Consider the following 57,548-nt stretch of genomic DNA (forward strand, 5'->3'; position numbering starts at 1 on the left):
GACGGGGGTGCCGATCGTCCTCGGCGCGTGCGCCGCGGGCGACCCCCTCGATCGCGCGTTCGGACCCGACGGGCGCACGATCCGCCGGGCCCTCGAGGAGTTCCCCCCGGAGCGCCGGGCCGACTTCGAGCTCGTCCGCGACCGCTGCGGGCGGTGCCACTCGCTCGATCCCGTCTTCGCCGCCCGGGTGCCCGAAGGAGGCTGGGCCGCGCAGGTGCGCACGATGGCCCGCAAGGCGGGCGCGGGAATCGCCCCCGCGGAAGCCGCCCGGATCGCCTCCTTCCTCGAGTACTTCGACGCCGAGCGCCGCGCGGCGGCCGCCCCGCACGCCCCTTGACCGGCCCCGGGGAACGGCCCCGGCTTTATTTCTGGGGGGATTCGGCGGGACACGAAATCGTGGCCGTTTACCCGTGCACGTCCTCTGAGGCCGCCGGGCCGGGGCCGGCGTGAGAATCCGCCGGAATCCGACCCCTCCCCCGGCGACGCTCACGGCAGGGGGCCGATCTCGATCCGGCGGAATTCGACCTCCGTGCCTTCGGCCTGAAGCGCGATTTTCCCCCGGTCCGTCGTGGCGTTGAACCCTTCGTTGACGAGGTCGCCGTTCACCCAGACCTTCACCGTCCGGTCCCGGGCCTCGATGACCATCGTGTTCCACTCGCCGATGGGCTTCTCGGAGTTGTCCGTCAGGTTCAGAATCCGCCGGGCGTCGTTGGGCCCGCCGCCGTACTTCTGGCCCTCCTTGCGGGGGCGGCGCTTCTCCATGTCCGGAACTTCGATATTCTCCTGGATGCACCAGAAGTCCCCCGCGTTCCCGCTCATCATCTGCACCTCGATCGACTGGGGGAACATCTTCCCGAGCGCCCGCGGCGTCGAGGAGTGGATGAGCACGCCGCAGTTGCCCGCCTTCTTCGGGAACCGGTACTCGATCTCCAACCGGTAGTTCCGGAAGGCCGAGGTCGTCATGAGGTGTCCCCGCGGCTCGCCGAGACTCACGAGCATCCCGTCCCGCACGACGAAGGGATCCGGGGCCGAAGGATTCTGGTCCTTGGCCGGAACGTCCATCGTCCACCCCGAAAGGTCCCTGCCGTTGAAGAGCGACGCTTTCCGCGACGGCACCACGATCCCGTCCGGACCGGCCACGCAAAGGCCCCCTTGCGCTCCCGCCGCGCACGCCCCGAGCAGCCCGACCGCAACGATCAGTCCCATCCGCTTCATGGCCGTTCCCCTCCTAGCGTTCCAGCCACCGAACCGCGTCCACGATCACATAGCCGTCCGTCCCGGCGTTGGCGATTTCCACCGCCGCGCGGCCCCCCGCGAACTCGAACGTCCCCACCGGCGCGAAAAGCCCCTCCACCGGCGGAACCGCCCGCTGGTCGAGCGCCGCCTCCGCCCGGCCGCCCGCGTGCTCGATCGTCACCGCCACCCGCGAGGCCCGGTTGGGATGGGCCGTGTAGGCCACCTGCACCTCATAGCGGCCCGGGCGCGGAAGCTCCGCCTCGAACCGCGCGCGCTTGGCGCCCTTTCCCGCGTTGCCGTCGTGCCGGTACCCCTCCCCCACGTACGGCTCCTGCGCGCGGCTCGGCGTCCAGTCCCCCACGAGCGTCGCCCGCGCGTCGTCCACGACGATCCCCCGGGGCTTCGGCGGGCCGTATTCGAGCACCTGCCCGTCCGCCCGGAGACGCTCCCGCAGCCGCGCATACGGCAGATCCTGCACGGCGATCCCCCCCTCGATCGCCAGCGCCGCCGCCGTCGCCGCCGACTGGCCGAGAATCATGAACACCGGCTCCATCCGGATCGAGCCGTACGCGATGTGCGAACTCGACACGCAGACCGGGACCAGGAGATTTTCGCATTCCGCTTTCTTCGGCGTGAGCGCCCCGTACGCGATCTCGTACGGCCGCGGGCAAGGCACCCCGATGTCCCCCTCGTTCTGGACGTGCCCTTCGGGCGTCACGTACCGGCGCACGTTGTGGGAATCGATCGTGTAGGAGCCCATCCCCACGGAGTCCGGCGTCTCCTTGCGGTCCAGACAATCGTGCTCGGTCATGACGTACGCGCCGATCATCCGCCGCGCCTCCCGCACGTAGATCTGGTGCGGCCAGCCCCCGTTGTCCGTGAACTCGTCCTTCGCCAGGCCCCAGCGGGATACCGCCTTCCGGACGTCCTCCGGCACCCGCGGGTCGTTGGCCATGAAGTACATGAGCCCCTTCTGGTAGGTCTCGTGCTCCTTGAGAATCTCCCGGCGCCGCTCGTAGGACGCCTCGGGATAGTCGTAGTTCATCCCGATGTTGTCGGTGCTGAAGGGGCCATGGTTGTTGGTGTCGGTCTTTCGGTTCGGGATCGGATCGTACTTGTTGAAGAGTTCCCGCCATCCCGATTCGAACACCCGAAGCAGAAGCTCGTACTGCCGGGGATCGTACCCCTCGGGCTTGGGGAACGGAATCCGGTTTTCCGGGAGGTCCGTCAGGCACATCCGATAGCAGTACGCCTGCACCCGCCGGTCCCCTTCCCCCCGCACGCCCGGCGGATCGGGACTGATCCGCGGGAGAAGCCCGCTTTCCGGCTTTCCGGGAACGACGTACGGCGAAATCGGCTTCTTGAAGAAATGCGCGTGGTGGAGAACCCCCACCTGGTTGCCGTTCCAGGTCTCCCCGTAGACGGAATTGGCCTCGCGGCCCACGTGGTAGCTCACCCCCGCGGCGGCCATGAGGTCGCCTTCGTAGGTGGCGTCGATGAACATCCGGCCGCTCCAGAAGGCCCCGTCGAGCGTGCGGAACCCGACGATCCGCGCGCCCTCCTTCCGGACGCCTCCCGGCCCGCGGTCCAGCCACCGGTCACGGAAGACGGGAATCCCGTATTCCTTAACGTAGCCCTCGAAGATCGCTTCCGCGACGTGAGGCTCGAAGATCCACATGGTGCGGCGTTCGCCGTCGATGGCCGGTGTTCCCTGCCCCTTGTTGCCGTACTCCGAGGGCTTCTGCCACCTCCAGGCTTCCGGCTTCTGGTAATGCAGCCACACGCGATGGTAGAAGTCGCGCGCGAGACCTCCGATGACCGCCTTGTTGCCCGTGTCCGTGAAGCCCAGGCCGCCGCTCGAAAGCCCGCCCAGGTGCCTGTCCGGACAGACGATCGCGACCGATCGGCCCATCCGGCGCGCCTGGACGGCGGCGATCACGCCGGCCGAGGTTCCGCCGTAGACGACGATGTCGTACGATCCCCCCTCCACGCCGCCGTTCGGCGCGGGAGCGCCCGCGCAGCCCGCCGAAAGAATCGCCGTCCAGAAGAAGGCGCCGCGCCGCATGGATCTAGTCTCCCTGGAAGTCGCCCGCCGCTCCCGCTCCGTTCCCCGCCCGGTCCTGGGTCCCGGGCGCTGGATTGGTCGCCGCGCCGCCGGTCGCGTCGCGGCCGTCGAAAAAGACATCGCCCCCATTTCCGCCGGCGACGCCGCCGCGGGCGACGATCGACCCGAGGTTCTGGACGATCCCGCCGGTGGGGCTGTCGGTCGAAGTCGTCAGATCGTCATCCGCGTCGAAGACGACGGCCGCCGAGGAGGAATCGACGCTGGAGGCGCTACCGTCGTTGCGGGCGCTCCCGCCCGTGGCGCCGTCGCCGCCTGAAACGTCGATCGACGCGCCCGACGCCAGCGTGATCGCGCCGCCGGCGCCGTCGCCGTCCGAGTCCGAATGGACCACGACCCGGCCGCCCTGGCCGCCGGCGCCGGTCGCGCTCGAGCCGCCCTTCGCGGAAATCGTGCCGGAGAGCGTAACGTCGTGAGAAACGGTCGAGATCGAAAGCACCGCGCCCCCGCCGCCGGTGCCGCTCCCGTTGGCGGGCCCCCCGTCGCAGGTCCAAACGCCGGAGACGGAGATCCGCCCGTTCGCCGAGACCGTGAGATTCCCGGCCACCCCGCCGGCGCTCGAACCCTCCCCGGTCCCTCCGCGGGTGTCGAGATCGGCGCTCCACGTGAGGTCCCCGAAGGGCCCGGAGTTCGTCACCGAGACGGCGCCTCCTCCGCCGCCGGCGGCGCTTCCGTTCACCGATGAGCCTCCCCGAGTGTCGAATTTCCCCTGCACGGAGGCGTCGGCCCCCCCGTTCGTATCGAACGCGATGGCTCCGCCGACGCCGGTCCCGGTTTCCCCGTTTCCGCCGCAGGTCGAGTACGTCCCCCGGCCGGTTTCGAGCGTCAGGACACGATTCCCGCTCGTCCCGAGACTTACATTGCCGGCCGTGCCGCCGACGGCCCCCGTCGTGCCCACCGTCGCCGCGCCGCCGGAGGTGTCGATGAGACCGTACACCCGCGCGGGAAGGGATCCCCCCGTCAGCGTGAAGGTTCCCCCATCTCCGCCGGTCGCGTCGCTGCCGGTCGCTGTGGCGTTACCGCCCCGCATCGTGATCGTCGTCGAAACGTCCACGCCGCCGGGACCGGTCAGCGTCACCGATCCCGCGTCTCCGCCCGCCACAGTCGTCGAGCCGGAGGCCGCGCCGCCCGAGGTCGTCACCGTCCCGAATACATAAAGCTTGCTGACGGCGGTCATCGCGACGTTTCCGCCCGCGCCGCCCGAGGTCGTTCCCGAGCCGCCCGGCGTCTTGACGGATCCCGCGGTGAAGTAAATGTGATCCCCGCCCGGCAGGATCGTCCAGGTGACTGAGCCGCCCGCGCCGCCGGCTCCGGCCGTGTGCGCTTCGCCGGACGCGTCGATCTCGCCGGTGACGACGATCCGGCGCGCTTCGATGAGGAGCGGCCCGGCGGCATCGCCGTCCGACGTGCCGTCCGTGTTCGCGGTGCGGACCGTCCCGGAGACAAACACCGTCCCGTTCGGAGCGCGCAGGGTGATGCCATCGGGAGGCCCCGACCCCGGATCGCGCGCCGTCAGGACTCCGGACACCACGAGATCTCCATTGGTCGATTCGATGGTGACGGCCCCGGAGGCGGTGATGTTAACGGTTCCGGTAATAAGGAGATTTCCAGGTTGGCTGACACTGGAGCTGACTGAGGTGATCGTGGTTCCCGTCGTGGGGGCGCTGGGAACGGGCGGCACGCTCAGAGTCGAAAGCGACGCGCCGATATTGAGCGTTTCCGAGGCGTAGCCACTGATCTGGCCGCCCGCGCCGCCCGTGCCGTCGATGCCCCCCGTGGACGAGGCGTTTCCGCCGCAGGCCGAAAGGGTCAGCCCCGCGGGGGTCCCCGGGAGAATGACGAAGACGATCTCCGGATCGTCGTGGCAGGCGGCGAGCGAACAGACGAGCGCGGCCAGGGCCGGATATCGCAGGCTCATGAGCGGCCTCCTCCCGATGGGCGCCCCTTCCGGGGAGCCGGCACGAACCCTGAATATACCCGAATCGCCCGGGAAGCAAAGACTTTGCATCCGCCGCCGCGGGACCTACACTGGGCGCCATGAGCCTGCCGCTTCTGGCGATCCTGGTCCTGGCGGCGCTCGGGGCCGGGTACGCGCTCTACGGACGCCTGGTGGCCGCCCAGTACCGCCTGGACGACGCGCGCCGCACGCCCGCCGAGGAGGTCAACGACGGCGTGGACTTCGTGCCGACGCGCCCGTTCTACCTTCTCGGCCAGCACTTCAGCGCCATCGCCGCCGCGGGGCCCATCGTGGGGCCCATCCTCGCCTGCGTCCAGTTCGGATGGCTGCCCTGCATCCTCTGGGTCACGCTCGGCGTCGTCTTCATCGGAGCCGTCCACGATTTTTCCGCCCTCGTCGCCAGCGTCCGCCACAAGGCGCGCTCGATCGCCGAGATCGTGCGGGAAAACCTCGGGCCGCGGGCCTGGGCGGCGATCATGGCGTTCATCTGGATCTGCCTGGTGTACGTCATCGTGGCGTTCACGGACGTGACGGCCCAGAGCTTCGTGGGCCGGATCGAGGAGCTCGAAGGGGTCAAGGTTTCCTTCGAGCGGGGCGGGGCGGTCGCCTTCTCGAGCACGGCCTATCTGCTTCTGGCGGTCGCGATGGGCGCCCTTCAGAAGAAATTCGCGCCGCCGCTCTGGCTCGTGACGCTCCTTTTCGTCCCGGCCACGCTCGGCGTCGTCTGGCTGGGCACGAAGTGCTCGACGTGGCTGGTCCTGTCCGGTCCTTCCGCCCCGCGGATCTGGGGGGCGATCATTCTGGGGTACTGTTTCCTGGCGTCCCTGCTTCCGGTGTGGCTTCTCCTACAGCCGCGGGGATATCTGGGAGGCTTCGTTCTTTACATCGTGCTGGCGGTCGGCGTTTTCGGCATCTTCTTCGGCGGATTCGAGGTCCGCCAGGACGCCTTCAAGGGCTGGGTGCAGCGGGACGCTTCGGGGCAGCCGACCCCCACGGGGCTTCTTTTTCCCTTTCTTTTCGTCACGATCGCCTGCGGCGCGTGCTCGGGATTCCACGGCCTGGTCTGTTCGGGGACGACCTCCAAGCAGATCGCGCGGGAGTCCCACTGCCGGCCGGTGGGATACGGAGGGATGCTGCTGGAGGCCTTCGTGGCGCTCATCGCCCTCGGGACCGTCATGATCGCGGCGCGGCCGGAGGGGCCGTCGGTCACCTACGCCAAGGGCATCGCCTCGTTCCTTTCCGTGATTCTGGGCCGCGAGCAGTTCCTTTTCGCCTTCATCTTCGGCTCGCTCGCCTTCGCGACGTTCGTTTTCGACACGCTCGACGTGGCCACGCGGCTGGGGCGGTACATTCTCCAGGAGCTCACGGGGCGGCGTTCGCGCGCGGCGGCGGCCGCGGCCACGGCGGCGACGGTCGGGGTGCCGCTCTTTTTCATCCTCTCGGCCGATCCCCCCCGGCCCGGCCGTCCCCCCGCCTACATGGAATTCTGGACGCTCTTCGGCACGTCCAATCAGCTCCTGGCGGCGCTGACGCTGCTCGGGATCACGGTGTGGCTCCGGCGCCGGGGGCGGCGCTGCTGGTTCACCTTCGCGCCGATGCTTTTCGTGATGGCGGTCACCGTCGCGGCGCTCGGAATCCAGGCGGTGCAGGCCTTCCGGCGGCCGATCGGGCTGAACCCTTCGACGATCAACGGAGTCGTGTGCATTCTCCTGATGGGACTGACGACGCTTTTGGCGGTCGAAGCCGCGCGCGCGGTGCGGCGACCCGCGCCCGCGTCGGAGGGCGCCTGACGTGGACCGGACGCTGGCGCTTTTCCTCGGGATCGTGGCGCTTCTGACGGCGGTCCCGGCGTGGCTGGCGGGATCGATCCTCGCGCGGCGGGCGAAGGCCGACGGAGAGCCCGTCCGCGACTGGATTCCGTTCGGGCTTCTCCCCTACGCGCTCACGCGCTTCCGCCACCCGCACCGCGGGGCGATCGTCGCGGCCTACGTGGCGGCGAATCTCGTTTCCTGGGGGGCGCTCGCCGCGCTCCTGGGGCTCTCCCTGGCCGGACGCTAAGCGGGGCTCGGCGGCGCCTGAAGGCGCAGGCGCGTCGTCCCGCCGGAGGTCCCCCCCGCTCCGGCGATCCGGGCGGCCAGCTCCACGGCCGCCCCGAGGTCCGAGCGCAGCCGGAGGGTCCGGAAACGGGTTTTCAGGCCCGCGCGGCGCAGGAGCCGGCGGGGTTGCCGCTGCACGCCGGCGAGGATGGGCGTCACCCCCCGGCGTTCGAGCCGCTCCAGGGCGCTTTCCAGAGCCACCAGGCCGGTCGCGTCCATGTACGGCACCTGGTCCATCCGGAGCACGATCGCCCGCACCCGGTCGGTGACGATCCCCAGCGCCGCGATCGCCCGTTCGGCCGCGCCGAAGAACAGGGGGCCCGCGATGTCGTAGACCACGACCCCGGGGGGAACGGGCACCGGTCCTGCGGCTTCGGCGTCTCCGACGATGCGGGCGCGCGTCATGGAAGCCATGCGCTGCATGAAAAGAAGGGCCGCAAGCACGATCCCCACCGTCACGGACACCACCATGTCGATCGCCACGGTGAGCCCGAAGCAGACCAGAAGCACCGCCACGTCCCCGCGCGGCGCCACCCGCAGCGTGTGGAGGAAGTGTTTGGCCTCGGACATGTTCCAGGCCACCAGAAGCAGGAGCGCCGCCAGGGAAGCCATCGGAAGGTAGCCCAGAAGGGGCGCCAGCCCCAGGACCGCCGCCAGGATCGTGAGGGCGTGGACCATGGAGGCCACGGGGGAACGCGCCCCGGACCGGATGTTCGTCGCCGTCCGCGCGATCGCGCCGGTCGCCGGAATGCCTCCGAAGAAAGGAGCCACGAGGTTCCCGAGGCCCTGAGCCACCAGCTCCGCATCCGGGTCGTGCCGCGTGCCCGACATGCCGTCGGCCACGACGGCCGAAAGGAGCGACTCCACGGCGCCGAGAAGAGCGATCGCGAACGCCTTGGGAAGGAGGGCCTGGATCGTATCGAAATCCAGCCGGAACGGCGCCCCTCCCGGCCCCCCCAGCGTCCAGGGCAGCACCGGCATCGGAGGGATCTGCGGAATGCCGGCGATCTCGCGGCCGCCGACGACCGTATGGAAGCGCCCGGCGATGGTATCGACCGAAGCCTCTGGGAAAAAGTGGCGCAACGCCGCCGCCGCCGCGGCCGCCGCCGGAAGGGCGATCAGCGGAGCCGGCACCGTTCGAACCCAGCGCCGGCAGGCGATCAGAAGCGCCAGCGTGAAGGCCCCCAGGGCCAGGTCCCAGGGGTCCAGCGTGCCGCGCGCCGACCAGAGCTCCGCCACCCGCTCGAAGTAATGGTCGGAAAGATGGGCGGGACGCAGACCCAAGAAGTCCTTCACCTGAAAGGTCGCGATCACGACGGCGATGCCCGCCGTGAATCCGGTCGTCACCGGGTGGGGCACGAACTGAATGAGGCGTCCCAGCCGCAGCAGGCCGAGCGCGGCGAGCATCACGCCGGCCATGGCCCCCGCGGTCAGGAGCCCTCCCATCCCGTACTGGGCGCAGATCGGGGCCAGGATGACGACGAACGCCGCGGTCGGGCCGGATACCTGGGTCCGGGAGCCCCCGAGCAGGGCGATGAGGAATCCCGCGACGATCGCCGTGTAGAGCCCGTGCTGCGGAGGAGCCCCCACGTTGATGGCCAGGGCCATCGCCAGGGGCAGGGCCACGACGCCCACGACCAGGCCCGCCAGAACGTCGCTCCGAAGGGCGTCCCGCCCGTAGCCCTCCTTGAGCGCGGCGCGCAAGGCCGCCGCCGGCAACGCGCTCCAGGGAAGGCCGGCGTCCGGCTCGAAATATCGCGTCCTCGGCATGCGGCGGCTCCTTCCGGACAAAAGGGGCTGTAACGTACCGCACCGCCGGGTCGATTTCCAGGAGAAGGCGCGTCCGCTATTTCACTGAAATTTCAGTGGAAACGGCGGGCCGCTTCGGTGTACAGATTATTAGCGAGGAGGTGATCGCCGTGCTCAGGTTCCTGGGGCGCGCTCCGGCCGTCCTTCTTCTCTCGTTCGCCGCCGCGGCGGCGGCCCCCGCCGCCCAGGAGGACGCCGCCCGCGAGGGCATGGAATTCTTCGAGAAGAAAATCCGCCCCGTGCTGGCCGAGCGCTGCTACTCCTGCCACAGCGCCCAGGCGGGCAAGGTCAAAGGCGGACTCCACATCGACACCCGCGAGGGCCTCCTCCGCGGCGGCCACCTCGGACCGGCCGTCGTCCCCGGACATCCGGAGAAAAGCGTCCTCCTCCTGGCCATCAAGCACGCGGACCCCGACCTCAAGATGCCCCCCAAGACCAAGCTTCCCCCCGAGGTCGTCCGCGACTTCGAAACCTGGATCGCCCGCGGCGCCCCCGACCCGCGCCACGCGGACGCCGGCGCCGGCGCGCGCAAGGGCGCCATCGACTGGGACGAGGGCCGCCGCTTCTGGGCCTTCCGTCCTTTGGCCGATCCGTCCCCTCCGGCCGTCCGCGACCCCTCGTGGCCGGAAAGCCCCATCGACCGCTTCATCCTCGCCAAGCTCGAGGAAAAAGGGCTCCGCACCGGCCCCGACGCCGACAAGCGCACGCTCCTTCGGCGCGTGACGTTCGACCTGACGGGCCTTCCGCCCACGCCCGAGGAAATCGAGGCGTTCCTGGCGGACGATTCGCCGGACGCCTTTGCGAAAGTGGTCGAGCGGCTTCTGGCCAGTCCCCGCTACGGCGAACGCTGGGGCCGCCACTGGCTGGACGTCGTGCGCTACGCCGACACCGCCGGAGACAACTCCGACTTCCCGATCCCCCAGATGTACCGGTACCGCGACTGGGTGATCCGGGCGTTCAACCAGGACAAGCCCTGGCGGGATTTCCTCCGCGAGCAGATCGCCGGGGACCTTCTTCCCTGGACGAACGCGGAGGATCGTTGCGCGAAGATCGTGGCCACCGGGTACCTCGCGCTGGCGCGCCGCTTCGGCTCCCGCGTGGACGACTACCCCTGGCACCTCACGATCGAGGACACGATCGACAACCTGGGCCGCGCGTTCCTCGGCCTGACCATCAACTGCGCCCGTTGCCACGATCACAAGTTCGACCCCATCAGCCAGGAGGACTACTACGGCCTCTACGGCATCTTCGCCGGCACCCGCTACCCCTGGCCGGGCATCGAGCTTCAGCAGTACCAGCGCGATCTCGTCCCCCTGGCCCCGCCGGAGGTCGTGGAGCCCGCCCTGCGCGAGCGCGAGGAGCGCCGCAAGGCGCTGGAGGAGGCGGTCAAGCTTCTCGAAGCCGAGAAGAAAGCCGTCGACCGCGCGGCGGCCGATTCCGCCCTTCCCTCCGACGGCGAAACCGTGCGCGCCCGCGAGCGGGCCGAGGAGCTGGGCCGCGCCCTGGCCGCCGCGCGCCGCGAGCGCGACCTTCTTCCCAAGACGCCGCTCCCGTTCGAGACCGCCTACGCGGTCTCCGAAGGTCCCCCGGCCGGAAACGCCCGCGTGCATATCAAGGGCGACCCCGCCCGCCTCGGGGCCGAGGTGCCCCGCCGGTTCCTGACGATCTTCGGAGGAAAGCGGGTCCCCGAGACCGAAAAGGGCAGCGGCCGTCTCCATCTGGCCGAGTGGCTGGCGGATCCCTCCAACCCGCTGCCGGCGCGCGTCATCGTCAACCGGATCTGGACGTGGCACTTCGGACGCGGCCTCGTTCCGACGCCGAGCGACTTCGGCAAGCAGGGCAAGCCCCCGACGCACCCGGAGCTTCTGGACTGGCTGGCCCGCCGGTTCCTCGAGGACGGCGGCTCCTTCAAGGCGATGCACCGGAGAATCCTCCTCTCGCGGACGTACCGGATGTCCGGAGACGACGTTCCGGCCAACGTCGCGGTCGATCCCGCCAACGAACTCCTCTGGCGCTGGCCGCGGCGGCGCCTGGAGGCGGAGGCGATCCGCGACGCGATCCTGGCGGTTTCGGGCGGTCTCGACCGCACGCCGGGGGGCCCGCATCCCTTTCCGCCCTCGACGGAGTGGGGCTTCACCCAGCACAAGCCGTTCATCGCAGTCTACGAATCCTCGCGGCGCAGCGTCTACCTCATGACCCAGCGGATCCGGCGGCACCCCTTCTTCGGTCTGTTCGACGGCGCCGATCCGAGCGCCTCGACCGCCCTGCGGGGAACGAGCACCACGCCCCTGCAGGCGCTCTGGTTCTTCAACGACCCCTTTGTCCACGAGCAGGCCGGGCGCCTGGCGGAGCGGCTGCGGCGCGAGGCGGCCGGAACCGAGGCGCGTCTGGAGCGGGCGTATCTTCTCTGCTTCGGCCGCCCGCCCGATTCCGAGGAGCGCGAGGCGGCCCGCGGCTATCTCGAGGAGGCCGCGCGGATCCTCGGCGGAGAGCCACAGGCCTGGGAAAGCTTCGCGCGGGTTCTCCTGCGCGCGGGCGAGTTCATCTACCTCCGGTGAGGCCATGACGACCCCTTCGGACGGCGGCGTGACGCGGCGGCAGGCGATCCGGTCCCTCGTGGGCGGCTCGATCCTCCTTCCCGGAATCCTCGGCGAGCTTCTGGCCGAAGAGGCCCGTTCGGCCGATCCGCTGGCGCCCCGGAAGCCCCACTACCCGGCCCGGGCCAAGCATGTCATTTTCCTTTTCTCGACGGGCGGTGTGTCGCACCTGGACACCTTCGACTACAAGCCCAAGCTCTTCGCCGACGACGGAAAGACCGTGCTCGTTCCCGGGGGTGGGTTGTCGCGGGACAAGAGAAAGCTCCTGCGGCCCGCGTGGCCGTTCCGGCGCGGCGGGCGGTGCGGCACCTGGGTCAGCGACATCTTCCCGCACCTGCGCGAGCGGATGGACGACATCTGCCTCATCAACTCCATGAAGTCGGACGACAACGAACACTATCAGGCGACGCTGGCGATCCACACGGGAAGCTTCTTCTTCTCCCGGCCGAGCCTGGGCTCCTGGGTGAGCTACGGGCTGGGGACGTACAACCGGAACCTCCCGTCCTTCGTCGTGATCGCGCCGCATCTCCCCTACGCGGGCACGCAGGTCTACGCGAACGACTTCCTGCCCGCCTACCATCAGGGAACGCGGGTGGTCCCCGGCTCGGACCCCATCCCGAATCTGGCGCGCCGCACCCGGGAGCCGGGGCTTCAGGAGCGGGAGCTCGCGCTGGCGCAGGCGCTGGACGGGCGGTATCTGCGCCGTCACGGGGCCGATTCCGAACTCGAGGCGCGCGTGCGTTCCTTCGAGACCGCCTTCCACATGCAGACCGAGGCGCCCGAGGCGCTGGATCTGTCGAAGGAGTCCGAGGAGACGCTGCAGCTCTACGGCCTGAAGGAGCGGGAGACGCAGAACTTCGGGTGGATGTGCCTGGTGGCGCGGCGTCTCGTCGAGCGCGGCGTCCGCTTCATCGAGCTCATCGACACGGGCGCCTCCGACAACTGGGACCAGCACGACAACATCCCCCGCCACGCGGAGCTCGCCCGGCGGATCGACCGTCCGATCGCGGGGCTCCTGGCCGACCTCAAGCGGCGCGGGATGCTCGAGGAGACGCTGGTCGTCTGGACCACCGAGTTCGGGCGCACGCCGGGCGAGGACGGCCCCAAGGGGCGGGGCCACCACGGCGGGGTCTTCTCCTCCTGGATGGCCGGCGGCGGCGTCAAGGGCGGCATCGTCCACGGCGCTTCCGACGACATCGGCGCGACGGTCGCCGAACACGAGGTCCACGTCCACGACTTCCACGCCACGATCCTGCACCTTCTGGGGATGGACCACACGCGGCTGACGTACCGCCACGCGGGGCGCGATTTCCGCCTGACCGACGTCCACGGCAACATCGTGCAGGAAATCCTCGCCTAGCGGGACGCCCGGGCCGGCCCCCGAAGCGGGGCGGGCTCGATCCGCCCGACCCGGAGACCGAACCGGCCGGCGGAGTCAAAGCCTCTTGAGCTTGTACCCGCCGCCCTTGGCGTCCTCGACCGCCCAGCCGAGCGTCCGGAGACGCTCCCGCGCGGCGTCCGCCGCCGCGAAATCCTTCCGCCGGCGGGCCTCCTGGCGCTCCTCGGCCAGGCGCCGCACCTCCTCGGGAACGCCGTCTCCGGACGCTCCCGACGGCGCCCCGAGAACCCCGAAGACGCGGTCGAACCGCTCCAGCGCCTCCAGCGTCTTGCGCGCGGGAGCTCCGGCCATCCCCCGGTCGAGGGCGCGGTTTCCCTCGCGCGCGAAAACGTGCAGCACGCCGAGCGCCCCCGCGACGTCGAGGTCGTCGTCCATCCGCTCCTCGAACTCCCGGGCCGTGCGCGCCAGATCGGGCGCCTCGCCCGAGTCCGGCCGAGCCGCCGCCTCCGAAAGACGCTCCTTGAACTCCCGAAGCCGGCCGAGCGCCGTCCGCGCGTCCCTGAAAAGATCCCACGAGAAATTCACCTGCTGCCGGTACCGCGTCGAGACGAGGGCGTAGCGGATCTCCATAGGGGAGAACCCCCGCTCCAGAAGATCCCGCACGAGCACCACGTTCCCCAGCGACTTCGAAATCTTCCGTCCCTCCCAGAGGAGATGCCGCGCGTGCAGCCAGGTGCGCACGAACTTCTTCCCCGTGGCCGCCTCGCTCTGCGCGATCTCGCACTCGTGGTGCGGAAAGATGTTGTCCTCGCCCCCCGTGTGGATGTCGAGCGTCTCGCCCAGGTACTTCATGGCCATCGCGGAGCACTCGACGTGCCAGCCGGGAAAACCCCGCCCCCACGGGCTGTCCCACTGCATGAGGTGCCGGGGATCCGTCTTCCAGAGCGCGAAGTCCGCCGGATGGCGCTTCTCGGGATTGATCTCGACCCGCGCCCCGGCCTTGAGGCTCTCCAGAGTGTTTCCGGACAGCTTTCCGTAGTCGGGGAACTTCGTCACGTCGAAGTAGACGTTCCCGCCCACGCGGTAGGCGCAGCCCCGCGCCAGAAGCGTTTCGATGAGCGCGATCATCTCGGGGATGTGCTCGGTCGCGCGCGGGAAGCGGGCGGGCTCGAGGAACCCCAGAAGCCGCCGGTCCTCGAAGAACCGGTTCATGAAGTGCTCCGCCACCTGCCAGGCGGTCCAGCCCATCTGCCGGGCCATGACGTCGATCTTGTCCTCCCCGGCCTCGAGGTCGTCCTGGGTGAGGTGGCCGACGTCGGTGATGTTCATGATCTGGGTGACGCGGAACCCCCGGTACTCGAGGTACCGCCGCAGCACGTCCGCGAAGGCGAACGTGCGGTAGTTGCCCACGTGCTGGTCCCCGTAGACGGTGGGGCCGCAGTTGTACATGCGGACGTGCCCGGGCTCCAGAGGCTCGAACGTTTCGAGCCGCCGCGTGTAGCTGTTGTAGAGCTTCATGGCGTCAGGGCGATCCCCGCGGCGCCAGTTCCACCACCGCCAGGCATTCGATCGCCTCCCCGGCCCCCACGGGGCCCAGCCCTTCGTTCGTCTTGGCCTTGATCGACACGCGGTCGGTCCCGAGGGCCCGCCCGATCCGCGCCGCCATCGCCGCCGCGTGCGGCGCCAGACGGGGGGCTTCCGCCACGATCGTCACGTCCGCGTTCACCACGATCCAGCGCGGCCGGATGTCCTCCATGACCCGCGCCAGAAGCGCCTCGCTCGAGACGTCCTTGTAGGCGGGATCCGTGTCCGGAAACTTCCGCCCGATGTCCCCCAGCCCCGCCGCTCCGAGAAGCGCGTCGATCACGGCGTGAAGGACCACGTCCCCGTCGGAATGCCCGAGAAGCCCCCGCGGATGCGGAATCTCGACGCCGCCGAGGACGAGCCGGCGTCCCGGAACCAGGCGGTGAAGGTCGCGCCCCAAGCCGATGGCCATGTCGGGGCGCCAGTATACCAGAGGGGGGCCGCCCCGTACACGAAGCCTCAGGCGAAGAGCGCCAGGAGGAAGAACCCGAAGGCCACCAGGAGGCAGATCCCTCCCGCGAAGAACAGCGGCAGCCAGACGAAGAGCCACTGGAGCAGCCGGAGCGCGCCCGTTCCGGCCGGCGTCCGCCCCGTCTCCCGCCGGACCCGTCGCGCCTCCTCGAGGAAGTACCAGTTGAGAATCGCGCCCGGCAGCCAGAAGAGAAAGTAGCCCATCCCCGCCAGGACGGCGGGCAGAACGAAAGAAGGCGCTTCTGCGGCCCGGCCGCAAGGCGGATCGGCCGGAGGGGCCGGAGGCCGCCCCGACGAAACGATCGCCGCGGCCGCATATCGGGAAGCCGGGTCGTAGAGGAGAATCTCCAGCTCGCGCCCGCACCGGCGGCAGGGGAAGCGCTCGCCCTGCGGCGCCTGGGATTCCCGGCACTCCGGACACTCGGTGCGCCACGCGGGAGCATCCGGCTCCTCGCGCCGGCGCCGGAATTCGGCAAGCGCCTCCGCGGCGTCGGCGAACCGCGCCGCCGCGCGCTCCTCCAGACACCGGTAGAGAAAGCCGTCCCACCGCGTCCCCAGCTCCGGCCACCGCAGTCCCAGGGGTTTGGCCGCGAAGGGCTGCTCGCCCGAAACGATGCGATAGAAAAGCTTCCCGAAGGAGAAGACGTCCGCCGCCGGGCCGCAGCCGCCCGCGGCCGCGTCGAAGCGCTCCGGCGCCGAGTAGAGGGGCGAGGCCACTCCCCCCTCCGCGGGAGCCTCCGCGGAAAGCGCGATCTCCCCGTCCCCCTCCGGCCGGCCGCCGTAGCCCACGTCGATCAGCCGCACGTCCCCGTCCGGCGTCACGAGCACGTTCCGCGCGGAAAGGTCGCCGTGGACGAAGCCGTTCCGGTGCATCGCCGCCAGGGCTTCGAGCACCTTGCCCGCCAGCGCGAAGCGTTCCGAAAGCGGAAGATCGGGGCGCGCGGCCAGAACGTCCTCGAGCGGCTCTCCCGGAAGGAACTCCATCCGCAGATAGGGAGGATCCGCGTCGAGATCGACGTGTTCGACCCGCGGGAACCAGCGGCCGTCCGCCCCGGGCAGGCGCCCGAGGGCGTACTGCGCGGCCGCCTCCCGGCGGAGTTCGGCGACCGGCCGGCCGCGGCGGAAGATCTTGAGGGCGACGGGCTGTCCCAGATAGTCCGCCCGCCAGACTTCCCCGAAACGGCCCGCCCCGAGAAGTTCCCGGAGCGCGTGCCCGTGGACCACCCTGCCGCCCGCGACGTCCCGCATGGCCACTCCGCCCCGAGTATACCACACCGCCCGACCGAGGCACAACGCCGAACGGGACGCCCGGATCCGCCTTGACCGCGCCCCCGACTTAGTGTAGGTTTAACACTAACTGGGGACCCGGCATGGACGCCCCCTTCGTCCCGGAGCGGGAAGTCGGACTGGCCGTCGATCTCCACACGCGGACGACGGCGGCGGCCCGGCGCGCGCGGCACGCCTCCCGGGGATTCCCGCCTCCGGCACCCTGGCCCATTCGCCTATCCTCGGCCACGACGACGGTGAGGAGGCGTTCCGTGCCTTCGCGGGAGTCTTCCCGGGACGGGCGGTTCTTCTTCCGGGTGTGCAAAATCGTTGCATCCGGCGACTTGAACGAGTATAAAATCGACGCGCTTCTGGCCGGCGGAGCGCCCATCGACGCGTTCGGGGTGGGCACCGAACGGGTCACCTCGAGCGATGCGCCGGCCCTCGGCGGGGTATATAAGCTCGTCGAGCGGGAGACCCCCGAAGGGCATAGGATCGGCGGCGCCAAGGGGAGCGCCGAAAAGGCAACCTATCCCTTTGGGAAGCAAGTCTTTCGGACGTCCGTAGAAGGTCAGTACCGCGCGGATACTATCGGCGCGGCCGAGGAGCGGTTGGCCGGGAGGTCGTTGCGGGTTCCGGCGATGCGCCGCGGGCGCGCGCTCGGAAAGCCGCCCTCCCTGGAGGAAATCCGGCGCCGGGCGCAGGAGGAACTGGCCCGGCTTCCGGCGGGCGTCCTGCGGCTGCGGGACCCGGAGCGCTGCCCGGGGCGCTTCAGCGAGGCGCTGGAGCGGGCCCGGGAGGAGGCGATCCGCCGCGGGACGCGGGGGAGAGAGGAGGGAAAGAAGCCCGAGGCTCTTTCCTTGAGAAAGGACGCGGAAGAATGAAGATCGCCGCGGCTCAGATCAACCCCACCGTCGGGGACATCGCCGGCAACGTCGACAAGATCCTCACCCACATCGGACGCGCCAAGGAGCTGGGGGCGCAGCTCGTCGTCTTCCCGGAGCTCTCGCTGACGGGGTACCCGCCCCGGGATCTCCTCGAACGCCCCTCCTTCGTGGAAGCCAACATCAACGCGCTCGGAGAGCTCGCCTCCAAGGTCCGCGACATCGCGGCCCTGGTCGGCTTCGTCGAGAAAAACCTCTCCGCCGAAGGCAAGCCCCTCTACAACGCGGCCGCGCTTCTCGATCAGGGCGAAATCGCCTACGTCACCTTCAAGTCGCTCCTGCCGACCTACGACGTTTTCGACGAGGCCCGCTACTTCGAGCCCGCGGCGGGCGCGGCGCCGCTGAAGATCGGCGGCCAGAAGGTCGCGCTGACCCTCTGCGAGGACATCTGGAACGAGGAGCTCGCCGGCCCCCGCCGCTACGCCCGCGACCCCCTGGCCGAGATGGCCAAGAAGAAGTTCCAGCTCATCCTCAACATGTCCGCCTCCCCCTGGTCCGTGGGCAAGGACCGGGTGCGCCTCGAACTCCTCAAGAGCCACGCCAAGACCTACAACGTCCCCGTCATCTGCGTCAACCAGGTGGGCGGCAACGACGAGCTCGTCTTCGACGGCAACTCGGTGGCCGTCGACCCCCAGGGCAACATCATCGCCCACGCCAAGCCCTTCGAGGAGGACATCATCCTCATCGACCTCGACTACGGCGCGGGCGACCAGCGGGGCCAGAACCTCTCCGATCCCGAGGCCGTCTACCGCGCGCTCGTCCTGGGCACCCGCGACTACGCCCACAAGTGCGGATTCAAGAAGGCCGTCGTGGGCCTTTCCGGAGGCGTGGACTCGGCCGTCACCGCCGTGATCGCCGCCGAAGCCCTGGGCCCCGAGAACGTCCTCGGGGTCATGATGCCCAGCATCTACACGAGCGAGGCTTCCAAGGCGGACGCCGAGGCGCTCGCCCGCGCGGTCGGACTGGAGTACAAGGTCATCTCCATCCAGCCCATGTTCGACGCCTTCATGGACGAATTCCAGAAGCTCTTCAAGGGCCTCCCTGCGGACACGACCGAGCAGAACATCCAGGCCCGCATCCGCGGCGCCCTTCTCATGGCCATCTCCAACAAGCTCGGCCATCTCGTCCTGTCCACCGGCAACAAGAGCGAGCTGGCGACCGGCTACGTCACGCTCTACGGAGACATGGCCGGAGGGCTGGCCGTCCTGAGCGACGTCCCCAAGACCCTCGTCTACCGGATCGCCCGCGAGGTGATCAACCGCGACCGGGAGGCGATTCCCGCCGGAACCCTCACGCGGCCCCCGAGCGCCGAACTCCGCCATAACCAGAAGGATTCCGACGACCTTCCCGACTACGAGGCGCTCGACGCCGTTCTCAAGGCCTATATCGAAGAAGGTCGGTCGCCCGAGGACATCGTCGCCTCCGGCCTTCCCCGCGAGGTGGTCGAGAAGGTCGTGCGGCTCGTGGAGCGCAGCGAGTTCAAGAGGCGCCAGGCTCCGGTGGGAATCCGGGTGACCTCCAAGGCCTTCGGCACCGGCCGGCGCTTCCCCATCGCGCGCAAGTATTGACGTGGCCCCGGGCCGGGAGGCCCCGACGACCGTGAGCGCGACGCCGACCGCCGTCACGGTGGACCTGGTCGTCTTCACCGTGCGCGAGGGGCGCCTCAACGTCCTGCTCGTGCGGCGCCGCGAGGCGCCCTTCGCGGGACGCTGGTCCCTTCCGGGCGGCCCCGTGGGGCCCCGCTTAACCCTCGAAGAGGCGGCCCGCCGGCATCTGCTCGAAAAAACGGGCCTGCGCGACGTCTACCTCGAGCAGCTCTACACCTTCGGCGACCCGGGCCGCGATCCCCGCGCGCGAACCGTCACCGTGGCCTACTACGCCCTCATCCGCCCCCGGCCGCTGGCCCCGTCCGGAGACGCGGCCTGGTTCCCCGCGCTTCGCCCTCCCGCGCTCGCCTTCGACCACGCCGAAATCCTCCGCACCGGCATCCGGCGCCTCCGCGCCAAGCTCGGCTACACGACGGTGGCGTTCGAGCTCCTGCCCTCCACGTTCACTCTGAGCGAGCTCCAGACGCTCTACGAGACGATCCTCGGCCGCCGCCTCGACAAGCGCAACTTCCGGCGCAAGATCCTGTCGCTCGACCTCCTGCGCCCCCGCCCAGAGCGGCGCGCGGCCGGCCCGCACCGGCCGGCCCGGCTGTACTCCTTCAAACGGGGAAAGATGACGGTTCTCGAGAGCCAGATTGTATGATGACTCGGCCATGAGGGTCCTCGTCGTCTTCAAGAAGTCCTTCCTCGAGGTCCACGGCGCCCGCCGCGCCGCCTCCGTGCGCGATCCGGAATTCCGCCGGCGCCTCGTCCGGGCCGACCTCGAAAACCGCCGCGCCCTGGAGGAGGTCCTCGCCCACCTCGAGCGGCGGGGCGTCCGCTACGACGCCGTCGTCCGGGGAAGCCTCGCCGCGCGGCGCCACTACGACCTCGTCGTCTCGCTCGGCGGCGACGGGACCTTCTTCGCCGCCGCCCGGCACGTCAACGACATCCCGATCCTCGGCATCAACTCCGATCCCGGAAGCTCCCTGGGCCTGTGGACCTGCGCCGACCGCTTCGGCTTCCGCGAGCCCCTCGACCGGGCGCTCGAGGGACGCCTTCCCGGCGTCACCGTCCGCCGCATGGAAGTCTCCATCAACGGCAAACCCATCCGCGAGCGGCCCTTCAACGACGTCCTGTTCGCCCACCGCAACCCCGCCGCCATGACCCGCTACCGCCTCCGCGTGGGGGCGCGGACCGAGGATCAGAAAAGCTCCGGACTCTGGATTTCCACCGCCGCGGGCTCCACCGCCGCCATCCGCTCCGCCGGCGGACGCCGCATGCCCCTCTCCTCCCGCCGCCTCCAGTACCTCGTGCGGGAGCCCTACACGTGGCCCGTGCGGCGCTACCGGCTCCTGCGCGGCTTTCCCGAGCGGCTCGCGATCGTCACCTTCCTCGTGGAATCGGCCGTCTGGATCGACGGCTCGCGGATCCGCTACGATCTGGCGATCGGGGACACCGTGGAGCTGCGCTCGGGGGCCCCGATCCGCGTCCTGGGGTACGACGAGCGCCGGCGGCGGAAGCTTTTTCCCTAACCCCGCCGCATCCTGGGAAAGACCTCGCAGACGGCGTTCCCCGCCAGAATGATCGCCCCTCCGGCCCAGTGGCGCGCCTCGAGCCGCTCCCCCGTGAGCGCCGCCGCGAACGCGGCCGCGAAGACCGGCTCCAGCGAGTAGATCACCGCGGCCCGCGTGGGGGTCACCTCCCGCTGCCACCGGTTCATGATGACGAGCGCGAGGATCGAGCAGACCGTGGCCGTGTAGAAAAGCGTCCAGGCGACGTGCGGCCCCCGGACCGCCGCCGCCAGCGCCCGCGGCCCCACGCCCATCGCCGCCAGAAGCGCCCCCGAGAAGGCCGCCGCCAGAACGAACATGACGAACGTGACCCCCTCGGGCGGGTGGCGCCGCGTGATCCCCGGCGTCATCTGGATCTGCACGGCGAACGCCAGCGCGCAGAGGGCCGTCAGCTGCTCCCCCGGACCGAAGCCGCCGCCCCGGGGATCGGTCAGCACCCACACGCCCGCAAACGCCACCGCCGCTCCCGCCACGTGGGCCGGCACGAGCGTCTCCCGGAAGAAAAGCCGCCCGAGGAGCGGCGTCAGCACCACCGTCAGGTTCGTCAGAAAGGCCGACACCGTGGCCGAGGTGGCTCCCAGCCCGCCCGTCTGAAGGAGAAACCCCGCGGAAAAGGGCACCGCCAGCGCCGCCCCTCCGGCGAGCGTCCCCCGCCCCAGCTCCCGCAGGACCTTCGGGTAGCACAGCGGGAAGAGCGCCGCCGCCAGCGCGAACCGCAGGAACACGAAGGCCGCCGGAGCCGCCCGGGGATCCAGGCCCGCCGCGGCCATCCCCTCCACGCCCAGCTTCACCGAAAAGAACGTGGAGCCCCAGACGGCGCACATCGAAACAAGCCACCACGTCGCGCGCCGCTCGGGAGACACGCGGGAAGTCTACGGCCCGCCCGGAACCGTTGCAAGCTCCCCGCCGTCCGGGTACAACGGAATCATGATCGAGCCGCTCGCCCGCATCCTCCGGCAGAAACGCGCGGTTCTCTCGCTTCTTCCCGACCTGACCGCCGAGATCGTCCGGATCGTCCCGGCCGACTGGCTCCGCTACGATCTCGAGGATCAGGGCAAGCTCTGGTCCCGCGCCGTGCGGCCCGGCCGGGAGCCCGAGCGCCCGGGCCTCGGCGCCGTGCCGCGGATGGGCTCCCGCGAAACCGAATATGCCAGGCCGATCGAGGGAGGATTCGAAGCGTGCGTCCTGCTGGGTCTCGGAGAACCCAGCGGGAGGCTCATCCTCCGGCGCGCCTCCGGGCCCTTCGGAGAAGAGGAGATGGCCCGCCTCCGCGCCGTGGCCGACGTCCTCTCCCTGGGCCTGCGCGCGCGACCCTTCGAGCCGCCCCCCAAACCGCGCGGCCCGTTCGAGGAGGGTCCCCTGGTCTGACGCCGCCGGAATTCCCGCGACGCGGCCCCGCCTCCGTCCGTATCATCTCTGTCCTGTCAGGAGACTTCCCCGTGATTTCCCTCCTCCTCCTTCTGGCCGGCCCGCAGGATTCCGACGCCGCCGCGCGCCTCCGCGCCGAGCTCGAGCGGATCCGCGGGGAGGTCCGCACGCTCATGGACCTCCGCGACCGGCTCCGCCGCAACGACGCCGCCTTCCGGAGCGGCTCCGAAGACGAAGAGGCCCTGAAGAAGCTCGCCGTCGAACGCGAGGCTCTCGCGCGCGAATTCCAGGAGCGCCGCGACGCCGCGATCCGCGCCATGGACGCGCTTCTGGCCTCGGCGACCGAGGAACTGGGAAAGGCGCCGGCCGATCCCGGACTCCTCGAGGTCCGCGGAGAGGCGCGCCTCCTCTACGACCGCCGCGCGGAGGCGCTCGAGGATTTCGAGAAGCTCGGGACGCTCCGGCCGGACGACGTGGGGCTCGCGCTCAAGACCGCGCGGCTCCAGCACGGCCTCAACCGCTACGAGGCCGCCGCCCGGAGCGCCGAGCGCGTCCTCGCCCGGGACGCCGCCCACGTGGAGGCCCGCACGCTCCTGGGCCTCTGCCGCTATTCCACCCACCGCTTCGACGACGCCGCGAAACTCTTCGACGGCCTGCTTCAGGGCGCGCTCGAACCCGAGGCGGCGGAATCCATCCGGCGCTTCCACGGCATGGCCGTCGCCTGCCGCGAAGCCTGGCCGCGGGAGGAGGCCCTGCGCGCCCGCGAGGCCCGGGCGGACGACCTGCCCCGCGTGAAGCTCACGACCAGCCGCGGCGAGATCGAACTGGAGCTGTTCGAGAACGAAGCCCCCAACACGGTGGCCAACTTCGTGGAGCTCGTCGACCGGAAGTTCTACGACGGCCTCACGTTCCACCGGGTGATTCCGAACTTCATGGCCCAGGGCGGGTGCCCCCGGGGCGACGGCTCGGGCGACCCCGGCTACCGCTTCAAGGACGAGCTGGGTCCGGGCCACCGCCTCCACTTCCGCGGCTCGATCTCCATGGCCAACTCGGGACCCGACACGAACGGCTCCCAGTTCTTCATCACCCACTTCCCCACCGAGTGGCTCAACGGGAAGCACACGGTCTTCGGACGGGTGCTGAAGGGGCAGGACGTCGTCGACGCCCTGGCGGCCGGAGACAAGATCGTAAAGGCGGAAGTCACCCGGCGGCGCGACCACCCCTACAGGGTCGTCCGCCTCGAGGAATCCGCCAAGTAGCCTAGTTCAGTTCCCGGATCCGGAGGTTGCGGAACTGAACGAGCGACGGAGGGCTCGTCCAGCGCCCGTCCCTCCAGGACCCGTGGTGCTGAAGCCCGATCGGCCCGCGCGCAGGGATCCCCGGCAGCGGCGCGTTCTCGATCACCGTTTCGCCGTTCAGAACGACCGTCAGGCGGTCCCCCCGCAGGGTGATCTCGAACGTGTTCCACTCGCCGATCGGCCGGTCCGCCTTCTTGCGCGGCGTGACGGCGGCGCGGACCTCGGGCGGCGTCTTGGGATCCATGCGGACGCCGTAGACCTCGCCCGACCCGATCGGCCAGCACCAGATGTTCACCTGATGCTTGGGGCTGCCGCGCAGAAAGATCCCGGAATCCGAATCCGGAACCGACAGGCGGATTTCCTTCCCGTCGGGCCCCTTGCGGTGCGTCCCGTCGGGCAGGATGTCCGGCACGTTCGGATTGATGTACGGCGTTTCCTTGATGCGCCAATCCACCCGCAGGACGAAGTCGCCGTACTCCCGCATCGTCCAGAGACTCTTGTCCCCTTTGGCTTCGCTGCGGGCGTCGTAATCGATCACTCCGTCCACGACCCGCCAGTGGCCGTTGTCCCCCTCGGGAACGCGCCAGCCGGAGAAGTCCTTGCCGTTGAAGAGGGACACCCATCCGTCGCCGTCCTGGCCCGGCGCGAGGGTCCCAAGCGCCAGAACCGCCGCCGTCGCGAGCGTCATGCCGGCCTCCCTTCCGCCGTCGTTTCCGGCGGAATTGTCCCAGAAGGACCGGGACGTTTCAAGCGGGCTGACCGCCCCGCGACGCCAGGAGCGCGAAAAACTCCCTCCGGGTACGCGGCCCGTAGACGGCGAAACTCGGCTCCGGGCGCTCGCGATACGCCTGCCGCAGCTTCTCGATCTCGTCCTTGGGCAGTGCCTCGCGGATCCGCCGGGGATCGATCCCGTACAGCGCCGCGGCGTTCAGGCCGAAGATCCTCGCCTTGAGCTCCGGCGTCAGCTCCGGGTAGCCGTGCTTCTCGCACAGCTCCGGGGCGATCCGGAAGGCGCGGAAGGCCTGAATCTGCGGCTGCGGGGACCCGTACCAGATGGAATCCGTTCCCCACAGGACGTTGTTCGGCCCCACGTGCTTGAGGAGCTTGCCCAGGACGTGGGCCGCCTGATCCGGCCGCTTCATGAGCAGCCACCACGTGGAGCCGAGCTCCGCGTAGACGTTCGAACCCGGCGCGATGCCGTTTTCCTCGAGCGAGCGGATGAGGCAATTGACGCCCGCGTCGGCGCGGCCGGGGTCGTAGGGCCCCTCCTCCACGGCCGGGTCGTATCCCGAGTGATAGATCACGAACTTGAGGTCGGGGAAGCGCTTCGCCGCGCGCCCCACGTCCACCGGACGGTCGTAGCGCCCGCCCAGAAATCCCAGAGGAAGCCCCTTGTGGGCGCAGACGATCCGGATCCCGAGCGCCCGCGCCTTCTCGAGGAACGGCACGCCCACCTTCTCATCGTCCAGCCACCATCCCTGGCCGCGCGGTCCCCAGGGCGTGTAAACCTTCCACGCGGCGATCTTGAATTCCGAGGCCAGGCGCTCCATTCCCTCGAGCTGCGCCGCCAGAGGCTCCACGTTCGGGGTGACCAGGCCGTGCACGAGCAGCCTCGGGGAGCCGCCCAGCCGGTCCACGATCTCGCGCGTCTCGGCGGCGTCCCGATCCGGAAGGGGCTGGCCTTCCGGAAGGGCCGGAAGCGCCGAGAGCACCGCCACCGTGGTGTCGCTGTCGAGGAAGATTTCCTTGGCGTAGTAGTAGCGCGAAAGCCCCCGGAGGGGATCCTTCTCGCCGCGCCCGCGGCCCCACCCCCGAAGCACCATCGCCAGGAGCGGATTCTTCTGCCGCCACGGCCCGTCGGGCATCACGTGGTGGGACTGCACGTCGAAGATGAACTCCTTGCCCTCCACGGCCCCGGAAGCGGCCTGCGGCTCCAGAAGCATCTCCGGACGGATCGCGTAGCCGCCGCCGGCGGCTCCGTAGACTTCGTTGATCGTCCAGAGGGTCGCCGCCATGCCGCACGGGCCCGCCAGAAACGCCCGGCGCGATATCCCCAGGCGCCGCGCCGCCCGCTCCGCCCGCCGGTAGACCCGCCGCTCCGCCTCGCGGTCGCGCGCGGTCTTCGGAGGAGGCACGTACTCGCCGTTTGAGACGGGATCGAAGGTCAGGGGCAGCGGATCGTCCGTCACGGGCCCTTCCTCTCCTCGACGGGACGGGAGCGCCGTCGATCCTCCCCGTCGAACGTGTAATGAATGAAGGCGATGCACATCTCGTCGGTCGTCTGCTCGCCCCATTTGACCCAGCGCGGCGGATCCGAGGGGTTGTTCCGGTTTTCCGCCGAGTTGTCGTAGAAGGCCTCCAGGCGGAGTTTCGTCCCCTTGGGCAGCCGGAGCGGCTCCTTGAACTGGTAGGTCTCCTGCCAGGCGAAATCCCAGTCCTCGATCCGCACGAGGTCCTGCACCCGCCCGTCCGGAAAGGTGGCCGTCACGGCGATCCGGCGCCCCAGCAGATGCATGTGGGGCATCACGTCGTAGGCCGTGACGTCCAGGGGGACCGTGTAGGAGGCCGTGACCTTGTGCTCCCGGGCTCCCGGAGGAATGCGGAGAAAAACGTTCGCCAGCATGTGCACATGGAGCATTTTTTCGACGGGCTCCTTGGCGAAGTAAAGCGCCACCTCCGCCCCTTCGTCCTTTTCCGGCCGCCCGGTCCTGTGGTAGTGGGTTTCCAGGACGATCCGCTCGCCCTTGCGCAGCCTCCGCCCCACCCCCGGCGGGAGCATCCGGGGCATGTTCCCCGGCGCCCAGCCCGAAAGCGAACCCGAAGGCACGATGTTGGGCCCCGATCCGTTCGACCGGTAGCCCGGCTCGGGATCGGCCCGATCCTTGCGGACGGACTGCTCGGTCATGTCGAGATACCCGATGATGTGATGCACCGCCCGGGGGTTGCCCGGGCGGAATTCGACGCCCACGACCCACTTGTCCTCGTCGAAGGGGTTCTCGAGGACGTAGCAGCGGTATTCGTCGCGCCCCCGAGGGCCCAGCACGAAGCCGCCTTCGGCTTTGAGCACGGCGTCGGGCTTGCCGAGCATCCATTGATCGGAGAAGGCCGGGGGCGGCGGCGCCTCCGCGGCGTTCCCCTCGGGAGCGCCCGCGCGGTGCCACTTCTCGAGGATCGCGATGTCCTCGTCGCTCAGCCTCCGTTCGTTGTAGTACATCCCCGCGTTGGAAACCGGCTTCCAGGGCGGCATCCGGCGGCGCTTCGTCTCCCGCACGATTTCCGCCGACCACGCGGCCGCCTGCTCGTAGGTTTCCAGCGAAAACGGCCCCACCTGGCCCGGCCGATGGCAGCCCGCGCAGTGGCGGAAGAGAATCGGCGCCACGTGCCTGGCGTAGGTGATCTCCGTCGAGCGCGCCTTCTCCCGCCGCCGGATCGCGCAGCCTTCCGGCTGGGTCACGGGGGTCTCGACCTCGCCGCCGCCCAGAACCGCCTCGATCGCGTCCTTGAGATACCGCCGCCGCACGAACTCCTCGACCTTGTGGTCGTCGATGAGGCCCCGGTAACGGATCTTCCCCGCGGCGTCGATGACGACCGCCGCCGGCTGAATCTCGATCTTGTAAAGATCCGCCACGCGGCCGTCTTCGTCCTTGAGCACCGGCAGGGGAAAGCCGGACCGCGCCACGTATTCGGCGATCTCGCGGACCGATTCGTTCCAGTTCGAGTTGATCGCCAGGAAGGCGACCCCCCGGGGACCGTACGCCGCCGCCAGGTCCCCGAGCCGCGGCTCCGCCGCGCGGGACCGGGGACACTCGATGCCGAGGAAGAGGAGGACCACCGCCTTCCGGTCCCGGAACGAACGGAGCTCCACCGGACGGCCTTCGAGATCCGGCAGCGTAAAGTCCGGAGCCGGATCGCCGCCCGAGGAACCCGCCAGAAGCACGACCGCCCAGAGCGCGCGCATGAACACCCCTCCGAATTCTACCGCGCTTAAGACAAACGGAGGGCCGCCGGGGGTTCGGCGGCCCTCCGGGATACCGTGGGGCTCTTATTCGTCGCAGTCGAAGCGGAAGATCGCGGCGAGCTGCGCGCGGGTGAACGGCCCGTAGGAGACGCCGTCCACGACCACCCGGATCCGATCCTCGCCTTCGATCAGGAACTCGACCGTGTGGGTTTCGGCGCCCTGCGTGATCGTGACCGTCCGCCGGCCGCTCCAGAAGGCGGCGAAGAAGTAGGCGCCCGAGGACCGCGTGAAGACGAAGCCGCGGGCCAGCTCAGTCGAGCAGGTGACCTGCGCCGTCTCCTCCTGGTGCGTCACCACCGCTTCGCCCGAACCGTTGAGCGTTTCAGCGGCGCGGAGGGACCAGTTGAGGTCGTCCTGGCGGGACCACTCGAGGGCCAGACCGTAGGTCCAGCCGCTCCCGGGAGCGATGCGGGCCTCCGCCCCGCACACCGGGTCCCGGAAGACGCCCTCGGTGACCCACCGGACTTCGACCGCGTACTGGGCCTTGCCCTCGGCGGAGGTGCCGCTCACGGCGCCGGCGGCGTTCACCGTAAAAACGCCCGAGGCGTTCGGCCAGCGGTCGTTGCCTTCGGCGTCCTTGGCGTCGAGGTCGATCTCGAGGCTCACGGCGCCCTGGAAGGCGAATGCCGGGCTGGGTTCCGGGGAAAACGTCCGCGCCGCCGTCTTAGCCGTGGGGGCGGACTTGGCGGAGGTGGCTCCCGGCGCGCCGCTTTCCACGATCGCATCGGTGGCGATCTCGGTGGTTTCCTCCACGGCCTGGGCGGCGGCGTCGGCCTTCTGGGCCTGGACGACCTCCTGGGGTCCCGGCTCCGCGGGAGCGGAAGACGACCCGCCGTCGTCCCCGCACCCTCCGGCCACGGCCAGAAGAACCCCCAGGACGGCGATCCCTGCGTTCCATCGTTTCATGGCGAATCTCCTTTGTCGACGTTTCGGATCCGCCCACCCGTACGCACGCTCCGCCGAATCGTCCCCGAATTTTCGAAACCGGCGGGGGGCGCCCGGCTGTCTTAGAAGAGGGATGACTCGGGATCCGGGAGAAACCACGATCGGGGGGCCGCTGCGGGACTTCCCCTCGACCTCGTGGGGGCTGCTGCGCTCGGCGCGGGAGGAGAACCGCCGGGCGCTGGAGCGGCTGATCGAACTCTACTGGAAACCCGCGTACTTCTACATCCGCGCGGCCGGACGCCGCAGCGTCGAGGACGCCAAGGACCTGACGCAGGAATTCTTCGCCCGCATGCTCGAGCGCCGGGACTGGGAGCGGCTTCGCCCGGAACGCGGAAGCTTCCGAGGGTTCCTCAAAAAGGCGCTGCGCAACTTCATGACGGACGCCGCGCGCCGCGAGCGCGCCCGCCGGCCTCCGGACGGAACTCCGCTTCTGCGGTTCGAGGATCTCGACGACCGGGCGCCCGCGCCTCCCCCGGGGGACCCCGAGACGGTCTTCGACCGGGAGTGGGAGCGGACGGTGCTTGAGGATTCGCTCCGGGAGCTTGAGGACCGTCTGCGCCGTCATGGAGCCTCGGCACTGTTCGACGTCTTCCGACTGTACTGTCTGGAAGGAGAAGGCCGCCTCACGTACGCCGAAGTCGCCGAGCGTCTGGGCTTGCGGGAGTCGGACGTCCGCAAGCGCCTGGCCCGGTGCCGGGCGGAGCTTCGGGAGATCGTGCTGGGCCGGGTGAAAGCCTACGCCGCCGACGAGCAGGAAGCGCAGGAGGAGTACCGGAGGATCGTGGGGCCATGAAAGACCTGGATTCCGTGCGCCGTTTCCTGGCGGAAGGCCCCGAGGAGGAGCGGCCCGCGCGCCGCGGCGACCGGCTGGGGGAGCTGGCGGTCGGCTGGGGGTACCTGACGGAGGAGCAGCTCGAAGCGGCGCTGGCGGAGCAGCGCGCCGCCGGCGGTCGCCTGCCGCTGGGGGAGATCCTGCGGCGGAAACGCTGGCTCACCTCGGAGCAGCTCCTGAGGCTTCTCGTCTCGCAGCGGCGCCCGCCCCGGCCGCGGCTCTGGGCCAGGATCGTCCGCTGGTTCCGCCGCGCGTGACGCGCCTCTTTCCCTTCCCCCGACCGCGCCGGCCGACTATTCTAAATCCCCCATGGACCCGACCGGCATCCGCGTCGAAGCCGCGCCCGGAGCGGCGCTGCTTCCGTCGCGCCCTCCCGACCCGTGCACCCTCGTTCTCTTCGGGGCCACGGGCGATCTCACCCGCCGCAAGCTCGCCCCCGCGCTTTACCGCCTGAGCGCCGCCGGCGACCTTCCCGCCGGCTTCGCCCTCGTCGGCACGAGCACCTCGGTCGGCGCCGCCGACGCCTTCCGCGCCTCCCTCCGGGAGGCCGTGGGGGCCGCCCTCCGGGGGGCGCCTCTGGACGAGGCCTCCTGGCGTGCCTTCGCGGCGCGCGTCGAAACCGCCCCGGGAGACGTCGCCGACCCCGCCACCTACGCGGCCCTTCGCCGGACGCTGGAGCGCCTGGAGGCGCGGCCGGCCGGCGCCGGCCACCGTCTTTTCTACCTCGCCGTCCCGCCCGCCGCCTTCCCGGTCATCCTGCGGAACCTCAAGGAGCAGAAGCTCCTCCATCCGCCCCGCGGCGGCCCCTGGTCCCGCGTGGTTTTCGAAAAGCCCATGGGACGCGACCTCGCTTCCGCCCGCGAGCTCAACCGCCTCATCGCCGAGGTCCTCGACGAAAGCCAGGTCTTCCGCATCGACCACTACCTCGGAAAGGAAACCGTCCGCAACATCCTCGTCTTCCGATTCGCCAACGCGATCCTCGAGCCCCTCTGGAACCGCACCGCCGTCGATCACGTCCAGATCACGATGGCCGAAGACATCGGCGTCGAACGCCGCGGAAAGTTCTACGACCAGACCGGAGTCCTCCGCGACGTCGTCCAGAGCCACCTCCTTCAGGTCCTGGCTCTCTGCGCGATGGAGGCGCCCGTGAGCTTCCGCGCCGAGGACATCCGCGACGAAAAGCTCAAGGTTTACCGCGCGCTCCGGCCCGCGGATCCCGGCGACGTCGTCTGGGGACAGTACCGAGGCTACCGGCAGGAGCCGGGCGTGGCCCCCGATTCGCGGACGCCCACCTACGTGGCCCTCCGGGCGTTCGTGGACAACTGGCGCTGGCAGGGCGTGCCCTTCTACATCCGCGCGGGCAAGGCCTTGGCGCGCCGCCGAACCGAGGTCTCCGTCCACTTCAAGGAGATCCCCTTCTGCGTCTTCGGGCACGAGGAGGTCTGCCGACGGATCGAGCCCAACGTCCTGGTCCTGCGGATTCAGCCCGACGAGGGCATCGCCCTCCGCTTCGCGACGAAAGCCCCCGGGGACGATCTGGCCGTCGCGGGCGTCACGATGGACTTCTCCTACGCCCGGTCGTTCCACCACCCCCCCGTGGACGCCTACGAGCGCCTCCTCCTGGACGCGATGCGCGGGGACGCCACGCTTTTCGCCCGCCGCGACGCGGACGAGCAGGCCTGGGAGTACGTCACGCCCCTCCTCGAGGCGCACGAACGCTCGGGCGCCGAAGTTCCGATCTACGAGCGCGGCGGCGCCGGCCCGAAGGAGGCCGACGATCTTCTCCGCCGCGACCGGCGGCGCTGGAGGCCCCTGGAATGACCTCGCGACGGCGTTCCCGCGTGATCGTGGCGCGCGACCGGGACGAAATGGCCCGGCTGGCGGCGGAGTGGATCTGCGACAAGGCCCGCCAGGCGGTCCGCGCCCGAGGGCGGTTCACGATCGCCCTGGCCGGAGGCCGCACGCCGCGCCCCGCCTACGACGTTCTCGGCGGCCCCGAGTACGCGGAGCGGTTTCCCTGGATGGAAACGGAGTTCTTCTTCGGCGACGAGCGCGCCGTGCCGCTCGACCACGAGGAGAGCAACTACCGGCTCGTCCGGGAGACGCTGCTGCGCAGCCGTCCGGACGCGCTCGGCCGCGTCTTCCGGATGCCGGCCGACGCGCCCGACCGGGAGGAGGCCGCCGAGCGGTACGGCCGGCGCCTCCCCGATCCGCTGGACCTGGTGCTCCTCGGAATGGGCGAGGACGGCCACACCGCCTCCCTCTTCCCCGGGTCGCCCGCGCTCGACGAACGCGAGCGGCGGGTGGCGGTCGTGACGGCGCCGAAGCCGCCTCCGGAGCGGATGACGATCACTCCGCCCGTGCTTCAGCGCGCGCGGCAGATTCTCGTGCTCGTCTCGGGGGTGGAGAAGGCGCCGGTCCTGGCGCGCGCTCTGGGAGGGCCTTTCGACCCGAAGGCGCTGCCCGCTCAGCTCGCCCGCCACGGCACCTGGATCGTGGACCAGGGCGCCGCTTCGGGGCTGCTCTGACCTAACGCGGCAGCCGCCGCTCGAGCCATTCGGTGAAGCTGTCCGTCTCCGTCACCACGTCTTCCCAGACGGAGCTCGAAAGACCCAGGCTGACCACGGCGGGCGGCTCGTGCCGGAAATCGAGCGCGTAAACGAGAAATCCGTCATTGCCGATCCCGAGCAGCCCCGGGAAATTCCAGGGGATGCGGTAGCGCCGGTTGAGGCCCGCCAGGATCCGGACCGGCCAGAGCCCGGTGTACGCCTCGGGAGCCGCCGACTCGCCACCGCCGGCGGCCAAGAGATAGCGGCGGTAGTCCGTCGGCAGGGTCACGTCGAATTCCGCCTCCAGGCGGGCCACCGACTCCTCGGACGCGGGCCCCCCCGGCCGCCAGCCGCGGGCGATCATCATCTTGAGCACCGCCTCGAGGGTCGCCACACCTCCAGGATACTCCCCGCGGGGGGACGGGGGCAACGGCGCTCGGACCCGCGAATTTCCCGCTCCTGCGGAGAGTTAGAAGGATGATGGAGAACACGCCGGCCCGTCCGGAATCCGCGCTCGACACCGGGCCTCCGCGCCTGGACCCGTACTCCCAGGCGGTCGTCTCGGCCGCCGAAAAGATCGGCCCCGCGGTCGTCAGCATCCAGGTCCTGCAGCGCGTGTGGCGCCGCACGGGCCCCTACGAAGCGCGGGAGGAGGACGCCCTGGGCGGCGGTTCGGGGTTCATCTTCACTCCGGACGGCTTCGTCCTGACCAACAGCCACGTGATCCACGAGGCCAGCGCCATCGAGGCGATTCTCCCCGACGGCCGCCGGTTCCAGGCCGATCCCGTGGGAGACGACCCGGACACGGATCTGGCCGTGGTGCGGATCCCCGCCTCGGGGCTTCCGGTCGCGGAGCTCGGGGACTCCCGGGCGCTGCGCGTGGGGCAGCTCGTGGTGGCGGTGGGCAATCCCCTCGGCTTCCAGTGGTCGGTCACCGCGGGCGTGGTGAGCGCGCTGGGGCGCGCCCTGCGCACGCCCTCGGGGCGCCGTCTGGAGAACGTGATCCAGACCGACGCGCCCCTCAACCCGGGCAACTCCGGCGGACCCCTGGTGACGTGGGAAGGCAAGGTCGTGGGGGTCAACACCGCCGTGGTCTTCCCCGCCCAGGGCATCTGCCTGGCGATTCCCGTCCAGACCGCCCGCTTCGTGGCGGGGGAGATCCTGCGCCGCGGCCGCGTGCGCCGGGCCTATCTCGGCGTGACCGGACAGGATATCACCCTGCCGCGGCGGGTCGTTCTCGAGAACGAGCTTTCGGGCGCGGGCGCCGTCGCGATCCTCGCGGTCGAACCCGACAGCCCCGCCGCGCGGGCGGGCCTGCGTCCCGGAGACGCGATCGTCCGGCTGGACGGCTCGCCGGTCGGCGGCGTGGACGACCTCCACCGGATTCTGGCGGAGGGCGCGATCGGCCGGACGGTGGCGGTCGACCTTCTGCGCCGCGGAAGCCGCCTGCGGCTCACGATCGTTCCGGAGGAGCGTCCCCCGCGCGCGTCCTGACTCAAACGTCGCCGGCGGGAAGCTCGATCCAGAACCGGCTTCCTTCGCCCGGCCGGGATTCCACGCCCGCTCCTCCGCTCATGCGCTCCATCGCGCGGCGCACGATGGCCAGGCCGATCCCCGTGCCGGGGTATCGATCCTGCGTGTGAAGCCGCTCGAACATCCGGAAGATCCGCTCCTGATCCTCGGGGGCGATCCCGATGCCGTTGTCCTCGACCCAGATTCTCCGGCGAGGGGGTCGCGGCTCCGCGTAAATCCGCACGCGGGGCGGAACCCCCGGGGCCACAAACTTGATCGCGTTGGAGAGCAGGTTGTGAAAGACCTGTTTGAGGGCGGGCGCGTGAGCGACGACGTTCCCAAGCGGTCGATCGACGACGACCTCGCCCCTGCGCTCGGCGAGGGAGGGACGCGCCTCGAGGAGAACCTCGTCCAGGAGGCGGTCGAGATCCGTACGTTCCCGCGGCAGCTCCGCGCGGGCCAGCCGACTGTAGGCCAACAGATCCACGATCAGCGCGTCCATGCGGTCCCCGGCCTCCAGGACCCGCCCCAGCCACTCCCGCGGACCGGCGGCCTCCGGGCCGGTTCCAAGCTCCTCGAGCGCGATCTGCGCGAATCCGCGCATGGCCCGCAACGGCGCGCGGAGATCGTGGGCCACGTGCTGGGCGAAGGCGTCGAGCTCCCGGAGGACCTCCTCGAGGCGGGCGGTGCGCTCGGCCACGCGGCGCTCGAGATCTTCGTTGAGCCGCCGCAGTTCGTCGTAGAGCGCGATGTTGGCGAAGGCGATCGCGGTCGCGTCGGCGAGATCCCGGAGAATGCCCATTTCCCGGGAAGTCGCCGCGTGGCGTCGGGCCCAGTAGACGCCCAGAGCCCCCAAAGGATCCGAAGGCCGGATCGGCACCATGGCGAGGCTCTTGACGAAGGTGGGCCGGTACACGTCGTGAGGAATGCGGGGATCGGCGAAAATGTCCTCGATCGCCACCGGCGCACGGTTGAGGATCGACCAGCCGGAAATGCAGCAGGAGGCGGGGAACCGTCGCCCCTTCCAGAGAGGCTCGCGGGCGTCCACCTCGACGTAATGAACCTGGTCGCCCTCGCGCAGCACGAAGGCGCCGCCGTCGGCCCGGGTGAGCTGCCGGGCCGCCCGGCCGACGATTTCGACCAGCCGCGGAAGCTCGCGCACCCCGGCCAGCTCGCGGATCACCGCGGTGAGCGAAGGGGCTTCGCGTCGATCGGCGTTCACCTTCCTTAATTCGGAGGATCGCATGTCCCGAGCGTCGTCGGTTCTACATCCTTTTTCTACCCTATAAAGTCGCCTCCCGCGGCGGGATTCAACAGGAACCGCGGCGGCCGAAGTTCCGGAGTATACTTACAAGCGGTGCGACCGGGGAAACAGGGGAGTTGCCCCGGTGAAGAACGGGAACGGACATTCGAACGGGCGGTTCCGCCGTTTCGCCGAAGGAGTCCTCGTCACGGCCGGTGCGGCGGCGCTGGTGGAGATCCTCCGCCGCGCGGGAACTCCCTTTCCGAATCCGCCGGCAGCGCTTCTTCTGGCCGTGGTCTGGGCCGCCTTCCGCGGAGGGCTGGGGCCTGGCCTGGCGGCCGCCGCCGTCGCGTGGGCCTCGTTCGCGTGGTTTTTTTCCAAACCCGGACGTCCCTTCGAATACACCGAACCCGACTTCCAGCGCGTGCTCATCTGGGCCGTGGCCGCACCCGCGATCGCCGCCCTGGTGGGGATTCTCCACGCGCGGGCCGAACGCCGCGGACGGGAGGCGCTTCGGGCCAGCCGGGAGCAGTACCGGGATCTCGTCGAGCTGGCTCCCGAAGGCATCTTCATCCAGGCGGACGGGCGCTTCGTCTACGCGAACGAGGCGATCGCCCGCATCCTGGGCGTGGCGCGACCCCAGGATCTTCTCGGACGGGAGGTCCTCGATTTCATTCGGGAAGACTACCGCGATCTCGTCCGGGAACGCATCCGGCGCCTGAGGGAGGAGAAGCAGGCGGTGCCGCTCGTCGCGCAGGTGTGGCTCCGCGCGGACGGCACGTTCGTGGACGTCGAGGTGGTGGCCGCGCCGGTGGACTGGGAGGGCCGGCCGGGCGCGCAGGTCTTCGTGCGGGACGTGTCGGGCCGCCTGGCCGCGGAGCGCGCGCGCCGGACCCTGGAGGAGCAGCTCCGCCATGCGCAGAAGATGGAGGCGGTGGGACGCCTGGCCGGGGGCGTCGCCCATGACTTCAACAACGTTCTCACCGTGATCCACGGATACGCGCAGACGGCGCTGGAGCGCCTGCCCCCGGAGGATCCTCTGCGGCGGGATCTGCAGGAAGTGCTCCGGGCGGCCGAGCGGGCGGCGTCCCTCACTCGGCAGCTTCTGGCCTTCAGCCGGAAGTCGCCGCCCGCGCCGACGCGGCTCGACCTGAACGCGGTCCTGGCGGGCATGGAAAAGTTCCTCCGGCGGCTCATCGGCAGCGACATCGAGATCGTCCTGCGGCCGGCGGCGGACCTCGGACCCGTCAAGGCCGACCGCGGACAGCTCGAGCAGGTCGTCATGAATCTCGCCCTCAACGCGCGGGACGCCATGCCGAAGGGAGGCACCCTGATGCTCGAAACGGCCCGGGTCGAGCTGGCCGCGGAGGCGGCGGAGCGCCACCTGGGCCTTTCACCGGGGCCGCACGTGGTGCTCTCGATCAGCGACACGGGAACGGGCATGGATCGGGAGACGCTCTCCCGCATCTTCGAGCCCTTCTTCACGACGAAGCCCGAAGGCGCCGGAACGGGACTGGGACTTTCGATCGTCTGGGCGATCGTGCGGGAGGCCGGGGGAGGCGTCTGGGTTTACAGCGAACCCGGCCGAGGCACGACGTTCAAGATCTACCTTCCGGAGGCGCCGGCGGCCGAGGCGGAGGCGGAGACGGAGGCGGCCGGAGGGCCGGCCGGGGCGCTGCCCCGCGGGACGGAGACGGTGCTGGTGGCCGAAGACGAGCGCTCGATCCGCCGGCTCATCCGGGAGCTCCTGACGTCCCTGGGCTACCAGGTGCTCGAGGCGGCCGACGGGAACGAGGCCCTTCGCGTCTCCCGCGAGTACGACAAGCCGATCCATCTCCTCCTGACCGACTCGGTGATGCCGTTCATGAGCGGGCGGGATCTCGCACGGCAACTGGCGGAGACGCGTCCGGAAATCCGCATTCTTTACATGTCCGGCTACACGGCGCCCGCGCTCGCGGCCAACGGCCACGGGATTGCGGCGGCGGATTTCCTGGAGAAGCCATTCACTCCCTCGACGCTGGCCCGCAAGGTGCGCGAAGTGCTGGACCGCCCCACCGCCGGCCGGCGTTAGGAAGGGTGGAGGCTTTTTCTTGATGAAGCTTTCCGGTTTCGGGGCGCTCCTGGCGGCGGCCGCCGCGCTCGCGCGCGCCGGCCAGGGAGAAACGCCTCCCATCTCGGCGAAGGACCTGGAAGGGACCTGGACCGGCATGCGCTTCACGGAGGGCCGGGGGGACGATCCTTCGAAGGGCGCGAAGGTGGAGTTTACGTTCAAAGGGGAGCTTCTGGCCGGACGCAAGGAGTCCGGAAGCCTCATCGGAGAGGCGACCTTCACGATCGACGGCCGCAACCTCGACGCCACGGGGACGACGGGCGGCTACCGCGGGAAGACGTATCTGGGGATCTTCAAACTGGAAGGGGATACCCTCACCTGGTGCGTCTCGGGAGTTGCGGGCCGCAACGCCAGGCGCCCGCGGGACTTCGCGGCCGATCCGGGGACGTCCCAGTATCTCATCGTCCTCAGGCGCCGGAAGCCCTGAGAGAAAGGGCCGGGCCGCGCGGGAATTCCGTCCTTCGGAAATGGCGGAGAGGCAGGGATTCGAACCCTGGAGTCAGGAAAACCCCGACTAACGGCTTAGCAAGCCGCCGCAATCGACCACTCTGCCACCTCTCCGTCGAACGCCGCCGCATTGTAGCAGGACCATCAGGGACTTGCACGCGATTGATCGGCGAACCGCGGAATCCCCGGCCCAGGCCGCGCGACGGTCTTTTGATCCCCCTCCGGCCTGCGACCGAGGGGCCCATCGTTATGTCCGGCGAGAACCTCCATGATGTGGGGGGGCCCCGAGGGGTCGGTCCGGCATCCCTATGAGCCCCCGGCGGACCGGCGTTCCTTCGGGAACCAGTCCGCCCGCGGACCGAAGTGTCCGCAGTTCCTCGAGGCGGGGAATCCAATACCGCCGGCCCATGGCTTGAAGCCTGCGGGCCTTGGCGGCCAACCGCGCCGCGATGCGATCCATTTCCGCGAACGACGGACGTCCCCCGCGAACCGACCCCTTCGCCCACCGTCGAATCCAACCCATACCGACGGGCATCCGTCCCCTTAGCCGCGTCCCGTGACGCTTTAGAAACTCCAACAGATCCTCCACTCGGAAGAGGTGATTCAGCGTCCACTCCAGCACGCGCCGTGAAAGCCGCTCCTCCCGCCCCGCTCGAATCAGCGCCAGGCGGGTAATGATGTCATAGTATCCAGGCCGGTTGGTTTTCTTCATTTCCACGAGATCCGGAATCGACGCCACCCGAAGCCTCCCCCAAGGCGTCGGCATGATTTCGGCGCGCTTCCACGCTGCGCGAAAACTTCCCACCCGAGGTGGGCGCCCCACCACGTCCAAATAAACCGGCCCCCCGCGGAACGGAATCACAAAGTGAAATCCATGCCCTCGCGCCACGTAGGCGGACGTCAAGGGCGGCGTAAGCTTATGAACGCGAGCGTCCACCTCCTCCAGCGCATCGATGAACCGGCGGATGTTCTCTTCCGCCGGATCGATCCAGAGGTCCAAGTCCTGAAAAAAATGGGCCGCCCCATACAGGATGGCCGCCTGCCCGCCGACCACAAGATACCGGACACGACACGCCTCAAAGGCGCGGAAGAGAGGACGCATCGTGCGCCGCCTCGAGATCTTTGATTCGCTTCCTCAACTTCCACGCCCGAATCAAGCGCTGACCCGGGGAGAGCCTCAACCAGTCGCTGCGAAAGGGATCCGCCACCGCGTCCCCATCGGGCCAACCTTGTCTCTTCCGCTTCCGATCTCGCGCCGCCATATCCGGAGTGTACCTGAAGCGCGGTGCCGCGGCAAACGGCGCCCGCCCGCCGCCTGAATGGAATTTTCTAGCCATCGGCCGTCCGGAAGCGTATTTAATTCTGGCGTAGGTGAGCGGGATTGTTTGTTTTTTGGGAGGGTCATGCGGTGAAAAGCATTCTCGGACGTACGGTGGTCGCCGGACTGGCGCTGTCCTTGGCCGCTTCGCTGACGGTGGCGGCTCTTTCGCAGGACGATAAGAAGAATTCCGCCGTCAACGACGTCTGTCCGTTGAGCGGAAAGGCCGTCAATCCGTCGTGCACCAGCGAAGTCACCGTCAAGTTCTGCTGCGACAACTGCAAGGCGAAGTTCGAAAAGGACCCCGTCCCCTTCCTCCATAAACTCGACAAGGCGCCCAATGAGAAGTGCCCGGCCAGCGGCAAGGCCGCCAAGGAGTCCTCGGCCAGCGCCACGGTCGCCTTCTGCTGCGAGAAGTGCAAGGAGAAGTTCGACAAGGAACCTGCCAAGTTCCTCGCCAAGCTCAAGGCCAAGAAGAAGGAAGAAAAGAAGTAACGCGGGACGATCCAAGCCCCCGCCGGAAGACCGGCGGGGGCTTTTTTTCGGCCGCCGAATAATAAAAAAGCCGCGCCGCCCCCCATCGCCCCCGGGGAACGGCGCGGCCCGGTTGACTAGTCGTCGTCCCCCTCTCCCTCGTCGTCGTCTTCCTCCTCGACTTCGAGGACCTGACCCGTCTGCGCGTCGATCTCGACCTCGAAGACCTTTCCGTCCGCGAACACCTCCACCTCGAGAACCGCGCGACCGTCCTCGAACTCGAGCTCCACGTCCGTGGCCTGCCCGGGAACGCGCTTCGTGGCGATCTCGATGCCCTTGGCCAGGCTGATCTTGGCCGCCGCCGCGGCTTTCGAGAAATCCTTCGCCACCTCCGCCTTCCCGAGCACCGCCCCCGTCTTCGGGTCGAGCGCCACCGACAGCCCCGCCGACCCGCGGGCAAACACGGCCGCGTACTGAACGACCCCCTTGCGGGACGTCAGCTCGCACGAAACGGGCGTCCCCTCCTTCACCTCCGCCCGGGCCTTCTCGAGGGCCTCCGCGAGCGTGATCTTGGCCTCCTTCACGAGCGCCTCCCGTTTCCCCGACCCGGCCCAAAGCGCCAGGCCCGCCACCAGTCCTGCGCACAGACTCTTCACGTCCTCACCTCCTGAAAGGAAACCTTCATCGACCCACAATCCGACCCGTGTCGGCATCGACCCTGATTTCGCGCAGCCGGCCGGCATAGAGCACCCGGACCGCCGCGACGACCCGTCCCGCTTCGGACCCAAGCGACCCTTCGATCGCGCGGCCGGGCAGCTCGGCCAGCGCCCGCTCGATCGCCTCGCCGAGTCCCAGGCGCGCCGCCGGAGTCCGCCCCGCCTGCCCTTCCTCCTCCTCCTCGAGCCGCTCGCCGGTCCGGACGTCGAATTCGATCTCGAAAAGCCGGCCGTCGCGCAGCACCTCGACCGTGCACACCGCGCGCCCTTCATCGTCCTCGATCCGGGCCGCCCGCGCCGCGCCGCCCCGCTCCACCGCCCGCCCCACGAACGCCGCCAGCGGAAGCACCGCTCCCTCGAGAAGCTTCGCGGCGCGCGCGCCCGCCTCCGAAGGCGGCCCGAAAACCTCCGAGCGCCCCGGCGGCACCGCCTCCCGGTAGCCCCACGCCTCGACCCGCGCCGTCCCCGCCGCGACCGTCACCCCGAGCTCCGGCCGCTCCTCTCCCGGAAGAGGCCGCAACTCCACCTCGAACTCCGCGCCGGAAGCCTCCACCGCCCCCGCGGGCGTCGTCACCCGGAAGAACGCCCCGCCGGGAACCCGGAAGCGTCCGCGTCCCGCGGCCAGCTCGAAGCCGTCCGGCCGCCCCTGCCCGGCCGAGCCGGGCTCAAGCGTCGCCTCCGCGCCGCCCCGGAAGCGAAGCGCGAGCGGCGCCGCGCCGCGGGCCGCCACCCATCGGCCTTCGCGAACCTCCCCCGGGCGCCCCAGAAGATGCGCCACGCCCGCGATCGATACGGCCAGAAGAATCCCGGCGGCGGCGATCTCGGCCCACCGGCGCCGGGGGCGCGCCGGCGGCGCCGACGTCGCGTCCGCGACCGCGCATCCCGACGCCTGCGCCCCGTAGAAGGCGTAAAGCCCGGCTTCCAGAAGCGCCGCCTCCACCAGAGCGCGGCCGCGCGACCGATCCGCGCGAACCGCCGCCGCCAGCTCGGAAAGCTCCGCCGCCGAGGCGTCGCCGTCCTGCCAGGCCCGGAGGAGATCTTCGAAGCGATCCGCGTCCATCGTCACGGCTCCTCCCCCGGCCCGAGTTTCGCCTCAAGACACCGCCGGAGGTTCTGCCGGGCCTTCCAGAGGGTCACCTTGACCGACCCTTCGGTCCACCCGAGGGCGCCCGCGATCCGCCGCACCGGGAGGCGGTCGCGATACCGCTGCTCGACCAGACGCCGCTGGGCCGGGGGCAGTCCTTCCAGACATTCCGCCAGGCGCTCCTGCCGGCGCCGCATCCCCTCCGGATCCGGAGCGTGTTCCTGGAAGGCCTGCGCGACCGCCTCGTCCAGCGCCTCCGAACCCTCGACCCGGCGCACGCGCGAAGAGCGGCGGAAATAGCCGGCCACGCGGCGGCGCGCCAGCTCGAACGCCCACGGGAGGAACCGCTCGACCCCGACGCCCTTGCGGTCCTCCTCGATGATCGCCAGGCCGACTTCCTGAAAGATCTCCTCGGCGGCCTCGCGGTCCCGCGCCAGGGCGAGGATGAAGCCGAAAAGAACGTCCCGGTTCTCCAGGAACGGCCTCACGAGTCCCGCCGGAGCGTTTTCCATGCCCTCAGTGTGGGGACGGCGCCCCCGCGAAGTTAACTCAAAAAATTTCGCGCGGCGCGGCGCCGCCGGATATGCTGGCGGGTCTATGAGGCGGACGTTCCTTCTCCTTCTGGCGTCGCTCTACGTGCTTCAGACGCTCCGGATCGTCCGCCCGGCGCCCGCCGATGCGGCCCCCGGGGGCCCCTCCGCGCCCTCGGGAACCGATCCCTGCTGTTCCGGGGCCTGCGGCTGTCCGGACGAAATGGCCCGGCGGCGGCTCTGCTGCTGCGGCCCGGAAGCGGCTCGGGAGGAGAGCCCGCGTTCCCCGAAGCGGCCCGCCGGCGCCTTCGAGGCCGCGCGGTGCCGCGGAGCCGAGGCGGCCGTCGCCCGCGGGCCGGTGCTGCCCCCTTTTGCGCCTTGTTTCCTCCCCCCCGGCGTTCCCTCCGCCACCGAGCGGCCCGAGGCTTTCCCTCCGGAGCCGCCCGATCCGGTCTCCCCCCGGCCTCCCGACAAGGTTCCCATCGCCGCGATCCTCGGTTCGGCGTCCTGATTCGACAACCCTCTTTATCCGAGGATCGATCATGTTCTCATCCGCGATCATTTTCTCTTTTTTGGCGGCGCCCGCGCTGCGCGACCATGGGCCCGGAACCTCGGGCGGCGGGCTCACGACGGTTTCGGGCGAGACGCTGCGCCCGGGATCGGTGTCCCTGAGCGTCCGGATCGATTACACCCAGTTCGAGCGCCTTTCCTCCGAGGACATCCGCGAGCGGACGCTCGACGTGGGGGGAAGTCACGCCCATTTCGACGCGGCGCGGTGGAGTCTGCTCGAGGCGTTCGAGGTGGCCTTCGGAGCTTCGGAGGGATTCCAGCTGGCCTGGTCCTTCGGGTACTACCGGGGCAACGACCTGCGCGAAGGGCACGTTCACGGCGACGGAAGCTACGGATTCCACGAAATGGGCGACGTCTCGGGAATGACCGACCCCTGGTTCACGGCGAAGGGCCGGCTCTTCAAGGGACCGGAGGGGAGTCTGGCCCTCTTTGGCGGGGTGAAGTTCCCGTTCGGGGAGGACGATGAGGCCGACGAGAGCGTGAACGGAAACCGGCCCCTGGAGCCCGCGCTCCAGCCCGGAAGCGGCACGTTCGACGCCCAGCTGGGGGCGGCGTACTCGCGGTGGCTGACGGAGACGCTGACCCTCGACGCGAGCCTTTCGTACACGCTGCGGACGGAGGAGGACGCGTTCAAGATCGGGGACCTCGTTCTTCTCGGAACCGCCCTGGCGTGGCGCTTCACGGAGAACGTGCAGACGTATCCCCAGCCCAGCGTGTTTCTGGAAGCGCACGTGCGCCATCTCTTCCGAAACGAGGAGGACGGCGAGCGGGTGCGCAACTCGGGAGGCACGACGCTTTTTCTCGGCCCGGGGTTCCGGATGGGATTCTCCGAGCGCGTCTCCTGGACGATCGCGCTTCAGATTCCGGTCTTTCAGCATCTCCACAGCGAACAGCAGGAGACGCTCTTCAAGGCGGTGACGGGACTGACGTTCACGTTCTGAGAGGTTCCGGGGCCGGGGAGGCGGCGGCCTTCCCGGCCCTCTTTCCCCGGCGCCTCCGCCCCCCGTCAGCGGACCCCCGCCGCCGCGCCCATCACGATTCCCATGAACGCCGCCCCCGCGAGAAACATCCCATCCGCCAGGCGGTGCCGCCGCCGCATTTCCGGGTCGTAGTAAACGATCTGGACCCCCGCGCGGCCGAGCCAGAACAGGGACATGCCCGCGCTCAGGAACCTCCCGAGCCCGCGGCCGGAGGCCAGTTCTCCGGGAAAAAGGAGGCAGACCGCCGCCATCCCCAGAAGGACGATCACGATGTAGACCCAGTGCACGACGAAGATCTGCCGGATCAGAGGGTCCACCCGCACAAGATTTCGCCGGCAGTCGAGCCGGCCCGGCAGCGCCAGGTTCATCGCCGCCACCAGCCCCTGAAGCACCCCCACCGCCCGGATCCAGGGGATCCACGCCTCGTCCATGCGCCCTCCTTCCCGCCACCCGGACCGCTGGATCGGCATATACGTATATTTCTGTATATACAGAAAATACTGTTCGACGTCAAGGCTTCCCGGGCGCGCGGCCGGCCGCGCGCGGCGCTTGATGAGGGCGCGCCCGCGTGGTAGAGTGCACGCTCGTGATGACCGCCCTCCTGGCGAGCCTGGCCGATGAGGGAACGCATTCGGCCGTCGGGGCCAAGGCCGAGGAGGTCGTCCTTCGCCTCCTCATCCAGCTCATCGTCATCCTCCTCGTCACGCGGGGGGTGGTGCTCCTGGCGCGCCGCCTGGGGCAGACCGACGTTTCCGGCGAGATCCTGGCCGGGATCCTCCTGGGGCCCAGCCTCCTCGGAGCCCTCGCCGGAACGATCGACCCCGGGTTCATGAACCGGCTCTTCCATCCGTCCACCTCCGTCATCTTCACCGGCCTGGCGCAGGTCGGCCTGGTTCTCCTTCTTTTCCAGATCGGGCTGGAATTCGAATTCCGCACCCACCTGGGGGAGGACCGGCGCCCCATCTTCGTCATCAGCGCCACCGGCATCGCGGTTCCCTTCCTCCTGGGCTACCTTTCCGCTCCCTGGTTCCACGCGCATCTGCCCGAAACGGTCAAACCCTCCCTTTTCGCCTTCCGGCTCTTCTTCGCCGTGGCCATGTCCATCACGGCCATCCCCGTCCTCGGGCGGATCTTCATGGAGCTGGGTCTCTCCCATACCCGCACGGCGGCCCTCACGATCGGCTCGGCGGCCGTCGACGATGTCACGGGATGGCTGATCCTCGGCGCCATCTCCCTCATCGTTCAGGACAAGCCGCTGCTCTCCTGGGTCCTTCCGCGGATCGCGGGCCTGGCGGTCTACCTCTTCGTCGTCTTCCGCCTGCTGCGGCCCGTTCTGCGGCGCGCCGTCGCGGCCCACCTCGAACGCGCCGGGAGCCTCCGCGTGACGGCCGTGGCCTGGATCCTGCTCCTGCTTTTCGCCTCCGCCACGATCACGAGCCTGCTCGGCGTCTTCGCCATCATCGGCGGATTCGTCATGGGCGTGGCCCTCCACGACGACCGCCGCTTCGTCGAGGCCTGGAAGCAGCGCGTGGCCCCCCTGGTGCAGGCCTTCTTCCTGCCGATCTTCTTCACCTACACGGGACTGCGCACCGACATCGGAACCATCCCCGGCGGCTTCGGACTCCTCATGCTGGTCCTCGTCTGCGCGATCGCCTTCGTCGCCAAGCTCGGCGGCTGCTACCTGGCGGCGCGCTGGGTGGGCGAATCCCGCCGCAGCGCCCTCACGATCGGCGTCTGCATGAACACGCGCGCCCTCATGGAGCTCATCGCGCTCAACATCGGCCTGGACCTCGGCGTCCTCACCCGCAGCATGTTCACCATGCTCGTCCTTATGGCCATCGCCAGCACCTTCATGGCCACGCCCCTCATCCGCATCCTCATGCGCGGCCAGGAGCGCCTGACCGGCGAGGCCGCCGAGGTCGAGGCCGCCCGCGCGGCCGCCCGATCCTGAAGACCCCTGCAACCCTTCCGCCCCCCGCGGCGTGATGTATAATGGGCCCGCTTTTCTTCCCTCGACCCGGAGCGGGAATGAATTTCCGCCCTTTGAGGTGACCGATGGCTCGCATCCTCCTCGGCGCGCTTCTCCTGGGGATCGCCCCGGCGGCTCAGGACGCCCAATGGATCTGGAAAAGTCCCCAGGCCCGCGCCCAAGAGCGCCTTTTCTTCCGCAAGACCTTCGAGATCGGCCCCGTGGAATCCGCCCGCGTCCACGGCACCGCGGACAACCGCTTCGTCCTCTTCGTCAACGGACAGGAGGCCGCCCGGAGCGACGACTGGACCGCCCCCGTGTGGGTGGACCTCAAGCCGTACCTGCAGCCGGGCCGGAACGTCCTGGCCGTCGAGGCGCAAAACGAGGGCGGCCCCGCGGGACTGCTCCTGCGCTTCCTCATCCGCACGGCGGACGGCAAGTCCCTCTCCTTCGGCACCGACGCCTCCTGGAAAGTCTCCGACCGCCCCGAGAAAGGCTGGGAAGAATCCGGCTTCGCCGACGCCGCCTGGGCCGCGGCCGCCGTCCTGGGCCCCCACGGAATGCCCCCGTGGGGAGACGTCCTGGCCGGCCAGCCCGGAACCGCCGAGGCCGCCGCCGCGCCGCGCGAAAATCTCCGCGCCCGCGACGGCTTCCGCGTGGAGCGCCTCTACACCGTCCCCAAGGCCACGCAGGGCTCGTGGGTTTCCCTCGCCGTCGATCCGCGCGGACGCCTCATCGCCTCGGACCAGGAAAGTAAAGGCCTTTTCCGCCTCACCCTGAAGGGCGATTCCGTGGACGTCGAGAAGATCGACGTCCCCGTCAGCGGCGCCCAGGGTCTCGTCTGGGCTTTCGACGCCCTCTACGCCGGCGTCAACGGGAAAGGTTCCGGGCTCTGGAGGATCCGCGACACCGACGGCGACGACCGCCTGGACCGGGCCGAACAGCTCTTCGCCGTCCGCGGAAGCGGCGAGCACGGCCCCCACGCGGTCCTCCTCACCGAGGACGGCCGCGGACTCTACTTCGTCGCCGGCAACCACACCCTCCTGCCCGACGGCCTCACCGGAAGCCGCATTCCCACCAACTGGGGCGAGGACCTTCTTCTGCCCCGCCAGTGGGACGCCGGCGGCCACGCGGTGGGGATCCTCGCTCCCGGCGGATGGATCCTGCGCGTGAGCCCCGATGGAAAAGAGCGCGAAGTCTTCAGCATCGGCTACCGCAACCAGTACGACGCCGCGATCAGCCCCGAGGGGGAGATCTTCACGTTCGATTCCGACATGGAGTGGGACCTCGGCCTGCCCTGGTACCGGCCCACCCGCGTCTTCCACGTCGTCAGCGGAAGCGAGTTCGGCTGGAGAAGCGGAAGCGGCGTGTGGCCCGACGCGTACCCGGACTGCCTGCCCGGCGTCGTGGATATCGGACCCGCCAGCCCCACGGGCGTCCTTTTCGGAACCGGCGCCCGGTTCCCCGCGCGCTATCAGCGGGCGCTGTACATCCTCGACTGGACGTACGGCACGATCTGGGCCGTCCACCTCAAGCCCAAAGGCGCTTCCTACGAGGGCGAGGTCGAGGAGTTCGTCAGCGGAACGCCCCTTCCCGTCACCGACGCGGTGATCGGGAAGGACGGCGCCCTGTACTTCACGGTGGGCGGACGCGGAACCCAGTCGGCGCTCTACCGCGTCTCCTACGTCGGGAAAGAGCCCGTCGATCCGGCCCCGCGGGCGCCGGATCCCGGAGCCCCCGCGCGCGAAATGCGCCGGCGGCTGGAAGCCTTCCACGGGCGGCGCGACCCGGCGGCCCTGGACGCCGCCTGGCCCTTCCTGGGACACGCCGACCGGTTTCTCCGCTACGCCGCGCGGATCGCCGTGGAAAGCCAGCCCGTCGAATCCTGGATGAACCGCGCCCTTTCGGAGCGCGATCCTCAGGCCCTGACGACGGCGCTGGTGGCCTTGACGCGCCAGGGTCCCAAGGAGGCGCTCGGCGCGGTTCTCGAGGCGCTCGACCGGCTGGATCTCGGGGGACTTCCGGAGCCGGTCCTTCTGGACGCCCTGCGCGTCTACCAGCTCGCCTTCATCCGCATGGGTCCGCCGTCGGAGGAGCTGCGGGGCCGCGCGATCCGGCGCCTGGACGCTCACTTCCCGCACCGTTCGGCGGCGGCCAACCGCGAGCTGGCCCAGCTTCTCATCTATCTCGAGGCGCCCACGGCCGTCGAGAAGTGCCTCGCCCTTATGAAGCGGTCGGGACCGCCGCCCCGGCCGTCCTGGGTCACGGCGTTCGACCGCAACCGCGGCTACGGCGGCGTGGTGGAGAAAATGCTCGCCAAGATGCCGCCCGCCGAGGGAATCCATTACGCCTTCGCGCTGCGCAACGCCAGGACCGGGTGGACGCCCGAACGGCGCCGGGAGTACTTCTCCTTCCTCAAGGAAGCCGCCGAGAGCTACACGGGCGGCAACAGCTACAAGGGATATCTCATCAACACGTGGAAGGAAGCGCTCGCTCACGTTCCCCTCGAGGAGCGCGCGGCGCTTCCGGCGCTTTCCCCGCCGCGCCTCTCGGAGCTCCCCAAGCCCAAAGGACCCGGCCGCGCCTGGACCGTCGAGGAGCTCCTTCCCCTCGTCGAAAAGGGGCTCCGCAAACGGAACTTCAGGAACGGCCGCCGCATGTACCTGGCCGCCCAGTGCGTCGTCTGCCACCGCTTCGACGCCGAGGGCGGAAGCGGCGGACCGGACCTCACGGGCGTCGCCGGCCGCTTCGGCGTGCGCGATCTCCTGGAGTCCATCATCGAGCCGAGCAAGGTCATTTCCGACCAGTACCAGGGCATGGTCCTGCGCACGCGCGACGGCCGCGTCTTCTCGGGCCGCATCGTGGGCGAGAAGGAGGGAAAGCTCCAGATCGCCACCGACCTTCTCAAGCCCGACGCGATCGTCGAGATCCCGAAAAGCGCCGTCGAGGAGAGCCGCGTTTCGACGGTTTCGCTCATGCCCACGGGGCTGCTCAATCCCCTGAACGCCGACGAAGTGCTGGATCTTGTGGCCTATCTGCTTTCGGCCGGCAATCCCGAGCACCCGGCGTTTCGCTGACGGCCTCCGGCGCGGGTAACGGACCCGGCGGCCGCCGCGTCCAAGGAGAGGAGGGATCCCGGTGACCGACGCTTCCGCGATCGCCCGCCGCCCGTGGCTCGTGGCCGTCTGGCCGGGCATGGGCCAGGTGGCCCTGACCGCCGGATACTACCTCATGTCGCGGCTTCGAATGCACGAGGCGGACACGATCCCCGTCCGCGACCTCTTCGACGTCGAGCACGTCGACGTGAAGGACGGCCTGGTGCGGATGGGGCGGCTTCCGCAGAGCCGGCTCTTCCTCCGGAAGGATCCGGACGGCCGGCGCGACGGAGCGGTTTTCATCGGCGAGGCCCAGCCGCCCCTGGGCAAGCACGCCTTCTGCACCCGGCTCCTGGACGCGGCCGGAAGACTCGGGGTGGACACCGTCTTCACCTTCGCCGCGATGGCGACCTCCATGCATCCGTCGGCCCCGTCCCGCGTCCTCGGTGTGGCCACGCATCCCGAAGGCCTTCCGGAACTGCGCCGTCACGGCGTGGAGATCATGCCCGACGGCCGCATCACGGGGCTGAACGGGGTTTTCCTCGCCGCGGCGGCGGAACGCGGCATGACGGGAATCGGCCTTCTGGGGGAAATTCCCGCCTTCGCCGCGCAGCTTCCCTTTCCCAAGGCCTCCGCCGCGGTCCTGGCCGTCTTCTCGCGCATGGTCGGCCTCCCGATCGATCTTCGGGAACTCGAGGAGTACGGTCGCGCCATGGAGGAGCAGCTCGCCCAGATCGTGCGCCAGATGCAGGAAGCCCTCCGGCCGGGCGCGCCGCCTTCCGAAGAGGAGGCCGAAGCCGTCGAGGCGCGCCCCGAGCCCGCTCCGGCCCAGCCGGAACCCGACGAGGCCGCCCGCCGGCGGATCGAGGAGCTGTTCCGCGAGGCCGCCCGGGACCGCTCCAAGACCTTCGAGCTCAAGCGGGAGCTTGACCGCCTGGGCCTCTTCAAGGACTACGAGGACCGCTTCCTCGACCTCTTCCGCAGGCCCGAGTAGGACGCGGACGCCTTTCTTGACGGCGGGGCGCGAACCGGGGTATTCTTGATCGCAATAGCTGCTATCTGTTTTTTGGATGATCGAGGCCCGCTCATGAACGCTCCCGCCGCGCCTCAACCCGCCCCCCGCTGGGCCCTGGCGATCGACCTGGCGCGCTGCACGGGATGCCACGCCTGCTCCGTCGCCTGCAAGGTCGAAAACCGCGTGCCCGTGGGTCACTTCCGGACGATGGTGTACTACCGCGACCGCGGAACCTTCCCGCACGTGCGGCGCGACTTCCTGCCCGTCGTCTGCCAGCAGTGCGCCGACGCCCCGTGCCTGAAGGCCTGCCCCACCCGCTCGATCTCCCGCGGGCCCGACGGCATCGTCCGCATCGACAAGGAGACCTGCGAGGGCAACGGCGCCTGCGAGGAGGCCTGCCCCTACGGCGCGATCTACGTGGACGCGCTCACCCGCACGGCCGACAAGTGCGACTTCTGCTCCCACCGCCTGGAGGCCGGACTGGAGCCCGCCTGCGTGGAAACCTGCCCCGGCGGAACCCTCATCTTCGGAAACCTGAACGACCCCGCCAGCCCCGTTTCGCGCTTCCGCGCCGCCTGCGGAGACGCGCTCCGGCCGCTCAAGCCCGAGAAAAACACCCAGCCGCAGGTTCTCTACCGCGGACTGGATCCGTCGCTCGAGAAGAAAATTCCGGAGGGCCGCAACCACGACGGCCGCTCCTACGAAATCGAATTCTGGGCCCGCGAGGAGCCTCCCCCCGCCCCCCCCGCGCGCCGGAGGAAGAAGCCGTGATCCGCCCGGGACGCCGCGAGTTTCTCAAGAGCGGCCTCGGGGCCCTGGCGGGCCTGCGCCTGGGCGAAACGATCCGCCTCTTCCCGGGCGAACGCTTCGCCGCCGCCCAGGAGGATCGCGACCCCGAAGCCGCCCGCCGCCCCCCCAACGACTACCGCCGCGCCCAGCGCCGTCCCGGCGTGTGCCTGAACTGCTCCACCGTCTGCGGAATCGTCGGATGGATCGTGGACGGCCGGCTCGTCAAAGTCTCCGGCAACCCCGAGGACCCCAACAACGGACGGCATCTCTGCGCCAAGGGTCAGTCCGGCCCGACGATCGGCACCTACCCCGACCGCCTCCTCTACCCCCTCCGCCGGGCCGGCCGCCGCGGCGAGGGACTCTGGAAACGCATCTCCTGGGACGAAGCCTACCGGGAACTCGCCTCCCGGATCCGCGCCTGCATCGAGGACGGTCACCCGGAGCACGTTGCGCTTCACTACGGCCGGTCCCGCATCAACGACGTCCTCGAGCGCTTCATGAGCGCGGTCGGCTCCCCGGTCATCCTCAACCACCGCGCCCTCTGCTCCCTCAACAAGCGCGCCGCCAACTACGCCACCCTGGGCGATACCGACTGGGAAACCGTGGACGCCGAACGCTGCCTCTACTTCCTGAACTTCGGCTCCAATTTCTACGAGGCCCACCAGGGGCACATCCACTTCCTCCGCCGTGTCGTGCGCGCCCGGTTCGATCACGGCGCCAAGCTCGTCACCTTCGACGTGCGCTGCTCCAACACCGCCGGCCGGAGCGACGAATGGTTCGCCCCCCGGCCCGGGACCGAGGGCGCGATCGCGCTCGCGATGGGCCACGTCCTGCTGGCGGAAGACCGCATCGACCGGGAGTTCCTCGAGAAATGGACGAACGTCTCCCTCGAGGCCCTTCGGGAGTTCTACCGCCCGTACACGCCCGAATGGGCCGAACGGCAAAGCGGGATGGCCGCCGCCGACATCGCCCGCGTCGCGCGCGAGTTTTCCGAGCGCCGCCCCCGGTGCGCGGCCTTCACCAACCGCGGAAGCCACGCCCATTACAACGGCTACTCCAACGACCGCGCCGTCATCCTCCTGAACGCCCTGGTGGGTTCGATCGGGAGACCCGGCGGCTACTGCTACGGCGAGTCCGAACGGATCGATCCGGTCCAGTTCCCGCCCCCGCCGCCGCTGCCGCCGAAGCCCTCGATCCGCACGGACCTGGAAGACCCGCCCGAATACCCGCTGGCCAACTACTGGCAGAAAATGCGCGTCGGCCAGCTCGTCTACGACTTCATCGCCCGCCGGCGCGCCACGGTCAAGGTCTACCTCACCTACACCCTCGGATCCCCCACGACCTGGCCGGAGGGGCGCAGCCTCACCACGCGCGTCCTTTCGGACGAATCCCTCATCCCGTTCCACGCCTGCTCCGACATCGTCTACTCGGAGACGGCCCACTACGCGGATCTCATCCTGCCCGACGCCACGTATCTGGAACGCTGGGGCCTGGACACGCGGAACTCCTACGAGCTTCAGCCGTACGTCACCCTCCGGCAGCCTCTCGTGCCGCCGCCGGCCGAGTGCGTCAGCTTCGCCGACGTCCTCATCGAACTCGCACGCCGGATCGGTCCTCCCGTGGACCGCTACTTCTCCACCTTCCGCAACCACGAGGAGTACGTGCGCCATCAGTGCCGCAACATCCCGCCCGGAGACTGCGCCGACGGGTGGGAATACATGAGGCGCCACGGGGTCTGGGTCGACAGCCGGTCGCCGAAGACCTACGAGCTCTTCAAAAAGCCCCTCACGGCCAAGGAACTCGAAGGCTCGCGCACCGATGCCGCGACGGGGGTGGTCTACCGTCGGGGCCCCGGAGGAAAAGACGAGCCGATCGGGGTCGTGGTGGACGGCGTTCCGGTGCGCGGTTTCAAGACCCGGTCCCGGAAGTTCGAAATCCACAGCCCCGTCACCGCCGAGCAGGCCGCCCGCGTGGGCCATCCGGACGACGGCTGGCCACGATGGGTCCCCATCCCGGCCCACGAGAACCTGCCCGAGGACCGCTTCCACCTCGTCACCTTCAAGTGGAACGTCCACACGCAGGCCCGGACCGCGCCCCAGAAGTACCTGACCGAGATCGTCCACGACAACCCGCTCTGGATCCATCCCGATGCGGCCCGGCGCCTGGAGCTCAAGACCGGAGACTGGGTCGAGATCACGACGTACCGCCCCCGCGGAGCGACCTACCGGGCCGATGGAAGCGCCGTCGGCAGCGCCCGCATCCGCGTGGTCGTCACCGAGGGCATCCATCCGCGGGTCGTCGCCTGCTCCAACAGCCTCGGACATCTCTTCGGCGGACGGGCCGCCACCGCCCGGCGCGGGCGCCGTCCCGAGGGACCCGGGTACGATCCGGCCGTCCTGCCCGACGATCCGGATCTTTCCCGCCGCCTCTGGTGGGACGAGCGCCACGGGGGCCGCGGCGCCGGATTCAACCTCAACGCGATTCTTCCCATCCAGCCGTCGCCGGTCACCGGCATGCAGGCGTGGTATGATACGACCTGCTCGATCCGGAAGATCTGAGCAGAACCAGGGAGGGACCTTCCGTGAATTTGGCCGCCGCCGTCGCCGCCCTTTTCGCGCTTGCTCCTCAGGAGACCGACTCCGAACGCCTCAAGCGCCTTGAAGAACAGGTCCGGCGCCAGCAGGAGGAAATCGAAAAGCTCAAGGCCGCCTCCCCTCCCTTCACCGCCAGCCTCACGGAGGGGCTCCGCTTCCGGACGCCCGACGGCTCCGTGGATCTGCAGCTCGGCGGACGGTTCCAGCAACACCTCCGCGTCCTCCTCGACCGCCCCGAGGGATCCCCGCGCACCCAGCCGGATACCTTCTATGTCCGCGCCGCCCGACTGAAGATGAGCGGAACCTTTTTCTCCGATTACGGCTTCCTGGTGGAAGGCGATTTTCCGTCTTCCTCCACCGGGCCGACCCCGACCCTCCAGGGGGCCTATGTGGAGTGGAAGAAGCTCCGGGAATTCCGCCTCCAGGTGGGCCAGTTCAAGGTTCCCATCAGCCAGGAACGCCTGCGCTCCCGCCTCTTCAGCGATTTCGTGGAGGATTCCGTCCTCACGCGGTTCGTCCCCGGATACGACCTGGGGATTCTGGCCTACGGACAGCTCGCCGGCGGCGCGGCCGGGTATCAGGCCGCCGTCGTCCACGGCCGAAGCCACCTCGACAACGCCGGCCGCTCCCGCCACGACGACAACGACGAAAAGGAATTCGCCGCGCGCGTCACCCTCTCCCCCTGGGCCCCGGACAAGGAGGCGTTCTTCCTCAAGGGACTCCGCGTGGGCCTGGCCGGAACCGTCACCGACGTGGACGATGTGACGATCAGCGGCACGGGGGTGACGGCATTCGACCTTTCGACGCCCGAACTCGGCGTCCTCTTCTTCGATCCCGCGGTTTCCTCCGGAACCCTGGCGCTCGACGGCCGCCGGACGCGCCTCGGCGCGGAGCTCTCCTGGGCCGTGGGCCCCGCCTGCCTGCGCGCCGAGATCCTCGCGCGGCGGGACGAAATGGTCAATACCGGCGTCCGAGAGGACATTCCCATCCGCGCCTGGTCCGCCACGCTGACCTGGATCCTGACGGGCGAGGAGAAGAACCCGGAATCCCGTATCGTGCCCGCTCACCCCCTCGGGGAGAACGGCGGATGGGGCGCGCTCGAGGTGGCGGCGCGCCTGGCCGGCGCCGAAATCGACGACCGCATCGAAAACCTCGGCGTCCTCGTCGCCGGCCATTCCCTCAAGGTCCGCAGCGCCACGGTCGGCCTGAACTGGTGGCCCGCCCGCAACCTCCGCCTCTCCGCCGACGCCGTCCGCGAGAAGTTCGGAGACGACCTCGACATGGGCGCCGGCCGCACCGAGGACGCCTTCACCGGCTTCCTCGCACGCTTTCAGATCGATTTTTGAGTCCGCCTGCGCCGGAGCCCGGCGACGAGCCCTCCGAGAGCGCCCAGGACCAGAATCGCCTCAAGTCCCGTCAGGCCGCACCCCCCGCCTCCGCCTCCCCCGCCGTCCTCCCCGCCGCCTCCTCCACCGGAACCGCCGCCTCCCGTTCCCCCCGTTCCGCCTCCTCCCCCCGTCCCGCCCGTGGAGGATCCGAAACCCGGATACGTCACCGAACTCACGAAGGTCACCTTCTCCGTGTTGAGCCCGGAATAATCATCCTTGAGGACGCCCCCGGTATCGTGCGATTCCGGCGTCCAGCACCACCAGGTCCACGAAAGCCCGTTCTCCTGGATATAGGCGCGCAGCTTCTCCGCCCAGAGACGCTCGCGGGTGCGCTTGTCCTCGCTGATGTCCGTCCGGCTCGAGGGAACCGTCAAAAACGATCCCCATTCGCCGACCCACACCGGAGCGATGTTCTCCTTGTGAAGAAATCCCCACTGGCGGTCCCAGTGCGCCGGGAGATTGTCCGGAAATCCGGCGGAGTATTGGTGGAACGGCTGATCCCAGACGATCGGACCGTAATCATGAACCTCGTAGACCAGCCGGTTCGCCACGCTCAGCGTCAAGGGATGATCGCGAACCCCGAGGTGAACGGCCCCCCACCAGCCCGCCTCGCCGTTGTACTCATGCATTCCCTGAACGCAGATGAGCAGATTGGGATGGATCCTGAGAATCTCCTCCGCGCACCGCTTGGCGGCCCAGCGCCAGTTCACGGACGGATTGACATTGTCGGCCTCCCACGTGGCCGACCCGTGCACCTCGTTGAACAGATCCACCCCCACGACCGTCGGATTCGTCCGGTACCGCGTCACGAGCGCCTTCCAGTTCTCGATCCACTGCGATTCGGGACGGCTCGAGGAATACCAGAGTCCGGACTCCGGCGCGCTTCCGCCGTGAACCCGATGATAATCCAGGATGATCCGAATGCCTCTCTGGCCCGCGGCGCTCACCAGACGATCCAGAATCTGTCCGCAGGTTTTGTTCAGCAAATCCGCGTTCACCGTGGAGTCGATCGCCTCCTGGCGCGGATAGGTCGTGTCCAGCGGAAAGATGTCCCCCGAGAACGGAAGCCGGATGAGATTGAATCCCGCGTTCTTCATCTCATCGAGATGCCGCTCGATCGTGTATCCCGTCCCACCCCACAGGCCGTGCGGGATGCGGTTCTCGCTGTCCATCCCGTGCCAGTTGACCCCCGACCAGCGAATCTCCCGGCCCGCTTCGTCGAGAACCTTGTTGCCCGACGTCCTCCACCACCCGGACCCCGTCCCGCCTCCGGGATCCCCTCCTCCCCCGCTCCCGGACAGACTGAATCGAATCCAGTTCAGGTTGAAGGGCCCTCCGTCGAACACCACCCGCAGAACCTGCACGCCCGACGAAAGCGAAACTCCCGTCGCCGTCACCGTCGTCCACGTCTGCCACCCCCCGGTTTGAGGGGCCGAGACGGTCGCGGTCAGAGCGACGCCATCCTTTTCCAGATGAAGCGCCCCGCCCGACATTTCGGAGGCCACGCGGAACTCAACCGTGTACGTGCCCGCCTCGCGGACGTCGACCGTGTACTCGAGCCACTCCCCGGCCGCAATCCATCCCACGTTGTATCCGCCCCCCGTATCGGCCGTCGCCTCGATGTCCACCTGCTCCGAAGGGCGATACTGCCCTCCGTTGTTCGTGGAATCGCCGTCCTGATAGGCGACCCCCGGGCCGCCCGTGTCGAAATCCTCCGCCTGAAGCGTTCCCGGGACCGCGACGGCGGTTCCCCCGTAGGGACCCTGCGACCCGGCCTGAGCCGCTCCCATGACCGCCACGAGCGCTCCGAACAAAGCCGCCCGCTTCAGAATCACGACACCCCTCATGGTCCCTCCTCCGCGGCCTCGGCCAGCGCCAAGGCCACTTCCACCTGGGCCCAGAACCGGTGATACCGGAATACGGGCGCCTCGCCCGCCGCCCGCGCCCGCTCCAACCGCCCGAACTCCGGGTCCGCCCGATAGGCCGAGCGCAGATCCAGGAACGTCACCCCCGCACGGATGTCCTCCCCCCGCGGCGTCCGCCCCCGCCAGCCTTCGGGAAGCGGCACGCGCTCCCCGAACCGCGCGTAATCCGGCCGGGCCTCGGGCGCCGCCACGCCCGGCCTGTCCCGATGAAGCGTCCAGATCCGCTCCAGAAGCTCCCGGCCGAGCGCCCGCGAGCGGGAATCCGGGTGGACCAGCAGCGTCCGCGCCAGAGCGCCGGCCACCCCCACGTCCTGCGTCACCGCCGTCACCGCCGCCCGCAGCGAGGCGTTCGATCCCGGCCGCGCGGCGTTCCAGGGGTCGGGCCGGCCGCTCCAGCGCAGCGTCGCCGGAATCGCGTAGCCTCCCTCCGGCGTCAGCCGCACCTCCCGGCGGGCCCACGCGGCCCAGCGGTCCGCGACCTCGGCCGCGCGCGCGTCCTTCGAAAGCGCCGCGTACCGGACCAGACGATCCATCGCCCAGACCTGCCACCCGAACCACTCGTTGCTCGGGGGATCGAGAAAAACCGGATGCGCGTCGTACGCCAGGCCGTGGAAGCCCGAAGGATCCGCGCCGGGCCCGATCCGCGCGCCGCCGGCGATCGCCCCGTCGGCCGACTGGAGCCAGCGATAGAACTCCACCTGACGCGAAAGGCTCCGCGACCAGTCGCGCGCGGATCCCGGAGCCGGCGAGCGGAACGCGGGATCCGACGCCAGCGCCCAGGCGGCCAGCGGGTTCTGGTAGCCTACGTGGGCCGCCGAGGCCCCCGTCCGCCAGGCCCACGCGCCCGCCCCCCGCTCGATCGAGCCGCCCCACGCGTACGTCCATCCCAGAAGCCCGTGCGGCTCGGTCCGGAAATGCTTCTCCCGGAGCGCGTACCGGAGCGCGTCCCCCATCCGCACGGCCCGCGCCAGAGGAAGCACGCGCGCGGGATCCCGCCCCTGCTCCCGCACGGCGCGCGCCGCCTCGAAGGCGGCCTGGACCGCCCGCGCGTCGGCGTCCGGAGCGCACACGTAGCGCCACTGACGGGCGTAGGACGGCTCGCGGATGAAAAGATCGAGATACCCGTTCGGCCCGCCGCTTCCGAAGTCCTCCCACGACGGGTGCGGAATCGTCTCCCAGACCGACTCGTGCGGCCCCCGCTGGAAGGTGTTGAGAAACCCCGCCCGGCGCGCCCGGTCGCCCCTCCGGCCGAAACCGTACCAGTTGTCCGCATCGACCAGCCAGTGCATTCCGTGGAGATCCGCCGTGCCGTACGCGCGCCGCAGCTCCTCCGCCAGATCGTCCCGGCCCGCGGGCGCCGACGGATCGAGCGCCACGGGATACTCCTCCGGACGGTCCCGCTCCGGCGCGGGCACCGAAGGACGCGCGGGATCGTAGGCCGCGTTCGTCGGCTGGTCGTCCGGGCCGGGAATGAGAAACTCCTCCATGCGGGCCCAGGCGCGGTTGAAGGGCGCCCAGTCGCCCGTGATCCGGCCGTACGCGGCCTCCAGCCACAGCCAGTAACTCAAGGTCTCGCTCGTCGTCAGATGCCCGTAGTCCGGAGCGTCCACGAGAAGGGTTTCGACCGCGTGATAAGGCAGCCCGTCCGGACTGAAGTAGCCGTTGGCCGGATCGTGAAGCGCCTGCCGGAGCTCGAGGAACCGCTTCTCGTAAAGCTCGCGGAGGGACAGCACGACGGGGGGGGTCTCCGTGGAGGCCACGGCGCGTCGCCCCGCGGTCACTTCGACCGCCGCGCCGGTCCGGGCCCCCTGGACCTGCACGCGTCCTTCCCGGACGTCCACGCGGGTGCGTCCCGGCTCCACCGACACGGCGAACCGCGTCCCGATCACCCGGACTTCCGCGTGCGGTGTGGCGACCGCCATCGGACGACCGGGCGTCTGCGGGGCGACCTCCGCCTCCAGGGCCCCCCGCCGGAGAACGCAACGCTTCGCCTCCCCGAGCGCGAGTTCCGCGTCCTCCGAGAGCGCCAGCCGGGTCGGCTCCCCCTTCCAGATCACCGTCCCGCCGCCGCGGACGACGTCGCCCGGCCAAAGCGGGGTTCCCGCGCGCGCCGCCGCGGGCGCCTCTCCGGGACGCTCCAGAAGCGCCCCCTCGCGGGCCTCGGCCAGGACCATCTCCGAAACCGGCTCCGTCGCGCG

General features: G+C 69.8%; 47 protein-coding genes and 1 tRNA gene. 27 read left to right on the forward strand and 21 right to left on the reverse strand.

Features of this window, described 5'->3' with window-relative positions; genetic code table 11:
* Window positions 1–337, forward strand: a 337-nt coding sequence (locus VNO22_13405; GenBank protein ID HXG62368.1) for a hypothetical protein, incomplete at its 5' end; no start/stop codon positions are given.
* Between the two features lie 149 nt (window positions 338–486).
* Here the strand turns inward: VNO22_13405 and VNO22_13410 are convergent.
* From VNO22_13410 to VNO22_13420, 3 genes are read right to left on the reverse strand one after another with little or no spacing between them, the layout of a single operon-like run.
* Window positions 487–1,215, reverse strand: coding sequence for a DUF1080 domain-containing protein (locus VNO22_13410; GenBank protein HXG62369.1), 729 nt, complete (start codon window positions 1,213–1,215; stop codon window positions 487–489).
* A gap of 13 nt (window positions 1,216–1,228) precedes the next feature.
* Window positions 1,229–3,301, reverse strand: coding sequence for an FAD-dependent oxidoreductase (locus tag VNO22_13415; GenBank protein HXG62370.1), 2,073 nt, complete (start codon window positions 3,299–3,301; stop codon window positions 1,229–1,231).
* A 4-nt stretch (window positions 3,302–3,305) separates the two neighbouring features.
* Window positions 3,306–5,276, reverse strand: coding sequence for a hypothetical protein (locus VNO22_13420; protein ID HXG62371.1), 1,971 nt, complete (start codon window positions 5,274–5,276; stop codon window positions 3,306–3,308).
* Window positions 5,277–5,395: 119 nt separating this feature from the next.
* On the opposite strand from VNO22_13420, the gene VNO22_13425 reads away from it, so the two are divergent.
* Both VNO22_13425 and VNO22_13430 read left to right on the forward strand, forming a co-directional pair.
* A complete protein-coding gene (locus tag VNO22_13425; GenBank protein HXG62372.1) occupies window positions 5,396–7,105 on the forward strand; it encodes a carbon starvation CstA family protein in 1,710 nt (569 codons plus the stop codon).
* Window position 7,106: 1 nt separating this feature from the next.
* The gene (locus VNO22_13430) at window positions 7,107–7,373 is read left to right on the forward strand and encodes a hypothetical protein (protein ID HXG62373.1); all 267 of its coding nucleotides are present in this window, start codon (window positions 7,107–7,109) and stop codon (window positions 7,371–7,373) included.
* Here VNO22_13430 and dauA read toward each other — a convergent pair.
* Window positions 7,370–9,181, reverse strand: coding sequence for a C4-dicarboxylic acid transporter DauA (dauA, locus tag VNO22_13435; protein ID HXG62374.1), 1,812 nt, complete (start codon window positions 9,179–9,181; stop codon window positions 7,370–7,372). The two genes, VNO22_13430 and dauA, sit on opposite strands and share 4 nt — an antisense overlap.
* Before the next feature lie 149 nt (window positions 9,182–9,330).
* On the opposite strand from dauA, the gene VNO22_13440 reads away from it, so the two are divergent.
* Complete coding sequence (locus tag VNO22_13440; protein HXG62375.1) at window positions 9,331–11,778, forward strand: PSD1 and planctomycete cytochrome C domain-containing protein; 2,448 nt, start codon at window positions 9,331–9,333, stop codon at window positions 11,776–11,778.
* A gap of 4 nt (window positions 11,779–11,782) precedes the next feature.
* Entirely contained in the window at window positions 11,783–13,177 is a 1,395-nt protein-coding gene (locus VNO22_13445; protein ID HXG62376.1) for a DUF1501 domain-containing protein, read from the forward strand.
* Window positions 13,178–13,252: 75 nt separating this feature from the next.
* On the opposite strand, the gene cysS is transcribed toward VNO22_13445, so the two are convergent.
* The 3 genes from cysS to VNO22_13460 are packed head-to-tail and all read right to left on the reverse strand — an operon-like array spanning window position 13,253 to window position 16,459.
* A complete protein-coding gene (gene cysS / locus VNO22_13450; GenBank protein ID HXG62377.1) occupies window positions 13,253–14,674 on the reverse strand; it encodes a cysteine--tRNA ligase in 1,422 nt (473 codons plus the stop codon).
* A gap of 4 nt (window positions 14,675–14,678) precedes the next feature.
* Entirely contained in the window at window positions 14,679–15,152 is a 474-nt protein-coding gene (ispF, locus tag VNO22_13455; GenBank protein ID HXG62378.1) for a 2-C-methyl-D-erythritol 2,4-cyclodiphosphate synthase, read from the reverse strand.
* 47 nt (window positions 15,153–15,199) lie between these two features.
* The gene (locus VNO22_13460) at window positions 15,200–16,459 is read right to left on the reverse strand and encodes a protein kinase (GenBank protein ID HXG62379.1); all 1,260 of its coding nucleotides are present in this window, start codon (window positions 16,457–16,459) and stop codon (window positions 15,200–15,202) included.
* 290 nt (window positions 16,460–16,749) lie between these two features.
* Here VNO22_13460 and VNO22_13465 point away from each other — a divergent pair, with 290 nt between their 5' ends.
* The 4 genes from VNO22_13465 to VNO22_13480 are packed head-to-tail and all read left to right on the forward strand — an operon-like array spanning window position 16,750 to window position 20,542.
* Window positions 16,750–17,361 carry a hypothetical protein gene (locus VNO22_13465; protein ID HXG62380.1) on the forward strand — a complete coding sequence of 204 codons (612 nt, stop codon included), beginning with the start codon at window positions 16,750–16,752 and terminating at the stop codon, window positions 17,359–17,361.
* Window positions 17,358–18,989, forward strand: a complete 1,632-nt coding sequence (locus tag VNO22_13470; GenBank protein ID HXG62381.1) for an NAD+ synthase — start codon at window positions 17,358–17,360, stop codon at window positions 18,987–18,989. Before VNO22_13465 ends, VNO22_13470 begins: the two co-directional genes overlap by 4 nt.
* A 31-nt stretch (window positions 18,990–19,020) precedes the next feature.
* Window positions 19,021–19,671, forward strand: a complete 651-nt coding sequence (locus VNO22_13475; GenBank protein ID HXG62382.1) for an NUDIX domain-containing protein — start codon at window positions 19,021–19,023, stop codon at window positions 19,669–19,671.
* 10 nt (window positions 19,672–19,681) lie between these two features.
* Window positions 19,682–20,542: an NAD(+)/NADH kinase gene (locus VNO22_13480; GenBank protein HXG62383.1), complete on the forward strand. Its 861-nt coding sequence runs from the start codon at window positions 19,682–19,684 to the stop codon at window positions 20,540–20,542.
* Here the strand turns inward: VNO22_13480 and VNO22_13485 are convergent.
* Window positions 20,539–21,444 carry a DMT family transporter gene (locus VNO22_13485; GenBank protein HXG62384.1) on the reverse strand — a complete coding sequence of 302 codons (906 nt, stop codon included), beginning with the start codon at window positions 21,442–21,444 and terminating at the stop codon, window positions 20,539–20,541. The genes VNO22_13480 and VNO22_13485 overlap by 4 nt on opposite strands.
* A 64-nt stretch (window positions 21,445–21,508) precedes the next feature.
* Between VNO22_13485 and VNO22_13490 the strand changes: the two genes are divergently transcribed.
* A complete protein-coding gene (locus VNO22_13490; protein ID HXG62385.1) occupies window positions 21,509–21,949 on the forward strand; it encodes a hypothetical protein in 441 nt (146 codons plus the stop codon).
* Window positions 21,950–22,731: 782 nt separating this feature from the next.
* On the forward strand, window positions 22,732–23,208 hold the full coding sequence (locus tag VNO22_13495) for a peptidylprolyl isomerase (protein ID HXG62386.1): 477 nt from the start codon (window positions 22,732–22,734) through the stop codon (window positions 23,206–23,208).
* 1 nt (window position 23,209) lies between these two features.
* Here VNO22_13495 and VNO22_13500 read toward each other — a convergent pair whose 3' ends face one another.
* The 4 genes from VNO22_13500 to VNO22_13515 form a co-directional block, all read right to left on the reverse strand.
* Window positions 23,210–23,935: a DUF1080 domain-containing protein gene (locus VNO22_13500; protein HXG62387.1), complete on the reverse strand. Its 726-nt coding sequence runs from the start codon at window positions 23,933–23,935 to the stop codon at window positions 23,210–23,212.
* A gap of 58 nt (window positions 23,936–23,993) precedes the next feature.
* The gene (locus tag VNO22_13505; GenBank protein HXG62388.1) at window positions 23,994–25,436 is read right to left on the reverse strand and encodes an amidohydrolase family protein; all 1,443 of its coding nucleotides are present in this window, start codon (window positions 25,434–25,436) and stop codon (window positions 23,994–23,996) included.
* Window positions 25,433–27,205, reverse strand: a complete 1,773-nt coding sequence (locus tag VNO22_13510) for a redoxin domain-containing protein (GenBank protein ID HXG62389.1) — start codon at window positions 27,203–27,205, stop codon at window positions 25,433–25,435. Before VNO22_13510 ends, VNO22_13505 begins: the two co-directional genes overlap by 4 nt.
* Window positions 27,206–27,289: 84 nt before the next feature.
* Window positions 27,290–28,171, reverse strand: coding sequence for a hypothetical protein (locus tag VNO22_13515; GenBank protein ID HXG62390.1), 882 nt, complete (start codon window positions 28,169–28,171; stop codon window positions 27,290–27,292).
* A 112-nt stretch (window positions 28,172–28,283) separates the two neighbouring features.
* Between VNO22_13515 and VNO22_13520 the strand changes: the two genes are divergently transcribed.
* From VNO22_13520 to pgl, 4 genes are read left to right on the forward strand one after another with little or no spacing between them, the layout of a single operon-like run.
* Window positions 28,284–29,003 (forward strand): sigma-70 family RNA polymerase sigma factor, encoded by a 720-nt coding sequence (locus VNO22_13520; GenBank protein HXG62391.1) that lies wholly within the window; start codon window positions 28,284–28,286, stop codon window positions 29,001–29,003.
* Entirely contained in the window at window positions 29,000–29,299 is a 300-nt protein-coding gene (locus tag VNO22_13525; GenBank protein ID HXG62392.1) for a hypothetical protein, read from the forward strand. Before VNO22_13520 ends, VNO22_13525 begins: the two co-directional genes overlap by 4 nt.
* Window positions 29,300–29,351: 52 nt before the next feature.
* Window positions 29,352–30,863 (forward strand): glucose-6-phosphate dehydrogenase, encoded by a 1,512-nt coding sequence (zwf, locus tag VNO22_13530; protein ID HXG62393.1) that lies wholly within the window; start codon window positions 29,352–29,354, stop codon window positions 30,861–30,863.
* The gene (gene pgl, locus VNO22_13535; GenBank protein ID HXG62394.1) at window positions 30,860–31,570 is read left to right on the forward strand and encodes a 6-phosphogluconolactonase; all 711 of its coding nucleotides are present in this window, start codon (window positions 30,860–30,862) and stop codon (window positions 31,568–31,570) included. Before zwf ends, pgl begins: the two co-directional genes overlap by 4 nt.
* A gap of 1 nt (window position 31,571) precedes the next feature.
* On the opposite strand, the gene VNO22_13540 is transcribed toward pgl, so the two are convergent.
* A complete protein-coding gene (locus VNO22_13540; GenBank protein HXG62395.1) occupies window positions 31,572–31,985 on the reverse strand; it encodes an SMI1/KNR4 family protein in 414 nt (137 codons plus the stop codon).
* Between the two features lie 83 nt (window positions 31,986–32,068).
* On the opposite strand from VNO22_13540, the gene VNO22_13545 reads away from it, so the two are divergent.
* Window positions 32,069–33,085: a trypsin-like peptidase domain-containing protein gene (locus VNO22_13545; protein HXG62396.1), complete on the forward strand. Its 1,017-nt coding sequence runs from the start codon at window positions 32,069–32,071 to the stop codon at window positions 33,083–33,085.
* 1 nt (window position 33,086) lies between these two features.
* Here the strand turns inward: VNO22_13545 and VNO22_13550 are convergent, their stop codons facing one another.
* Complete coding sequence (locus VNO22_13550; protein ID HXG62397.1) at window positions 33,087–34,325, reverse strand: ATP-binding protein; 1,239 nt, start codon at window positions 34,323–34,325, stop codon at window positions 33,087–33,089.
* A gap of 166 nt (window positions 34,326–34,491) precedes the next feature.
* On the opposite strand from VNO22_13550, the gene VNO22_13555 reads away from it, so the two are divergent.
* Both VNO22_13555 and VNO22_13560 read left to right on the forward strand, forming a co-directional pair.
* Entirely contained in the window at window positions 34,492–36,417 is a 1,926-nt protein-coding gene (locus tag VNO22_13555; GenBank protein ID HXG62398.1) for an ATP-binding protein, read from the forward strand.
* A gap of 22 nt (window positions 36,418–36,439) precedes the next feature.
* Window positions 36,440–36,883 carry a TIGR03067 domain-containing protein gene (locus VNO22_13560; GenBank protein ID HXG62399.1) on the forward strand — a complete coding sequence of 148 codons (444 nt, stop codon included), beginning with the start codon at window positions 36,440–36,442 and terminating at the stop codon, window positions 36,881–36,883.
* A gap of 41 nt (window positions 36,884–36,924) precedes the next feature.
* Here VNO22_13560 and VNO22_13565 read toward each other — a convergent pair.
* Window positions 36,925–37,017: transfer RNA gene (locus VNO22_13565), tRNA-Ser, on the reverse strand.
* Window positions 37,018–38,311: 1,294 nt separating this feature from the next.
* On the opposite strand from VNO22_13565, the gene VNO22_13570 reads away from it, so the two are divergent.
* Window positions 38,312–38,716, forward strand: a complete 405-nt coding sequence (locus VNO22_13570) for a hypothetical protein (GenBank protein ID HXG62400.1) — start codon at window positions 38,312–38,314, stop codon at window positions 38,714–38,716.
* A 116-nt stretch (window positions 38,717–38,832) separates the two neighbouring features.
* Here the strand turns inward: VNO22_13570 and VNO22_13575 are convergent, their stop codons facing one another.
* Genes VNO22_13575 through VNO22_13585 form a run of 3 tightly spaced genes read right to left on the reverse strand, consistent with a single transcriptional unit; the run spans window position 38,833 to window position 41,007 of the window.
* Window positions 38,833–39,351 (reverse strand): PepSY domain-containing protein, encoded by a 519-nt coding sequence (locus VNO22_13575; GenBank protein ID HXG62401.1) that lies wholly within the window; start codon window positions 39,349–39,351, stop codon window positions 38,833–38,835.
* Between the two features lie 25 nt (window positions 39,352–39,376).
* Complete coding sequence (locus VNO22_13580) at window positions 39,377–40,471, reverse strand: PepSY domain-containing protein (GenBank protein HXG62402.1); 1,095 nt, start codon at window positions 40,469–40,471, stop codon at window positions 39,377–39,379.
* Between the two features lie 2 nt (window positions 40,472–40,473).
* Window positions 40,474–41,007, reverse strand: a complete 534-nt coding sequence (locus tag VNO22_13585) for a sigma-70 family RNA polymerase sigma factor (protein HXG62403.1) — start codon at window positions 41,005–41,007, stop codon at window positions 40,474–40,476.
* Window positions 41,008–41,092: 85 nt separating this feature from the next.
* Between VNO22_13585 and VNO22_13590 the strand changes: the two genes are divergently transcribed.
* Both VNO22_13590 and VNO22_13595 read left to right on the forward strand, forming a co-directional pair.
* Window positions 41,093–41,536, forward strand: coding sequence for a hypothetical protein (locus VNO22_13590; GenBank protein HXG62404.1), 444 nt, complete (start codon window positions 41,093–41,095; stop codon window positions 41,534–41,536).
* A 31-nt stretch (window positions 41,537–41,567) separates the two neighbouring features.
* The gene (locus VNO22_13595; protein ID HXG62405.1) at window positions 41,568–42,536 is read left to right on the forward strand and encodes a transporter; all 969 of its coding nucleotides are present in this window, start codon (window positions 41,568–41,570) and stop codon (window positions 42,534–42,536) included.
* Window positions 42,537–42,601: 65 nt separating this feature from the next.
* Here VNO22_13595 and VNO22_13600 read toward each other — a convergent pair whose 3' ends face one another.
* Complete coding sequence (locus VNO22_13600; GenBank protein ID HXG62406.1) at window positions 42,602–43,006, reverse strand: hypothetical protein; 405 nt, start codon at window positions 43,004–43,006, stop codon at window positions 42,602–42,604.
* Window positions 43,007–43,143: 137 nt separating this feature from the next.
* Here VNO22_13600 and VNO22_13605 point away from each other — a divergent pair, with 137 nt between their 5' ends.
* From VNO22_13605 to VNO22_13630, 6 genes are all read left to right on the forward strand, one after another.
* Window positions 43,144–44,526: a cation:proton antiporter gene (locus VNO22_13605; GenBank protein ID HXG62407.1), complete on the forward strand. Its 1,383-nt coding sequence runs from the start codon at window positions 43,144–43,146 to the stop codon at window positions 44,524–44,526.
* Window positions 44,527–44,630: 104 nt separating this feature from the next.
* Complete coding sequence (locus VNO22_13610) at window positions 44,631–47,621, forward strand: c-type cytochrome (GenBank protein HXG62408.1); 2,991 nt, start codon at window positions 44,631–44,633, stop codon at window positions 47,619–47,621.
* 61 nt (window positions 47,622–47,682) lie between these two features.
* Window positions 47,683–48,633, forward strand: a complete 951-nt coding sequence (locus VNO22_13615) for a PAC2 family protein (protein ID HXG62409.1) — start codon at window positions 47,683–47,685, stop codon at window positions 48,631–48,633.
* Between the two features lie 93 nt (window positions 48,634–48,726).
* Window positions 48,727–49,425 (forward strand): 4Fe-4S dicluster domain-containing protein, encoded by a 699-nt coding sequence (locus VNO22_13620; protein HXG62410.1) that lies wholly within the window; start codon window positions 48,727–48,729, stop codon window positions 49,423–49,425.
* Window positions 49,422–52,001: a molybdopterin-dependent oxidoreductase gene (locus VNO22_13625; GenBank protein HXG62411.1), complete on the forward strand. Its 2,580-nt coding sequence runs from the start codon at window positions 49,422–49,424 to the stop codon at window positions 51,999–52,001. Before VNO22_13620 ends, VNO22_13625 begins: the two co-directional genes overlap by 4 nt.
* 23 nt (window positions 52,002–52,024) lie before the next feature.
* Window positions 52,025–53,383 carry a porin gene (locus VNO22_13630; GenBank protein HXG62412.1) on the forward strand — a complete coding sequence of 453 codons (1,359 nt, stop codon included), beginning with the start codon at window positions 52,025–52,027 and terminating at the stop codon, window positions 53,381–53,383.
* On the opposite strand, the gene VNO22_13635 is transcribed toward VNO22_13630, so the two are convergent.
* Together VNO22_13635 and VNO22_13640 are read right to left on the reverse strand one after the other, a co-directional pair.
* Entirely contained in the window at window positions 53,368–55,272 is a 1,905-nt protein-coding gene (locus VNO22_13635; GenBank protein HXG62413.1) for a cellulase family glycosylhydrolase, read from the reverse strand. The two genes, VNO22_13630 and VNO22_13635, sit on opposite strands and share 16 nt — an antisense overlap.
* Window positions 55,269–57,548, reverse strand: a 2,280-nt coding sequence (locus tag VNO22_13640) for a glycoside hydrolase family 48 protein (protein HXG62414.1), incomplete at its 5' end; no start/stop codon positions are given. The genes VNO22_13635 and VNO22_13640, both read right to left, overlap by 4 nt.

The organism is Planctomycetota bacterium (assembly GCA_035574235.1).
Lineage (GTDB): Bacteria > Planctomycetota > MHYJ01 > MHYJ01 > JACPRB01 > DATLZA01.

Bases quoted from the DNA above. Each gene is read 5' to 3' on its own strand.
- VNO22_13410 (HXG62369.1), bottom strand. From the start codon at position 1,215: ATGAAGCGGATGGGACTGATCGTTGCGGTCGGGCTGCTCGGGGCGTGC.
- VNO22_13415 (HXG62370.1), bottom strand. From the start codon at position 3,301: ATGCGGCGCGGCGCCTTCTTCTGGACGGCGATTCTTTCGGCGGGCTGC.
- VNO22_13420 (HXG62371.1), bottom strand. From the start codon at position 5,276: ATGAGCCTGCGATATCCGGCCCTGGCCGCGCTCGTCTGTTCGCTCGCC.
- VNO22_13425 (HXG62372.1), top strand. From the start codon at position 5,396: ATGAGCCTGCCGCTTCTGGCGATCCTGGTCCTGGCGGCGCTCGGGGCC.
- dauA (HXG62374.1), bottom strand. From the start codon at position 9,181: ATGCCGAGGACGCGATATTTCGAGCCGGACGCCGGCCTTCCCTGGAGC.
- VNO22_13445 (HXG62376.1), top strand. From the start codon at position 11,783: ATGACGACCCCTTCGGACGGCGGCGTGACGCGGCGGCAGGCGATCCGG.
- cysS (HXG62377.1), bottom strand. From the start codon at position 14,674: ATGAAGCTCTACAACAGCTACACGCGGCGGCTCGAAACGTTCGAGCCT.
- ispF (HXG62378.1), bottom strand. From the start codon at position 15,152: ATGGCCATCGGCTTGGGGCGCGACCTTCACCGCCTGGTTCCGGGACGC.
- VNO22_13460 (HXG62379.1), bottom strand. From the start codon at position 16,459: ATGCGGGACGTCGCGGGCGGCAGGGTGGTCCACGGGCACGCGCTCCGG.
- VNO22_13470 (HXG62381.1), top strand. From the start codon at position 17,358: ATGAAGATCGCCGCGGCTCAGATCAACCCCACCGTCGGGGACATCGCC.
- VNO22_13480 (HXG62383.1), top strand. From the start codon at position 19,682: ATGAGGGTCCTCGTCGTCTTCAAGAAGTCCTTCCTCGAGGTCCACGGC.
- VNO22_13490 (HXG62385.1), top strand. From the start codon at position 21,509: ATGATCGAGCCGCTCGCCCGCATCCTCCGGCAGAAACGCGCGGTTCTC.
- VNO22_13500 (HXG62387.1), bottom strand. From the start codon at position 23,935: ATGACGCTCGCGACGGCGGCGGTTCTGGCGCTTGGGACCCTCGCGCCG.
- VNO22_13510 (HXG62389.1), bottom strand. From the start codon at position 27,205: ATGCGCGCGCTCTGGGCGGTCGTGCTTCTGGCGGGTTCCTCGGGCGGC.
- VNO22_13515 (HXG62390.1), bottom strand. From the start codon at position 28,171: ATGAAACGATGGAACGCAGGGATCGCCGTCCTGGGGGTTCTTCTGGCC.
- VNO22_13520 (HXG62391.1), top strand. From the start codon at position 28,284: ATGACTCGGGATCCGGGAGAAACCACGATCGGGGGGCCGCTGCGGGAC.
- VNO22_13525 (HXG62392.1), top strand. From the start codon at position 29,000: ATGAAAGACCTGGATTCCGTGCGCCGTTTCCTGGCGGAAGGCCCCGAG.
- zwf (HXG62393.1), top strand. From the start codon at position 29,352: ATGGACCCGACCGGCATCCGCGTCGAAGCCGCGCCCGGAGCGGCGCTG.
- pgl (HXG62394.1), top strand. From the start codon at position 30,860: ATGACCTCGCGACGGCGTTCCCGCGTGATCGTGGCGCGCGACCGGGAC.
- VNO22_13545 (HXG62396.1), top strand. From the start codon at position 32,069: ATGATGGAGAACACGCCGGCCCGTCCGGAATCCGCGCTCGACACCGGG.
- VNO22_13560 (HXG62399.1), top strand. From the start codon at position 36,440: ATGAAGCTTTCCGGTTTCGGGGCGCTCCTGGCGGCGGCCGCCGCGCTC.
- VNO22_13580 (HXG62402.1), bottom strand. From the start codon at position 40,471: ATGGACGCGGATCGCTTCGAAGATCTCCTCCGGGCCTGGCAGGACGGC.
- VNO22_13585 (HXG62403.1), bottom strand. From the start codon at position 41,007: ATGGAAAACGCTCCGGCGGGACTCGTGAGGCCGTTCCTGGAGAACCGG.
- VNO22_13590 (HXG62404.1), top strand. From the start codon at position 41,093: ATGAGGCGGACGTTCCTTCTCCTTCTGGCGTCGCTCTACGTGCTTCAG.
- VNO22_13595 (HXG62405.1), top strand. From the start codon at position 41,568: ATGTTCTCATCCGCGATCATTTTCTCTTTTTTGGCGGCGCCCGCGCTG.
- VNO22_13600 (HXG62406.1), bottom strand. From the start codon at position 43,006: ATGGACGAGGCGTGGATCCCCTGGATCCGGGCGGTGGGGGTGCTTCAG.
- VNO22_13610 (HXG62408.1), top strand. From the start codon at position 44,631: ATGGCTCGCATCCTCCTCGGCGCGCTTCTCCTGGGGATCGCCCCGGCG.
- VNO22_13620 (HXG62410.1), top strand. From the start codon at position 48,727: ATGAACGCTCCCGCCGCGCCTCAACCCGCCCCCCGCTGGGCCCTGGCG.
- VNO22_13635 (HXG62413.1), bottom strand. From the start codon at position 55,272: ATGAGGGGTGTCGTGATTCTGAAGCGGGCGGCTTTGTTCGGAGCGCTC.